The following is a 55035-nucleotide window of genomic DNA, read 5'->3' as shown; positions in this document are numbered from 1 at the left end:
GAGTACGCGCTCTCGGCCGCGGTCCGCGCGTTCGAGGCGGGAGCCGAGGTCGTCGCGCTGTGCGACACCAACGGCGGCATGCTGCCCGACTGGGTCACGGAGATCGTCACCGAGGCCCGCGCGGCCGTCGGGCCCGACGCGATCCTCGGGATGCACGCGCACAACGACTCGGGCTGCGCGGTCGCGAACTCGATCGCGGCGGTCGGCGCGGGCTGCGAGCACGTCCAGGGCACCGTCAACGGCTACGGCGAGCGCACGGGCAACGCGGACCTGCTCGCGGTCGTCGCGAACCTCGAGATCAAGCACGGCCGGACGCTGCTCGCGGCCGACGGCGAGGGCGAGGGCGGCCTGGCCGAGATGACCCGCATCGCGCACGCGATCAGCGAGATCACCAACATCGCCCCGTTCGCCCGGCAGCCGTACGTCGGCGCCAGCGCGTTCGCGCACAAGGGCGGGCTGCACGCGAGCGCGATCAAGGTCGACCCGGACCTCTACCAGCACATCGACCCGCGTCGCGTCGGCAACGACATGCGCATGCTCATCTCGGACATGGCCGGCCGCGCGGCGATCGAGCTCAAGGGCCGTGAGCTCGGCTTCGACCTCACGGGTCAGAGCGAGCTGCTCGCGCGCGTCACCAAGCGCGTCAAGGACGCGGAGGCGCAGGGGTACACGTACGACGCGGCCGACGCGTCGTTCGAGCTCCTGCTCGTCGAGGAGCTCAACGGTGGGCGGCCCGGGTACTTCCGGGTCGAGAGCTGGCGCGCGATCGTCGAGCGCGCCGGCGGTCGCGGGGTGCCGGCGACGGCCGAGGCGACCGTCAAGCTGCACGCCGGCGGGGAGCGCATCGTCTCGACCGGCGAGGGCAACGGCCCGGTCAACGCGCTCGACCACGCGCTCCGGCAGGCGCTCGTGCGGGTCTACCCGGTGCTCGAGTCGTTCGAGCTCATCGACTTCAAGGTCCGCATCCTCGACGCGATGCACGGCACCGACGCGGTCACGCGCGTGCTGATCGAGTCGAGCGACGGCCAGACGTCGTGGAGCACGGTCGGCGTCGGCCCGAACCTGCTCGAGGCGTCGTGGGAGGCGCTCACGGACTCGGCGATCTGGGGCCTCTACCACCACGGCGTCGACCCGAGCTGAGCCGGGGCGCCTCGCCGGACCGGGAGCCTCGGGCCCGACGGGCGCGCGGCGGGGGCTCGGTGGCGAGGGTCCGGGCCCGTGCGGGCGTCGGCACTGCGGCCGACCGCTCGGTCAGCGTAAGGTCAAGGGAGTCTCATCCCTCGTCCGCAGGAGTGCATCGTGCCCGTCGACGTCGCGGCGGTCCCGCCGCACCGGCGCGCGCGCCGCTGGCCCTGGTGGGTCGTCGGCGTGCTGCTCGTGCTCGCCGGTGCCTCCGGTGTCGCCGCCCGGCCGTGGGCGTCGGCGGGGCCGCTGCCCTTCCCGTCGCCGTCGGTGAGCGCGGGCTCGACGACCGCGGCGCCGACGGTGCTGCCGACCGTGCAGGCGCCGCAGTTCGACGCCGCGTCCGCGGCCACGCTGCTGCTCACGCGCGAGGAGCTCGAGGAGGCGCTGCCGGGTGCCGACCCGCTGGCGGCGTGGCCGGTGCTCCCGTGGGCGTGGGGGATCCCCGAGGGGTCGCGCGTCGAGCCGGAGCGCTGCACGGTCGCCCGGACCGTCGTGAGCGCGCCCCCCGTCGTCTACGACGTCCGGGGCTGGGACGGGCCGTCCGTGCGCGTGCGGCAGGAGGTCGTCGTCGTGGCCGACCAGGGCGCCGCGGCGGACGCCTTCCGCACGCTCGTCGCGACCGTCGACTCGTGCCCCGCGTACGCGCAGGTCAACCAGGGCGTCGACGGCGCGTCGTGGACGGGGGAGCCCGCGACCGAGGCGCAGGGCCGGTTCCCGTCGCTCTGGCAGGAGATCGAGCACACCGCCGAGGGCGCGACGGTGCCGGGGTACCGGGGGCACCTGCTCGTCGGCAACGCCGTCGTGACCTGGAACGCCGAGGTGATCGGCGGCGCCGGGCGCGCGGAGGTCGTCGACCTGCTCGGGGAGGGCGCGGCGCTCGAGGGGATCGTGCAGCGGCGTGCGTCGGAGGCGGCAGCCGCGCTGCAGACGCCGGCCGAGGGCGCCATAGGGTGAGGTGGTGAGCGACGAGACGGTCCTGCGAGGCGAGTACAAGGTCCCGGGCGGCAAGCTCGTCGCGGCCGACGTGACGGTGCGGGACGGGGCGCTCGCCGACGTGCGGGTCAGCGGGGACTTCTTCCTCGAGCCCGACGACGCGCTCGACCGGCTCGGCGGCGCGCTGCTCGGCCGGCCCGCGACCGCGTCGGTCGCGGAGCTCGCCGCGGCGATCGACGGTGCGCTCGACCCGGGCGTGACGCTCGTCGGGTTCACCACGGAGTCCGTCGCGATCGCGGTGCGCCGGGCCCTCGGCCACGCCACGAGCTGGCACGACCACACGTTCGAGCTGCTGCGGATGCCCCCGCAGCACCCCGCGCTGCACTGCGCGCTCGACCAGGTCCTCGCCGAGGAGCTCGTCGCGGGCCGGCGCGGGCCCACGCTGCGGTTCTGGGACTGGGTCGAGCCGGCGGTCGTCATCGGCTCGTTCCAGTCGCTGCGCAACGAGGTCGACGCCGAGGCCGCCGAGCGGCACGGGATCACCGTCGTGCGCCGCGTCTCGGGCGGCGGCGCGATGTTCATGGAGGCGGGCAACTGCATCACGTTCTCGCTCGTGGTCCCGGCCTCGCTCGTCGACGGGCTGTCGTACGAGCAGTCGTACGCGTTCCTCGACGACTGGGTGCTCGGTGCGCTCGCCGACGTCGGGGTGCAGGCGTCCTACGCCGGGCTCAACGACATCGCCTCGCCCGCGGGCAAGATCGCCGGTGCCGCGCAGAAGCGCCTCGCGGGCGGCGCGGTGCTCCACCACGTGACGATGGCCTACGACATCGACGCGGACAAGATGCTCGAGGTGCTGCGCATCGGGCGCGAGAAGCTGTCCGACAAGGGCACGACGAGCGCCAACAAGCGCGTGGACCCGGTGCGCTCGCAGACGGGGATGCCGCGCGCGGACGTCATCGCCGCGTTCGAGGCGCACTTCCGGTCGCGGTACCGGACGGTCGACGGCGCGCTCACCGACGCGGAGCTCGAGCGCGCGGCGCACCTCGTCGAGACCCGGTTCGGGACCCCGGAGTGGACCGCGCGCGTGCCGTAACCCCTGGTGAGGAGGCCGGTCCGGGCACCCGACCCCCGGGGCGGGCACGCGCACGGCATCTGCACGCATCTCCCACCCGAGGCGACCCCACCGGCACCCCCGGACTCCCTACGGTGTCGGGGTGAGCCGAGCACGTCGAGCAGCGCCGAAGGGCGCACCCCCCGCCCCTCCTCGCCACGCGGCGTCGCACGGGCCGCGCGTCCCCGTCGCGCGCGTGCTGGGCCTCGGGCTCGTCGCGGTGCTGGCGTTCGGCGGCTCGGCCGCGGGGCTCGCCGCGGTGCGCCTCAACGGCAACGTCGAGCGCGTCGACGACATCTCCCACCTGGTCGCCGCGCCGTCGGCGAGCGCGACCGAGCCGCCCCCGCCGGGCGACTCGTGGGCGGGCCAGCCCGTGCGGTTCGTCGTGCTGGGTTCGGACGACCGCACCGGCGTCAACGCCGACATCGGCGGTGCGGACGAGGGCATGCGCTCGGACACGACCATGATCGTGCAGGTCTCCGCGGACCGGACCCGCGTCGAGGTCGTGTCGATCCCGCGCGACTCCTACGTGCGGATCCCCGCGTGCCACCTCGACCGCGACCCCGAGGGGCCGATGTCCCGCCCGCACAGCGCCAAGTTCAACGCCGCGTTCGCGCTCGGCGCGGACACCGGCGACGTGGGGCTCGCGGCCGCGTGCACGCTGTCGACGATCGCCGAGAACACCGGCCTGTCGATGACGGAGTTCCTGCTGGTCGACTTCGCGGGCTTCCAGGGCATGGTCGACGCGATCGGCGGGGTCCGGGTGTGCGTGCCGCGGGCGATCCGCGACACCGAGGGCAACACCGAGCTTGACCTCGCGGCCGGCTGGCACGACCTCGTGGGCCAGCAGGCGCTCGACTACGTGCGGGCGCGCTACGTCACCGGCTCGGACAACTCCGACACCCAGCGCATCCCGCGCCAGCAGAAGTTCGTCGGCGCGATGAGCCGCAAGATCCTCTCCGCCGAGGTGCTGACGAGCCCGCGCAGCGTCTACGGGTTCCTCGACGCGGCGACCCGGTCGCTGACCGCGTCCGACCAGCTCGGAGCGCCCGACAACCTCGTGGGCCTCGCGCTCTCGCTGCGCGAGCTCCAGCCGTCCGCCGTCACGTTCGCGACGGTCCCGAACGGCACCTCCGGCAAGAACCTGGTCTGGACGCCGGACGCGGACCTCGTCTGGCAGCGGCTCCAGCTGGACCTGCCGCTCGTCGACCCCGCGACCCCGGTGGTCCCGGGCGACGGCGCCGCGGCGGGCACCGGCGAGGAGGCCGACGCCGTGACCGGCACGCCGGACGGCGGGGCCGTCGCCCCGGACGCGGGGGCGGGCGCGCCCGACGACGGGACGAGGCAGACGCCGCCGGACGCCGGCACCGGCGCCGAGCCGCCCGTCCCCGCACCGGAGGTCACCACGCAGTCGGCCGTCGACCCCGACGACCCGATGTGCGGCTGAGGCACGTGCTCCGTGCGTCCGGCCGGGCGCCGGTGCGGCGATCTCCGTGCACCGCTGCGGCCGCGGGAGGCCGCGCCCCTCGCGTTGCCCGCTCGACGAGCCCCGGGTACCGTGGCGCTCCGTCGGGGGGCGGATCATCAGGAGGCCCCATGACGGCGGACGTGCACCTTCCGCACGCGCACCGCTCAGCCCGCCCCGGACGGCCGCGCCGTGTCGCGGCCGGAGCCGGCCGATGAGGGTCCCTCGGGGAGGCGGCGCGACGGAGCGTCTGACCCGGGTCTCGGCCTACGCTCTGTGCGTCGACGCCGGTCGCGTCCTGCTCATGCGGTGGAACGGCGCCGCGGGGTCGGCGTGGACCCTGCCGGGCGGCGGGCTCGTCTTCGGTGAGCCGCCGGACGACGGGGCGCGCCGCGAGGTGCTGCAGGAGACGGGCCTCGTCGTCGAGCTCGGCGACCTGCTCGGCGTGGACTCGCTGCGCACCGGTGCGCAGGTCGCGCCGCCGCGCCCGGCACCGCTCGACCTGCACCTGCTGCGCATCGTGTACTCGGGCCGCGTCGTGGGCGGGCTGCTCCGGCACGAGGTGTCGGGCCCGGTCGACCGTGCGGAGTGGGTCCCGCTCGACGACCTGCCGAGCCTGCGCCGCGTCGAGCTCGTCGACACCGCGCTCGGCTGGGCCAGCCCGGCGCGCGTGGGCTGACCCGGTCGCGCTGGGTGGGGCTCGGCACGGCTCGGGCTGACCCCGCCGCCCGGCACCTGGGCCGGGCCGTTGCGGCGGGCGCCGACCGGCGGCGGGTCAGGACCGGCGGTCGACGACCACGAACGTGATCCCGAGAGTGCCGAGCAGCGCGAACGGCAGCGCCCGGACCACGGTGGCGGCGTCCGCGCCGACCATGACCGCGGCCGACGCGATGCCGCTCGCGAGGATCGCGACATACCCGACAACGGCCAGCGTGCGGGTCAGGACGTGGTCGTCGCGCTCGTCGAGCGCGCCGCCGCCGATCCGCGTCACGGTGCTCGCGGTGCGCCCGCGCCGGACGGTGCGCCACCGCGCGACGCACGCGAGCAGGAGCACCGTGAGCCCGCCCGTGAGTGCGCCGGCGGCGGTGTCGCCCGGTGCGCGGACGGCGAGGACCGCGTAGAGCGCGACGAGGCCGACGGTGCCGGAGAGCAGGCCGAGCAGCCACGCGGTGCGCTGCTGGGCAGGGGTGCGGTCACGCCTCGTCATGGAAGATCTCCTCGATCGTGGTGCGGAAGTAGCGGGCGACGGCGAAGGCGAGCGGCAGCGACGGGTCGTAGCGCCCGGTCTCGAGCGAGTTGACGGTCTGGCGTGACACGTTGAGGGCCTCGGCAAGCGCGGCCTGCGAGAGGCCCGCGTCCTCGCGCAGCCGGCGGATCTCGTTCTTCACGAGGCCACCGGGGCGTCGTGCGGCCGCGCGGGCCGGTCGGCACCGGTGGCCGCCTCGGGCTCCGCGGACGACCGCGGCACGGGCAGCAGCAGGACGCGCAGGTCGACGAGCGTGTGCAGCACCATCGGCACGAGCAGGCTCCCGGTGCTGAGGTAGAGGCCGCCGAGCACGAAGCCCACAGCACCGGTCGCGAGAATCCCGACCGGCCCCTGGTACCAGTGCGCGACCCCGAACAGCACGGCGGCGGCCACGAGCACCGTCGTGCGCTCGGCGCCCGGCGCGAGCAGCGCGATCGCCAGGATCAGCAGCCCGCGGAACGTCACCTCCTCGGTGACGCCGGCGGCGAGCGCGAGCCCGGACCAGCCGCGCCGGCCTCGGGGCGTCCGAGGGAGCATCGGCTCGACCGCGGCGGCTCCGGCGACCGGGGTGCGGTCCGACCGCCGGGCGACGAACCGCACGAGCAGCAGGGAGGCGACGACGGCGAGCGTCACGCCGACGAGGAACCCGGCGAGCGTCGAGCCGCTCAGCGAGCCCCCGTCGGAGCCGGGCAGGCCGTCGAGGTCGGGTGCCGCGAGCCCGAGGTCGGCGAGGCCGACGCCGGGGAGCGCGACGACGAGCAGGACGGCGCCCACGGCGTACGCCCACCCCTGCCGCGACCACCGCCGGTAGAGCCGCACGCGCACGGACTCCTGGGCGGCGGGCGCGGTGTCGCGGGCGAGCTCGGCGAGGAACGCGCGGTGCTCGCGCCGGCCGAGCACGGGCTCGGAGACGACGAGCGCGAGCGCGACGGCGGCGAGGACGGCGACGGTCACGGCGGGGGCGTCGAGCGCCTGCAACGTGTCGAGCGGGGTCACGGGGTGCCTCCGGTGGTCGGCGGGGTGTCAAGCGTGCTTGACTCCGGGTGGTGACAAGGATGCTTGACACCCCGGTGGCTGTCAAGCGACCTTGACACCCGGGTCCGCGGAGGCGGCGGCGGGCGGCTGCGGAGCCCGCGGGTCAGGCAGCGGCGCGCAGCACGAACGCCGCCGCGACGAACCCGAGCAGCAGCGCGACGCCCGCGCACGCCGTCACGAGCCGCCCGCCCCGGTGCGTGCGCCCGGACCGCCGGTGTGCGACGACGGCGAGCGACCCCGCGAGCACGACCCCGGCCGCGGCGACCCACCACGCCCACAGCCCGAGCCCGGGGGCCAGGAGCCGCCCGGCGACGAGCGAGCCCGTCGCGAGGCCCAGCGCGGTCCGCCGCCACGCGAGCGCCGTGCGCTCCGGCTGGAGCCCGGGCGGGGGAGCGGCGCTCATGCCGCGAGCAGACCCACGAGCAGCAGCACGCCGGTCACGAGCAGCCCGAGCCCGAGCGGGCCGGCCAGGACCGGCGACGGCAGCGGGCGGCCCAGCCGGAGCGCCCGCTCGGCGCGCGCCCACCCGACCCACGCCTGCACCGGGGCGAGGATCCCGAGGGCGACGAGCACGAGCGCGGCGGCGGAGCGGGCCCACGGCTCGACCGGCACCGCGAGGGCCTCGAGGGCGACCCCGCTCGCGAGCAGCGCGAGCGACGTGCGGACCCAGGCCAGGAACGTGCGCTCGTTCGCGAGCGAGAAGCGGGCGTCCGGCTCCGACCCCGTCCCGTAGACCCAGCGCGGGAAGCGGGTGCGTGGCTCGGGGTTCATGGTCCACATCTTCACCCGCGCGTCACCCCGCGCGCCGTCCGCGTATCAGCGTCGGTCCGGGATGCTCCTCCCGAGGGACAGGACGCACCGCCTGGCCGGACCGGCGCGCGGTGCGCGGGGGAGCAGATCGAGGGGGAGCCGTGGACGAGCTGGAGCGTGCGCTGCGGCGCATGGAGCTGCTGCACCGGCGCCACCTGGCGACGACCCGCCCGCGCAGCCGCGCGCTGCGGACGGGTCAGAGCGTCCGGCTGCCGAACACCGCGGTGCCGATCCGCACGACGGTCGCGCCCTCGGCGACCGCGAGCTCGAGGTCGCCGCTCATGCCCATCGACAGGCCGGTCGCCCCCGCGGTCCCCGGCACCCCGGAGCCGACGAGGTCGTCCCGGAGCGAGCGCAGCAGCGCGTAGCCGGCCCGGACCACGTCCGGGTCGGTCGAGTTGGCGCCGATCGTCATGAGGCCCCGCAGGCGCAGCGCCGGGAGCGCCGCGACGGCGGTCGCGAGCTCGAACGCCTCCTCGGGGACGGCGCCGCGCTTGGTCGGCTCACCCGAGACGTTGACCTGGACGAGCACGTCGAGCTCGCGGTCGGTCCCGACGCAGCGCTCGGAGAGCCGGCGCGCGAGCTCGAGCGAGTCGACGCTCTCGACGCACGTCGCCCAGCGCAGCGCGTGGTTGACCTTGTTGGACTGCAGCGGGCCGATGAGGTGCAGCTCGGACCCGAGGTCCACGAGCACGGGCGCCTTGGCGACGAGCTCCTGGACGCGGTTCTCGCCGAGCAGCACCGGTTCCCCCGGCCCGCCGGCGCGCACGTCCGCGGAGTCGGCCTCGACCGCCGCGCGCACGAGCTCCGCCGGGACGGTCTTGGTCGCGAGCAGCAGCCGGACCGACCCGGCGTCGCGGCCGGCCGCGCTCTCCGCCTCGCGCAGCCGCGCACGGACCTGACGCAGCCGTGCGGTCACGCCGGCGCGCGCGTCGTCGAGGGTCATGGCAGGACACCCTAGACCGGGGCGCGCGCACGCGGGTCCGGGGTCCGACCGGGGTCTTCCCGGATCCCGGACCGCCCCGCGGTGGGGGACAGTGGGGCCGTGAACACGCTCCTCAACCTGATCTGGCTCGTCTTCGCGGGGCTCTGGCTCGCGCTCGGCTACGTCGCCGCAGGCGTCGTGTGCTGCGTGCTGGTCGTGACGATCCCCTTCGGCATCGCCTCGTTCCGGATCGCGAGCTACGTGCTGTGGCCGTTCGGGCGCACGGTCGTCGACAGGCCCGGCGCGGGCGCGTGGTCGACGATCGGCAACGTCGTGTGGGTGCTCGTCGCGGGCATCTGGCTCGCGATCGGCCACGTCGTGACCGCCGTGCCGCTGTTCGTCTCGATCATCGGGATCCCCATGGGCATCGCGAACCTCAAGCTGATCCCCGTCTCGCTGCTGCCGCTCGGCAAGGAGATCGTCCCGACGTCGCGCCCGTTCGCGGCGCCGGGCCGCTGACCCCGGGGCCGCCGAACCTGAGCGAGGGTGGCCCGCCGCCGCGCTTGCGGCCGGGTCGTCGGTACCGCGTCAGGCGCGCGCGATGTCCGCGACGGTCGCGTCCGTGAGCCGCACGAGGTCCGCGGGCGCGAGCTCGACGTCGAGCCCGCGTCGCCCGCCCGAGACGAGCACGGTGTCGAACAGCCAGACCGTCTCGTCGAGCACGGTCGGGTGCGAGGACTTCTGCCCGAGCGGCGAGATGCCGCCGACGACGTAGCCCGTCGCCCGCTCGGCGGCGGCGCGCTCGGCCATCACGGCCTTCTTGCCGCCCGCGGCGTGCGCGAGCGCCTTGAGGTCGAGCTTGCCGGTCACGGGCACGACCGCGACGGTGAGCACGCCGTCGACGCTGGTCATGAGGGTCTTGAAGACCTGCTCGGGCGGGACGCCGAGCGCCTGCGCCGCCTCGAGCCCGTAGCCGACGTCGCTCGCGGGGTCGTGCTCGTACGGGTGCGCGGTGTGCGCGACGCCGGCCGCGGCGAGCGCGACGAGGGCGGGGGTGCCCGCCGGTGCGGGCTTCTTGGGTGCCACGGCGGAAGCCTAGCCAGCCGGCGCGGGCGTCCCGTGGGCCGCGGGGTCCTGCGACTGGCCGGGGTCCGCCGGTCGACGGCCGCGCACCGCCGGGCGCACCGGGCGCGTCGGCCCCGCGGTCAGACCGCGATGCCGACGAGGAGCCCGACGCCGTACGTGACGGCCATCGCGAGGCCGCCGCCGAGCACGTTGCGGCGCACCGCGGGCCCGGGCGCCGACCCGCCGAGGCGCGCGCTGACGTCACCGGTGAGGGCGAGCGCGACGACGACCGCCGCGAACGTCGCGGGCACGCGCGCGGGGGCCGGGGTGGTCAGGACGACGAGCAGCGGGACGAGCCCGCCGACGACGAAGGAGACGAGCGAGGCGCCCGCGGCGTGCCACGCGCTCGTCAGGTGCGGCACGTCGTCGCCCGCGCGGGACCGCTCCGCGTCGCGCTGGCTGCTCACCGAGACGTACTCGCCCGAGGCCATCGACAGCGCGCCCGCGACGAGCCCCGCGGCGCCGGCGATCGCGATCGCCGGGACCGACGGCGTGGCGGCGGCGACCCCGACGACCATGGCGGCGATCGACACGATGCCGTCGTTGGCGCCCAGGACGCCCGCGCGCAGCCAGTTGAGGCGCGAGGCGAACTCGGTGTCGAAGACGGGCAGCGACGGCAGGACCGTGGGCGACGGGTGCGTGGTCATGACGCCACCGTAGGAGCCTCGCCGCGATCTGTCATCGCAGGTTTGCCTGCCCTGACCTGCGCAGACGCAGGATTGCCTTACCTTGGTCGTCCCTCGCGGCGCCCCCGGTGCCGAGCGCGGTCCGCTGGTGTGCCGGGCGCCGTCAGAGCTCGACCGAGCGGTTCTCGCCGATGTCCGGCTGGCCCCCGGTGACCGCCGCCTTCGCGATCTTGAACACCTTCGCGACGTTCGGGGTGTCGTCGCTCCAGTACTCCGCGGACTCGGGCACGACGTGCAGCAGCGCAACCGTCGGGTCGTCCTTGCCGTCGGGGAACCACGCGGAGATCTGCGGCGACCAGAGCTCGTCGACCTTGGCCCGGTCGTGCACGACCTCCGCGCGCCCGGCGATCGACAGGAAGCCCTTGTCCGACTCGAACGCGGCGTTGACCTGCGGGTGCGTGCGGATGTCGTCGACCTTGCGGCTCGGGTCCTGCGTGAAGAACCACAGCTCGCCGTCGTAGTCGGCGTCCTGCACCGCGAGCGGGCGGCTGTGCAGGTGACCGTCGAGCGTCGTGGTCGTCAGGAGCGCGATCTTCGCGGCCTTCACGATCGCGGCGATGGTCTGCAGGTCGTCGTCGGACGCCTCGTTCGTCGTCGGTGCCGTCATCGTCGCCTCCACGTCGTCGGGTGTGGTCCTCACGCTACGTCGGGCCTGCGTGCCGGGCGCGTCGAGCCCGGCGCCCCGCCGGTCCCGGAACAGCGGCTCCACCGGGCGCGCACGCCGAGCCGTGGCACGCTGTCCCGGTGACCGCGACGCCGACGCCGACGATCGAGGACCAGCGCGCCGTCCTGAGCTGGAAGCTGCCGCCGGTGCTGCTGCTCTGCGTGTCGGCGGTGCTGCTGTTCGGCGTCCAGCACGACCTCGCCGGCTACGCGGCGCTCGCGGCGGCCGTCGCCCTCGCCGCGGTCGTCGACCGCGAGCTCGCGCGGCACCTCGTGCTCGTCGCCGCCGGCCTGACGATCATCAGCCTCGTCCCGCTCGACGCGGACCTGAGCATCGGCCACATGGCGCTCATGGGGTCGGCGCTCGCGCTCGCCGTCGTCGTCCCGTGGGCCGTCTCGCGGTTCGTGTACCGCGAGGACCTCATCCGCTTCCCCGTCCGCACCGGGCGGCCGTGGCCGCTGCCCGCGCGGCTGTACCTGCTGCTCGTCGTGCTGCTCGGGTACCTGATCCTGCCGTTCTACCTGATCCGGACCGGGGTCTACACGAACTGGCCGGACGCCTCGGACCCGACGGTCTTCGTGCGCCTGTTCCTCGGGGTGAACGCGGTCGGCATCTGGGACGAGCTGTTCTTCGTGTGCACGACGTTCACGCTCCTGCGCCGGCACTTCCCCGACTGGCTCGCGAACCTGCTGCAGGCGGTGGTGTTCTCGTCGTTCCTGTGGGAGATCGGCTACCAGTCGTGGGGGCCGCTGCTGACGTACCCGTTCGCGCTGCTGCAGGGGTACACGTTCAAGCTCACGAAGTCGCTGACGTACGTGGTGTCGGTGCACCTGCTGTTCGACCTCGTGCTGTTCCTCGCGCTCGTGCACGCGCACAACCGCGAGTGGCTGCCGGTCTTCGTGTACTGACGCGGGACCCGCACGACGGGCGGCCGCTCAGAGCCGCCCGACCGCCGTGACCGTGAGCACGACCTCCCCGACGGCGTCGCTCGCCGCGAGGTCGACGACCGCGTCGATGCGCCAGTCGTGGTCGCCGGCCGGGTCGTCGAGCACCTGACGCACCTCCCACGTGCCGGCGACCGCGCCCGCGGGCAGCTCGTGGCCCGGGCCGGAGCGGTCGACGACGGTGAACAGCGCCGGCCCGCGCGCCGGGGCGCCCGTGAGGATCTCGTCGTGGTCGTCGTAGTACGGGTCGAGGGCCTGGGCCCACCGGTCCGCGTCCCACGCCGCGCCGTCGCCGTCCTGGTCCCCCAGCGCGGCGAGCGCCCCGTACGCCTCGCGCGCCACGAGCTCGACGCGGCGGAACAGCGCGCCCCGCACGAGCGCCCGGAACGCGCGGGGGTTCGCGGTGACGGGCGGGGGAGCGTCGTCCTCGACCGCGGTGAGCTCGCCGTCGGGCCCCCGCTCGTCGAGCGGGTTGCGCAGCCGCTCCCACTCGTCGAGCAGGCTCGAGTCGGTGCGCCGCACGAGCTCACCGAGCCACTCGACGATCTCGTGGAGCTCTTCGGTACGCGCCTCCTCCGGGACGGTCTGGCGCAGCGCGCGGTAGGCGTCGGCGAGGTAGCGCAGCAGGACGCCCTCGGTGCGGTCGAGGGTGTACGTCGAGACGTACTCGGGGAACGTCATCGCGCGCTCGTGCATCTCGCGGACGACCGACTTGGGCGAGAGCTCGTGGTCGGCGACCCACGGGTTCGTCTGCTTGTACGTGTGGAACGTCGCGGTCAGGATCTCGGCGAGCGGGCGCGGGTAGGTCACGTCCTCGAGCAGCGCCATGCGCTCCTCGTACTCGATCCCGTCGGCCTTCATGGCCGCGACCGCCTCGCCGCGCGCCTTGTTCTCCTGCGCCGCGAGGACCTGGCGCGGGTCGTCGAGCGTGGCCTCGATGACCGAGACGACGTCGTGCGCGTACGCCGGGTCCTCCCGGTCGAGCAGGTCGAGAGCCGCGAACGCGAACGGCGACAGCGGCTGGTTGAGCGCGAAGTTCGCGGGGACGTCGACGGTCAGGCGCACGGTGCGCCGCCGGCCCGCGGGTGCCGCGGGGTCGGGGACGGCGACGCGCTCGACGACGCCCGCGGTGCGCAGCGAGCGGTACACCGAGACCGCCTGGCGCACGTGGCGGCCGCGCGCGCTCTCGGGCTCGTGGTTCTCGGTGAGCAGCCGGGTCATCGCCGCGACGGGGTCGCCCTCGCGCGCGAGGACGTTGAGCACCATCGCGTGGCTCACCGCGAAGCTCGACGTGAGGGGCTCGGGCGGGGCGTCGCGCAGCCGCTCGAACGTCTTGTCCGTCCAGTTCACGGCGCCCTCGGGGGCCTTCTTGCGGACGATCTTCTTGAGCTTCTTCGGGTCGTCGCCCGCGCGCTCGAGCAGCTTGCGGTTCTCGATCACGTGCTCGGGCGCCATCACGATGACCTCGCCGACCGTGTCGTAGCCCGCGCGCCCGGCGCGACCGGCGATCTGGTGGAACTCGCGCGCCGACAGGTGCCGCATGCGGACCCCGTCGTACTTCACGAGCGACGTGAGCACGACCGTGCGGATCGGGACGTTGATGCCGACGCCGAGGGTGTCCGTGCCGCACACGACCTGCAGCAGGCCCTTCTGCGTGAGGCGCTCGACGACCCGGCGGTACTTGGGCAGCATCCCCGCGTGGTGGATCCCGACGCCGTGGCGCAGCAGCCGGGACAGCGTCCGCCCGAAGCCGGGCCCGAACCGGAACGCGCCGAGCTCGTCCGCGATGCGGTCGCGGTGCTCGCGGCTCGCGAGGTTCATCGACAGCAGCGCCTGCGCGCGCTCGACCGCCTCCTTCTGCGTGAAGTGCACGACGTACACCGGCGCCCGGCGCGTGCGCACGAGCTCCTCGAGCAGCTCGTGCAGCGGCTCGACCGCGTACGTGAACGTGAGCGGGACGGGCCGCTCCGCGTCGTCGATCACCGCCACGGGCTCGCCCGTGCGCCGCGTGAGGTCCTCGGCGAAGAACGCGACGTCGCCGAGCGTCGCCGACATCAGCAGGAACTGCGCGCGAGGCAGCTCGAGGAGCGGCACCTGCCACGCCCAGCCGCGCTGCGGGTCGGCGTAGAAGTGGAACTCGTCCATGACGACCTGGCCGGCGTCCGTGTCCGCGCCGTGGCGCAGCGCCTGGTTCGCGAGGATCTCGGCGGTGCAGCAGATGATCGGGGCGTCGGCGTTGACCGCGGAGTCGCCCGTCATCATCCCGACGTTCTCCGACCCGAACGCCTCGACGAGCGCGAAGAACTTCTCGCTCACGAGCGCCTTCAGAGGCGCGGTGTAGAACGTGCGGCGGCCCTGCGCGAGGGCCACGAAGTGCGCGGCGATCGCGACGAGCGACTTACCGGAGCCCGTCGGCGTCGACAGGATCACGTGCGAGCCCGTCACGAGCTCGAGCAGCGCCTCCTGCTGGTGCGGGTAGAGCGCGAGGCCCTGCTCGCTCGCCCAGCCGGTGAACGCCTCGTACAGCGCGTCGGGGTCGTGGGGGTCGGCCGGGACACGCTCGGCGAGGGTCAGCGGGCGGTCGGCGTCGGGCACCGGGCCATCCTCCCAGGCCCGCGCACCTCCGGGGTGCCGCCATGGCCGGTCCCGGGGGCGGCCGGGCGCGGACGGCGCTAGCGTCCCGTCATGGCAACCACCGGTACGAACGAGCAAGCCGAGCAGGCCGAGCGAGCCGAGCACCCCGGACCGTCGGAGCAGGCGACGCCGACGGAGCCGGCGGTGTCCGCGAAGCAGAAGAAGCCGACGGCGTCGACGACGCAGAAGAAGCCGTCGAAGGAGGCCAAGGAGGCGGCGAAGCAGGCCGCGAAGCAGGCCGACAAGCAGCGTCGCGGGCCCAAGATCGACAACGACGTCTACGAGGCCGAGCTGTTCCGGCTGCAGGCCGAGCTCGTCAAGGTCCAGCAGTGGGTCCGCGCGACCGGCGCCCGCGTCGTCGTGGTGTTCGAGGGGCGTGACGCGGCGGGCAAGGGCGGCACGATCAAGCGCATCACGGAGTACCTCAGCCCCCGCATCGTGCGCATCGCGGCGCTGCCCGCCCCGACCGAGCGCGAGCGCGGGCAGTGGTACTACCAGCGCTACATCGCCCAGCTGCCCGCGGCCGGCGAGATCGTGCTGTTCGACCGGTCCTGGTACAACCGCGCCGGCGTCGAGCGCGTCATGGGGTTCTGCACCCCGCAGGAGTACTCGCGCTTCATGCGCCAGACGCCGATCTTCGAGCAGATGCTCGTCGAGGACGGGATCCTGCTGCGCAAGTACTGGTTCTCGGTGTCCGACGAGGAGCAGCTCAAGCGCTTCCGCTCGCGGCTGTCCGACCCGGTGCGCCAGTGGAAGCTGAGCCCGATGGACCTCGAGTCGATCAACCGGTGGGAGGACTACTCGCGCGCCAAGGACGAGATGCTCGTGCACACCGACGTGCCGTCGAGCCCCTGGTACGTCGTGGAGTCGGACATCAAGAAGCACGCGCGGCTCAACATGATGGCGCACCTGCTCTCGACGATCCCGTACGAGGACGTCCCGCACGAGAAGGTCGAGCTCCCCGACCGCCCGAAGGCGTCGAGCGGCTACGAGCGCCCGCCGCGCGAGCTGTCGACGTACGTCCCGGACCACACCGCGACGCTGCTGGGCGACCGGGAGCGCGACTCCTGACCTCCGGGCCGACGCCCGGACCGGGGCCGGTCTCGTGCCGGCCCCGGCCCCGGCGGGGTCAGATCGTCGCGCGCGCCACCTCGTCGTGCGGCTCCGACGTCCACACGCTGTCGGTGACGTCGCGGGGCAGGTCCGGGTTGCCGGTCGTGTTGAACACGGGGTCGACGCCCGCCCGGACCTGACGCTCGAAGTCGCGCAGGGCGCCGAGCGCCCACCGGCCGAGCAGCACGATCGCGACGAGGTTGACGAGCGCCATGAGCCCCATCGCGACGTCGGCGAGGGCCCACACCGCCTCGAGCTCGAGCACCGCGCCGGCCCCGACGACCGCGACGACGACGACGCGGAAGACGGTGAGCGTGGCGCGGTGCGCGCGCAGGTAGCTCATGTTGACCTCGGCGTAGGAGTAGTTGCCGAGCACCGAGGAGAACGCGAACACGAACACGAGCACGGTCATGAGCCACGTCGTGCCGTCGCCCAGCTCGTGCGCGACGGCGGCCTGCGTGAGCGAGGCGCCGTCGGTCGTCGAGCCGGGCGTGTACACCGCGTCGCCCGCGAACAGGATGATGAACGCGGTCGCGGAGCACACGACGATCGTGTCGACGAAGACCCCCAGCGACTGGATGAGCCCCTGCTTGACGGGGTGGCTCGTGGTGGCCGTCGCGGCCGCGTTCGGGGCGCTGCCCATGCCCGCCTCGTTCGAGAACAGCCCACGCTTCGCGCCGTTGAGGAGCGCCGCGGCGAGACCGCCGGTGATCCCCGCGGCGGCCTCCCCGACCCCGAACGCCGCCGTGACGATGTCGGCGAGCACCTCGCCGACCCGACCGACGTTGAGCACGATGATGACGAGGGCGAGCAGAACGTACGCGAGCGCCATCGCCGGGAGCATGACCTCGGCGACCTTCGCGATGCGACGCACGCCGCCGAACACCACCGGGGCGGTCAGCGCCATGAGCCCGAGCGCCGACCACCCGGTGCTGACGCCGTGCCCGCCGCGCAGCACGTCCGCGATCGTGTTCGCCTGGACCATGTTGAACGCGATGCCGAAGGTGCCGATGAGCAGCACCGCGAACACGATGCCGCCCCGCCGTGAGCCGAGCCCCCGTTCGATGTAGAAGGCGGGACCGCCGCGGAAGCTGCCGTCGGGCGAGCCGACCTTGAAGATCTGCGCGAGCGTGGCCTCGACGAGCGCCGTGGCCATCCCGACGAGCGCGACGACCCACATCCAGAAGATCGCACCAGGCCCGCCGAGCGTCAGCGCGATCGCGACGCCCGCGATGTTCCCGGTGCCGACCCGCGACGCGAGCCCGACGCAGAAGGCCTGGAACGACGAGATGCCGCCCGCGGAGCCCTCTCGGGACGACAGGATCTGGCGCAGCATGCGTGGGAACAGCCGCACCTGCACGAACCGGGTCCGGATCCCGAAGTAGACGCCGACACCGAGGAGCACGTAGACGAGCACGTACGTCCACAGGAAGCCCGACACCGGGTCGATCACGTTCTGCTGGATGAAGTCCACGTCGCCCCCCCGCTCACGGATCACGCCATCGTGCTCCCGTCGGACGGGACGCGCGAGGTGCGGGGCCGCCCCGTGCGGCCCCTCAGACGAGCTCCTGCACCAGCGAGCGCTCGTCGCCGCGCCACGTGAGCGTCGCGAGGGCGCCGTTGACGAGCGTCATCTGGGGCGGGACGTGCCCGCAGTCGACGTCGGCGACGACCGGGACGCCGAGGTCCCCGAGCGCGTCCCGGACGGCGTCGTGCTGGCTGAAGCCGGGGGAGTCCGGCGCGTTCGTGCGGCCGACGAGCACCGCCGCCGCGTCGTCGAACCAGCCCGCGAGCCGCAGCCCGTGCAGCCGCCGGGCGGCGCCGAACGCGCTGTCCTCGGACGCCTCGACGTAGACCACGACCCCCTCGGGGGCGTGCTCCCGCACGAATGCCGGCACGTCCCCGTACGGGCTGCCGGCCAGGTGCGTGACGGTCTCGAGGCACCCGCCGACGAGGCGACCGCGCGCGACGACGTCGTCCGCGCCGCCGTCGAGCCGGACCCACGCCGTGGGGGTGTCGAGCGTGTACCGGTCGACCGTCGGGTTCGCTTCGATGTCGTCCCAGCCGCCCCCGACGTGAAGCGCGGACGGGCCCTGGTGCAGCGGGGTCCCCGTCGGCGCCTCCGCGACGTCGAGCCACGACAGCAGCGGTGCCGGCGTCGCGTACGGCACGTCCATGAGGTTGGGGCCGTGCACGGTCGCGACGCCGGTGCGCAGCGTCATCGCGGTGAGCAGCGTCGCGGTGTCGGAGAAGCCCACGAACCACGTCGGCCGCGCGGCGGCGATCGCGTCCCAGTCGAGCAGCCGCACGAGGTCGATCGCGAGCACGCCGCCCCACGGCGGGACGACGGCACGCACCGCCGGGTCGACGAGCATCGTGGTCAGCTCGGCCGCACGCTGCGCCGCGGGGGCGCTCACGGGACCCGAGCCGTCGAGGCACTCGCCGAGGACGACCTCGTAGCCGCGGGACTCCAGGGTCGCGACGGCGTGGTCGAGCCGCGCGCGGTGCCGGGGCGCGACACCGGCGGACGGCGCGGTGACGGCGATGCGGTCGCCGGGGACCAGCGGGTCGGGGTACCGGGGCGTCATGCGGGGATTCTCGCAGGCGGGCCGACCGACCGGGCAGGCCGGGCGGACCGGACTCGACCCCGCTCGAACGCGGCGGTCAGGCCGGCTCGGCCGGCGGCTGCGCGAGGTCATGTCCCGAGGCGCCAGAACGCGGCGCGAGGTGGGGCGGCGACGTATTTGAACACGTGACCAACAATGCCGCCACCCGAGCCGCAGGTGACGCTCGAAAGAATTCCTTCCCGGTCGCGCGAGCGTCGCGGCCCGAGCGCCGCACTCGCCTGCGGCGTGCGTCGGGCGACCGGTCCGGAGAATGCTCGAGGCCCGGTGCGGCCCGCTCCTGCGGGCTGCACCGGGCCTCGACGCTCGGCGTGCGTGCTGCTCAGATGCGCACGCGGCGCGGGTTGCTCACGCTCGTGAAGCTGATCTCGTCGCGCTCGTCCGCGGCGCTCGTCATCTCGTCCGTGCTCGTCATCTCCATGGCCCCTCCCATGTCGGCGGTCGGTGTGCCAGAAGTATTACCCGGAAATCGCCGCGGCGGCCTCCGTCGTGATGAACGTCACGTAAAATGTCCGTTTCCGGATTCGCGGGGGAACGCGTCGCGGAAATCGCGCCGTCATCCGGCGAGGGGCTCGCGCACCGGCAGCAGCCCGGCGGCCACATCGACCAGGCGGGCCCGCAGGACCGCCGCACGCTCGGCGAACCCGCGCTGCCGCGCGACGTACTCGGCCTTGCCCTCGGGGGTCTCGATCGCGACGGCTCGCTCACCGAGGGACGTCACGTCGTACGGCGAGGCCTGCATGTCGAGGGTGCGGATGTCCCGCGCGAGCGCGAAGCAGTCGAGCAGCAGCGCGCCCGGCACCGCGGGGCCGAGCTTCGACGCCCACTTGAACAGGTCCATGTTCGCGTGCAGGCACCCCGGCTGCTCGCGCGCGACCTGGGTCTCGCGGGTCAGCGGCGCCCGGTTGCGTGGGACGGCGTCGGGCGTGAAGAACCGGAACGCGTCGAAGTGGGTGCACTGCAGCGGCAGCTGCTCGACGACCGCGTCCGTGCCCTCCCGCCCGAGGCGCAGGGGGAGCGTGTGCCGGCGACGCTCGTCGTCCTGGCGGTAGACCATCGCCCACTCGTGGAGCCCGAGGCAGCCGGTGTGCGCGGGCCGGGCCGCGGTCTGCGCGAGCAGCGTGTGCACGAACGCGACCGTGTCGCCGCGCTCGGCGAGGAACGCCCCGGTGTCGAGCTCGACGACCCCGTCGTCCCCCGTGCGGTACCAACGCCACACCGCGTGCTCCGCGGGCCCGTCGGGCGTGGGGGCGAGCCCGGTGCCGGCCCCCGGGTGCCACCGGCGCAGCAGCGAAGGCTTCGTGTTGTAGTAGTCGTAGAGGAAGTCGTCGATCGCGTGGCGCGACCCCGCCGCCCGGCGCGCCCGGTGCGCCTGCGTCAGCGCGTCGGCCCGCGCGGCGTGATCACGCGCGACGCCGGCCCACTCCTCGGCGGGCAGCACGCGGCGCTCGGCGGTCGGTTCCACCCGTCCAGGGTAGGTCGCCCGGGCCGCCGCCCCCGCCCGCCCGGGACCCGGAGGCGTGCGCGTCCCGCCGCGGGTCCGGGACGGAGGATGCTGGCCGCATGCTGCTGACCCTCGCCCTCGTCCTCGCTGCGCTCGCCGCCGCGTTCCACGTCGTGATCTTCGTGCTCGAGTCCGTCCGCTTCGAGCGCCCCGAGGTCCACGCCCGCTTCCGCACCCGCACCGAGGACGTCGCCGCCGTGCGCCCGTGGGCGTACAACCAGGGCTTCTACAACCTGTTCCTCGCGGTCGGCGCGGTCGTCGGGATCGCGCTCGCAGCGTCCGGCCGGCGCGACGTGGGTGCCGCGCTGGTGCTCCTCGCGTGCGGATCGATGGCGGCGGCGGCGCTGGTCCTCGTGCTCACGGACCGCCGGATGGCGCGCGCCGCGCTCACGCAGGGCCTGGTCCCGGCGCTCGCGGTCGTCCTCACGGTCGCGGCACTCGTCTGACCTGCCCTTCCGCGGACGGGCGCCCGGCGGAGATACTGACCGGGTGACGCACCCCGGCGTGGCCCCCCGTCCCCTCCGAGCGTCGTGCGACGCACGCCCCGCATGAGCGACCCCGCGGGCCCGACGCTGCGCGACCGGCTGCGCCGCACCCCGGCGTTCGGCGCCGACCTGCCGACCTTCGAGCCCGACGACGCCCCCGACGCCCCGCACGCGCTCTTCGAGGAGTGGGTCCTCGGCGCGATCGACGCGGGGGCGCCGGCGCCGCAGGCCATGACGGTCTCGACGCGCGGCGCGGACGGCTCGGTCTCGGCCCGCGTCGTGGTGCTCAAGGACGTCACGGCCGAGGGCTGGCACTTCGCGACCGACGCCCGCAGCCGCAAGGTCCAGGACCTCACCGCGGACGCCGCGGTCGCCGCGACCTTCTACTGGCCCACGCTCGCGCGCCAGGTCCGGCTCACCGGCCGGGCGCACCCGGCGGGGGCGGAGGCGTCGGCCGCGGACTTCCGGGAGCGTTCCCCGGCGTCCCGCGGCGCGGCGCTCGCGACCCGGCCGGGCGAGCCGCTCGGCTCCCACGCCGAGCTCGTGGCGGCGATCGACGAGGCGACGGCGCGCGCGGACGCGGACCGGGCGCTCGTGCTGCCCGAGTGGCAGCTCTGGGTCGTGGTGCCCGACGAGATCGAGTTCTGGCAGGGGAGCCCCGAGCGCGCGCACGTGCGCGCCGTGTACCGGAAGGAGTCGACGGGATGGACCCGGACGAGGTTGTGGCCCTGACACCCGCGGAGCAGTCGGACGTGGTGGGGCGGGGCGTGGTCGCGGACGTCGAGCGGCTGCGCGGCGTGCTCGAGGACGTGCTGGTGCGGCTGACCGACGCCGACGTCGCGGCGCCGTCGCGCCTGCCGGGGTGGACGCGCGGCCACGTGCTCGCGCACCTCGCCGGGGTCGGTTCCAGCGCCGCGCGCCAGCTCGAGCACGCCCGCGCCCGCCGGCTCGTCGACTTCTACGACGGCGGTCGCCCGGGGCGCGACGCCGCCATCGAGGCCGGTGCCGGCGCGCCGGCGGAGGTGCACGCGCGCGACGCGCTCGCGGCGGCGCTGCGCGTCGAGTCGGCGCTCGCGGCCCTCGGGCCCGAGGACTGGGACGCCCCGACGCGCTACCGCGACCAGCCCGCGACCGCCGTCGCGCACGCGTGGTGGCGCGAGCTCGGGATCCACCTCGTCGACCTCGACCTGGGCGTCGGGCAGGACGTGTGGTCGCCCGCGCTGCTCGACCACCTGGTCGAGTTCCTCGCGCCGCGCGTGCCCGCCGGCGTGCTCGTCGCGCTCGTCCCCGGCGGCGGAGCGTCGCGGTGGGAGCTCGGCGACGGCGGGCTCGTGCGCGTGCACGCCGAGCGCGCCGAGGACCTCGTCGCGTGGCTCGCGGGGCGTGAGCCGTCCGGGCCCGTCACTGCCGAGCGCGACGGCGAGCCGGTCAGCCTCCCGGAGCTCGGCCCCTGGCCGTGACCGGCGTCGCCGGGGTCCCCGACGTCACAGCGTCGCCGGGAGCCTCCGGGCCGAGCGTCGAGGTCGAGCCCGGCGGGAGCCCCCCGGCGCCCGTCGTCCCGCGGCCGTCGACCGACGGCGTGCGCCCGGGCCCGTCGGCGCCGAGGTCGCTCGCCCGCGTCGAGACCGCGTGCAGCAGGCGCTCGAAGGGCCCGCGCCCGAGCGTCGCGCGCCACACGGTGCACGCGACGACGGTCACGACGAGGAACGCCAGCCACACGCGATCCGTCGGCTCCCACACGACGTCGTCCCCGAGCGCCGCGATCGCGGCGACGTGCACGGTGTACGCCGTGAGCGCGAGCGCACCCGTCGCGCCCAGGGGGCTCGTGAGGCGCGGCCAGCGGTCGGCGACGACGAGGCACAGCGCGAGCACGGCGAGCGCCACGCCCGTGTTGGCGACGACCTCGAGCGTCGTGCCCGCGTGGGGCTCGGTCGTCAGGTAGCGACCGGGGCCGACCTCGGGGCGCGCACCGGGCACGAGGCGCATGAGCACCGCCGACGCCAGGTGGGCCAGGACCGCGACACCCGTGCCGCCGAGCAGCAGGGCGCGCCGGACGTGCGCCGCGGTGAGGTCGAGCCGGCCGACCGCGAGCCCCGCGAGCACGTACGCCGTCCAGATGCCCGCGGGGTAGTAGTGACCGACGACGAGGTCCGTCAGCGCGGTCGCCTTCTCGTGCTCGACGAGCCAGTCGCCGACGCGGAACGTGACCGGGGGGCCGACGACGGCGACGACGGCGGCCGCGGCGAGCAGCGCGCGCGCCGACCAGCCGAGGAAGCCGATCGCGACCGCGAAGTACACGCCGTACGCGGGCAGGATCACCGCGACGGGGGTCCCGAGCGCGACGAGCACGACCCCGAGCGCGACGAGCAGCACCCCGCGCACCAGGACCCGGAGCCGGGCCTGGGCGCGCCGCACGCCGTCGACGGGCCGCGAGCCGCCGGACAGCAGCGCGACGGAGATCCCGGCGAGGACCACGAACGCCGCCGCCGAGCGCCCGTCGGCGACCTGCACCGCGCCGCGCGGCCACGGGTCGCCCGCGGCACCGGGGGCGAGGTGCGCGGTGAACATGCCGAGCACCGCGAGCCCCCGTGCGACATCGACGCCCACGATCCGCTGCATCGGGTCACGGTACCGCCGGCGCCTGTGCGGGTCCTGGGCGGAGGCCGGTCCATGGCCAGGCCGCCCGGTCTCAGCACGCGGACTTTCGCGTTCCGGTGCTTGAAACGAGCCCCGGGTGCGCGTCTACAGTGCGGGGTGAGCATCGAGTCGCCCCAGGACGTCTACACGCACGGGCACCACGAGAGCGTGCTGCGCTCGCACCGCTGGCGCACCGCCGAGAACTCCGCCGCCTACCTCCTGCCGTCGCTCCAGCCGGGGCAGCGGCTGCTCGACGTCGGCTGCGGCCCCGGGACCATCACGATCGACCTCGCGTCGCGCGTGAGCCCCGGCGACGTCGTCGGCATCGACCGCTCGGCCAAGGTCGTCGAGGTGGCGCGCGAGGCGGCGACCGAGGCCGACGCGGCGAACGTGGCGTTCGAGGTCGGCGACGTGTACGCGCTGCCCTACCCGGACGCGAGCTTCGACGTCGTGCACGCCCACCAGGTGCTCCAGCACCTCGTCGACCCCGTCGCGGCGCTGCGCGAGATCCGGCGCGTCACCCGCCCGGGCGGCATCGTCGCGGTCCGCGACGCCGACTACGCCGCGATGACCTGGTACCCGCCGTCGGCCGGGCTCGACGAGTGGCTCACGCTCTACCACGAGGTCACGCAGGCGAACCACGCGGAGGCCGACGCGGGCCGCCGCCTGCTGAGCTGGGTGCGTCAGGCCGGGTTCGACCCCGCGGGCATCGCGCCCTCGGCGGGGGTGTGGTGCTACGCGACGCCCGAGGACCGCACGTGGTGGTCGAGCCTGTGGGCGGACCGCGCGGTCGCGTCGAACTTCGCGGCGCAGGCGATCGCGCACGGGCTCGCGGACGAGGTCGCGCTCGAGCACCTGTCGGACGCGTGGCGCGAGTGGGGGACCGCCGAGGACGGCTGGTTCTCGATCGTGCACGGCGAGGTGCTCGCGCGCGCCTGACGTGCGGCGGGACGTGCGGCGCCCGGCTCCCGGACCGCCGCGCCGGGCGTCCCGCGACACGGCTCGGCGTGCGTCGCCCGACTAGGGTGGGCGCGTGCGCATCGCGAGATTCACGACCGGCGACGACCCCCGCTACGCCCTCGTCGAGGGGGACCCGGGATCGGAGCAGCTCGTCGTCCTGACGGGTGACCCGATCTACACGCCGGTCCAGCCGACCGGCGAGCAGGTCCCGCTCGACGACGACCGCGTGCGCCTGCTCGCGCCGGTGATCCCGCGCTCCAAGATCATCGGCGTCGGCCGAAACTACGCCGCGCACGCCGCCGAGATGGGCAACGACCTGCCCGTCGCGCCGCTGCTGTTCCTCAAGCCCAACACCTCGGTGATCGGGCCCGACGACCCGATCGTCCTGCCCCCGTGGACCGAGCACGTCGACCACGAGGCCGAGCTCGCGGTCGTCATCGGCAAGGTCACCAAGGACGTGGCCCCCGAGCACGCGCTCGGCCAGGTCTTCGGCTTCACCGTCGCCAACGACGTGACCGCCCGGGACATCCAGCGCACCGACGACCAGTGGGCCCGCGCCAAGGGCTTCGACACGTCGTGCCCCATCGGCCCGTGGGTCGTGCCCGGGCTCGACGTCGACGACCTGGCGGTCCGCGCGCGCGTCAACGGCGAGGTCCGCCAGGACGGGCGCACGTCGCAGCTCATCTTCGACGTCGCGTACCTGATCTCGTACATCTCCGAGGTCTTCACGCTGCTGCCCGGCGACGTGATCCTCACGGGGACGCCGGCCGGCGTGGGCCCGATCGTGGACCGCGACATCGTCGAGTGCGAGATCGAGGACATCGGCACGCTGCGCAACCCGGTCCTGCGCCGCAGCTGACAGCCCGGCGGCGGGCCGAGGTGGGCGGAGCCTCGCCAGTACGCTGGAGCCCGTGACCTCCACCGCTCCTGAGACCTCCACCGGCGTGCCCACCGGTTCCGCCGTCCGCGTGCGCTTCTGCCCCTCGCCGACCGGGACGCCGCACGTCGGGCTCATCCGGACCGCGCTGTTCAACTGGGCCTACGCGCGCCACGTCGGCGGCACGTTCGTGTTCCGGATCGAGGACACCGACGCCGCGCGCGACTCGGAGGAGAGCTACCAGCAGCTGCTCGACGCGCTGCGCTGGCTCGGGCTCGACTGGGACGAGGGCGTCGAGGTCGGCGGCCCGCACGAGCCCTACCGGCAGTCCCAGCGCATGGACCTGTACCGCGACGTCGCGCGCCGGCTCCTCGAGGGCGGGTTCGCCTACGAGTCGTTCTCGACGCCCGACGAGATCGAGGCGCGCCACCGCGCTGCGGGACGTGACCCGAAGCTCGGCTACGACGGGTTCGACCGCGACCTGACCGACGAGCAGGTGGCCGCCTTCCGTGCCGAGGGCCGCGAGCCCGTGCTGCGCCTGCGCATGCCCGACGACGACGTCACGTTCACCGACCTCGTGCGCGGCGACGTGACGTTCCCCGCCGGCTCGGTGCCGGACTACGTGATCGTGCGCGCGAACGGCCAGCCGCTGTACACGCTCGTCAACCCGGTCGACGACGCGCTCATGGGGATCACGCACGTGCTGCGCGGCGAGGACCTGCTCTCCTCGACCCCGCGCCAGGTCGCGCTGTACCGCGCGCTGCCGCAGATCGGCGTCGGCTCGGTCGTGCCCGTCTTCGGGCACCTGCCCTACGTCATGGGGGAGGGCAACAAGAAGCTCTCGAAGCGCGACCCCGAGTCGAACCTGTTCCTGCACCGGGACCGCGGGTTCACGCCCGAGGGCCTGCTCAACTACCTGGCGCTGCTCGGCTGGTCGATCGGGCCGGACCGCGACATCTTCACGACCCAGGAGCTCGTCGCGTCGTTCGACGTCGCGGACGTGAACCCGAACCCTGCGCGCTTCGACGTGAAGAAGGCCGAGGCGATCAACTCGGCGCACGTGCGGATGCTCGACCCCGAGGACTTCCGGGACCGGCTCGTGCCGTACCTGCACCGCGCGGGGATCGTGCCCACCGACTCCTACGCCGACCTCGAGCCCCGCCACCGCGCGCTGCTCGACGCCGGCGCGCCGCTCGTCCAGGAGCGCATGACGCTGCTCGGCGAGGCCGTCGGGATGCTCGGCTTCCTGTTCGTGGCCGACGACGCGCTCGTGGTCGAGGACGACGCCCGCGCGGCGCTGCGGGACGAGGCCGCGTCGGTGCTCGACGCCGCGACGGCCGCGCTCGAGCCGATCCCGGCCGACGCGTTCACGACCGCCGCGACGCAGGAGGCGCTGCAGGTCGCGCTCGTCGACGGGCTCGGCATCAAGCCGCGCTTCGCGTACACGCCGCTGCGCACCGCGCTCTCGGGCCGGCGCGTCTCGCCGCCGCTGTTCGAATCGATGGAGATCCTCGGCAAGGACTCGACGCTCGCGCGGATCGCGACGCTGCGCGCGTCGCTGTGACGGTCGAGGGGACGGCGGCGCTCGACGGGGTGCTGCACGTCGACGGCGTGCTGTTCGACATCGACGACACGCTGGTCGACACGCGCGCGGCGTTCGGGGCGGCGATGCGGGTCGTCGCCGACCGGTACCTGCCGCACCTCGACGCGGAACAGCGCGCGGGGCTCGTGGCCTTCTGGCGGGCCGACGAGCACGACCGGTACGCGCAGTTCACGCGCGGCGAGGTCAGCCACCGGACCCAGCGCATGGGGCGCGCGAACGACCTGCACCGCGCGTTCGGCGGCGTCGAGCTCGACGACGAGGCGTACGAGGCGTGGGACGAGCTCTTCGACGCCGCGTTCGCCGCCGCCTGGGCGGCGCACCCGGAGGCCTCGGACGTCGTGGACGGGCTCGTGGCGGCCGGCCTCGCGGTGGGTGCGCTGAGCAACGCCGACGTGGTCTACCAGACCCGCAAGCTCGAGGCCGCGGGGTTCGGGGAGCGCGTGCCGATGCTCGTCGGGACCGACACGCTCGGCTTCGGCAAGCCCGACCCGCGCGTCTTCGTCGAGGCCTGCCGCCGGCTCGGGACGGACCCGGCGCGCACGGCGTACGTCGGCGACGAGCTCGACGTGGACGCGCACGCCGCCGTGAGCGCCGGGCTCGTCGGCGTGTGGGTCGACCGCCCGGGCGGTCGTCGGCGCACCGTCCCGGAGGCCGACATCGCCGCGGCGCGCGCGGCGGGCGTGCACGTCGTGACGTCCCTCGCGGAGCTGCCCGCGGTCCTCGGCCGCTGACCGCGGGCCCCGCGTGGGCGGCCCTGCCGGGCCCGCGTCGCCTCGTCGGTCAGCCGCGCACCCGCGCGCGCCAGCACACCGTCCGGTAGGGCAGGTCGACCTCGTCGCGGCCCCGCAGGTCCGCGTGCGTGCGGCCGAGCTCGTCGACCTCGTCGAGCAGCTCCTCGCGCCGCTCGGCCGGCAGCGTCAGCAGGTGGCTGCGCGACGCGGCGAGCATCCGCAACGTCCGCACCGCGATGCGGTCCGTCCACGGGAACGTCGCGTGCTCGGGCTCGTCAAAAAGGTCCCCGAGGCGCGGCGCGACGGGCTCCCGCTCCTGCGCGTCGCCGCGGTGGATGATCTCGCCGAACCGCGCGACCCAGTCGACGGACGGGTCCCGCACGTTCCACAGCAGCGCGAGCGTGCCGCCCGGCCGCAGGACGCGGGCGATCTCGGCGCTCGCCGCGGCCTCGTCGAACCAGTGCCACGCCTGGGCGACGGTCACGGCGTCGACCGAGGCCGTCGGCAGCCCGGTGTCCTCGGCCGTGCCGGGCCGGGGGGTCACGTCCGGCAGCAGCGACGTGAGCTGCTCGCGCATCGCCCGCGACGGCTCGACGGCGGTCACGTCGAACCCGTGCGCGACGAGGACCGCGGTGAGCTTGCCGGTGCCGGCGGCCAGGTCGAGGACGCGGTGCGCACCCTCGGGCACGCACCAGCGCACCGCGTCGTCGGGGTAGGAGGGGCGCGCGCGCCCGTACGCCTGAGCCCCCCGGTCGAACGAGCGGGCCCTGTCCTGGCGGGCGGGGTCGTCAGCCATGGGACGAGCATCCCACGCACGCGCGGGGGCGGCTGGCCGGGGCGTCGGTCGGCGGGGCGGGCGGGCACCGGCGTCGCACGAGCTGCCGCCGGCTCGGCGTCCGCGGAGGCCCCGGCGGGGATCGGGTTTGGACGGGCCTCCGGCGTCGGGTAATGTTCACCAGCGGTACGACGTCCGCGTGTGCCGCGTGACGGGCCTCGGTCCGGAACGCAACAGCGCGGAGGAGGTACCCCCATGGGGTATGGTGTAATTGGCAGCACGACTGATTCTGGTTCAGTTAGTCTAGGTTCGAGTCCTGGTACCCCAGCGCGAGCACCGCTGCGGCGGTTCTGAGATCCTCAGAGCTTCCGGTAGAGTGTTCACCCGTAGCACGCGAGCTCGCTCGCAGGCTGCATAGGCCCCCGTTGTGTAGCGGCCTAGCACGCCGCCCTCTCACGGCGGTAGCGCCGGTTCGAATCCGGTCGGGGGTACAGAGGCAAGAGCCCTGGTCAGCGAGATGCTGACCGGGGCTCTTCCGTTTGTCCGGGTGACGCGCCAGGGTGGAGGGCGCGCGGTACCGGTGCCGGTGCCGGTGCGGGCAGTGGCGCCCGCCCAGGTCGTGTGACGTCTCTCACGGCGCGGGCTCGACAGCCCGTCAGGGTGCACGGCGAGCGAGCGGCGAGGAGGTCGGCCATGACGCGTCGGGTGCTCGTCGTCGGCAGCGGGGTCGCCGGGCTCGCGACGGCACGCGCTCTGCGCTCCGCCGGGATGCACGACGTCACGGTCGTCGAGCGCCGGAGCGGCGCACCCGAGCCCGGCCTGGGGCTGAACCTCCCGGGCAACGCCGTGCGCGCGCTGGCCGCTCTGGGCGTCGCGGAGGAGGTGCTCGCGGCCGGGGTGCCCGTCCGGCGGCGCGAGTACCGCACCGACCGCGGCCGGCTGCTGTTCGCGGTGGACGAGGCGGCGTTCTGGTCGGGCGTCGCGCCGTCGGTGTGCGTGCGGCCCGGGCGGCTGCTGGACGCGCTGGGCGCCGGCCAACCCGTGCGCCGCGGGGTCGGCGTCGTGCGCGTCGTCGGGGACGCGTCCGGCGCCGAGGCGGAGCTCGAGGACGGCACGCGGGAGCCGGCCGACCTCGTCGTGGGCGCCGACGGCGTGCGGTCCGTCGTCCGCGACGCGGTCGCCCCGACCGCGGGCCGGGCGTCGGTCATGACCGCGACGAGCTGGCGCTTCGTCGTCCCGGACCCCGGGGTGGCGTGCTGGACGGCGTGGACCGGCGGCGGCCTGGCGCTCCTGCTCGTCCCCGTGGGGCCGGGTGAGGTCTACGGCTACGCGTCGAGCAGCCGCGGCGGCGGCACGGGGAGCGGGCTCGACTGGCTGGCCGCCGCGTTCGCGCGGTTCCCGGAGCCCGCGCGGCTCGCCGTCGAGGCCGCGTGCGCGCCGGGGGCGACGAGGTACCACTCGGCCGTCACCGAGGTGCGGGCGGCCACGTGGCACCGGGACCGCGTCCTGGTGCTGGGCGACGCCGCGCACGCGACGGGCCCCGTCTGGGCCCAGGGGGCGGCCGGTGCGCTCGAGGACGCCCTCGTGCTGGCAGAAGCGCTGGCCGCCGAGGACGACTGGGTGCGGGCGTGCGCGGCCTGGGAGCGGCGTCGGCGTCCGCGCGTCGCGCACGTGCAGGCGACGACCGATCGGATGTCGCGGCTCGCGGCGCTGCCGGACGCGCTCGCACGGCCGCTGGCGCCGCTCGCCGGGCCGCGGGCGTTCCGGGCGGCGTACGGGCCGCTGCGCGCGGAGCCGTGAGCCGGCAGGCGCAGCCGGGCGACGGGCGCACCGGACCGGACGTCGTGGTCGGCAGCGACGGACCGCGTGCCGGGCGACGGCGCGCGGGCAGGGGAGCCGGGGTCGGCCGCAGCCGGGCCCGCGGCTCATTCACCCGTGCGGCGCAGCACCTCCGTCAGCCGGTTGGCGGCCGAGACGACCGCGGCGGCGTGCAGGCGGCCCGGCTGGCGCGAGAGGCGCTCGAGGGGTCCGGAGATCGAGACGGCTGCGACGATGCGCCCCGACGGTCCGCGCACGGGCGCGGAGACCGACGCGACGCCGACCTCGCGCTCGGACACCGACTGGGCCCACCCGCGGCGCCGGACGCCCGAGAGGATCGTCGCCGTGAACTTGGCACCCTGGAGGCCGCGGTGCAGGCGGTCGGGCTCCTCCCAGGCGAGCAGGATCTGCGCGGCGGAGCCGGCCTGCATCGTGAGCGTCGCGCCGACGGGGATCGAGTCCCGCAGGCCGATGGGCCGCTCGGCGGCGGCGACGCAGATGCGCTGGTCACCCTGCCGGCGGTAGAGCTGGGCGCTCTCGCCGGTGTGGTCGCGCAGCGCCGTCAGGACGGGACCCGCGGCCGCGAGCAGGCGGTCCTCGCCGGCGGCCGTGGAGAGCTCCGAGAGGCGGGGTCCGAGCACGAACCGGCCCTGCATGTCGCGGGCGACGAGGCGGTGGTGCTCGAGCGCGACGGCGAGCCGGTGCGCTGTCGGGCGCGCGAGGTGGGTGGCGGTCACGAGCTGCGCGAGCGTCGCCGGACCGGCGTCGAGTGCACTGAGAACGGACGCGGCCTTGTCCAGCACGCCGACTCCGCTAGAGTTGTCCATAGGTCGATATTGGCGTCTCGTAACCTGAGACGCAAGCCGCTCGGCCTACTTACTGCCCCGCAACCATTCTCCGGCGGGGGATCACGAGAGGACCACGGACATGGCCGGCACGCTGGCAGAGAAGGTTTGGGACGCGCACATCGTGCGCCGCGGCACCGACGGCGCACCGGACCTGCTCTACATCGACCTCCACCTGGTGCACGAGGTGACCAGCCCGCAGGCGTTCGAGGGGCTCCGCCTCGCGGGCCGGACGGTGCGCCGCACCGACCTCACGCTGGCCACCGAGGACCACAACACCCCGACGCTCGACATCGACCGGCCCATCGCCGACGTGACGAGCCGCACCCAGATCCAGACGCTGCGCAACAACGCGCAGGAGTTCGGCGTGCGCATCCACTCGCTCGGCGACGCCGACCAGGGGATCGTCCACCAGGTCGGCCCGCAGCTCGGCCTCACGATGCCGGGCCTCACGGTCGTCTGCGGCGACTCGCACACCTCGACGCACGGCGCGTTCGGCGCGCTCGCGTTCGGCATCGGGACGAGCGAGGTCGAGCACGTCCTCGCGACCCAGACCCTGCCGCTCGTGCCGTTCAAGACGATGGCCATCACCGTCAACGGCACGCTGCCCTCGGGTGCCACGTCGAAGGACATCATCCTCGCGATCATCGCCAAGATCGGCACCGGCGGCGGCCAGGGCTACGTGCTCGAGTACCGCGGCGAGGCCATCAAGGCGCTGTCGATGGAAGCCCGCATGACGATCTGCAACATGTCGATCGAGGCGGGCGCCCGCGCCGGGATGATCGCGCCCGACGAGACCACGTTCGAGTACCTGAAGGGCCGCCCGCACGCGCCCGAGGGCGCCGACTGGGACGCCGCGGTCGAGTACTGGAGGACGCTGCGCACCGACGACGACGCGACGTTCGACGCCGAGGTCGTGCTCGAGGCGGCCGACCTCGAGCCGTTCGTCACGTGGGGCACCAACCCCGGCCAGGGCCTGCCGCTCTCGGGCAACGTGCCCGTCCCCGAGCAGATCGCCGACGAGAACGAGCGCCAGGCCGCCGAGCGCGCGATCGAGTACATGGGCCTGACGCCCGGCCAGCCGCTGCGCGAGATCCCGGTCGACACGGTCTTCATCGGCTCGTGCACCAACGGCCGCATCGAGGACCTGCGCTCGGTCGCCAAGCTCGTCCACGGCCGCAAGAAGGCCGACTCGGTGCGGGTGCTCGTCGTGCCCGCGTCGGCGCGCGTGCGCCTGCAGGCCGAGGCCGAGGGGCTCGACAAGATCTTCCTCGACTTCGGGGCCGAGTGGCGCAACGCCGGCTGCTCGATGTGCCTCGGCATGAACCCCGACCAGCTCGCGCCGGGGGAGCGCTCGGCGTCGACGTCGAACCGCAACTTCGAGGGCCGCCAGGGCAAGGGCGGGCGCACGCACCTCGTCTCGCCGCTCGTCGCCGGCGCGACCGCGATCCGCGGCACGCTCTCGTCGGTGGCGGACCTGGGCGCGGACGTCGTCGCCCCCGACGGCTCGCCGCTGACCGACCTGCAGCACGCCTGACCCCCGCACGCACCGGAAGCGAGAAGCACCATGGAGAAGTTCAGCCAGCACACCGGCGTCGGGGTCCCGCTGCGTCGCAGCAACGTCGACACCGACCAGATCATCCCCGCCGTCTACCTCAAGCGCGTGACGCGGACCGGCTTCGAGGACGCGCTGTTCGCGGCGTGGCGCGGGGACCCGTCCTTCGTGCTCAACCAGCCGGCGTACTCGTCGGGCTCGGTGCTCGTCGCGGGTCCCGACTTCGGCACCGGCTCGTCGCGCGAGCACGCGGTGTGGGCGCTCAAGGACTACGGCTTCAAGGTCGTCATCTCGAACCGGTTCGCCGACATCTTCCGCGGCAACTCGGGCAAGCAGGGGCTGCTCGCGGCCCAGGCGGCGCAGGAGGACATCGAGCTGATCTGGAAGGTGCTCGAGACGCGGCCGGGGACCGAGGTCACGGTCGACCTCGTCGCCCGGACGATCACGGCCGACGACGTCGTCGTCCCGTTCCACGTCGACGACTACACGCGCTGGCGCCTGCTCGAGGGGCTCGACGACATCGGCCTCACGCTCCAGCACGAGGCCGAGATCACCGCGTTCGAGGCGACGCGCGAGCCGTGGCGCCCGCGCACGCTGCCCGCCAAGCACCTGCCGCCCGTCGAGATCGAGGCCGCGCGCCCCGTCGGCGTCCCGGTCGAGCTCGGCGCGACGCGCACCGTCTGACCCGTCCGGGAACGTCCCGGTACGTCCCGCGTGTCGCCCGTCCGTGCAGGTTCTGCGCGGACGGGCGACGCGCCAGGCCCGCGGTTAGGAACCACGCGGTTCCGTGAGCGACGATGGGGACCATGACCGATCTGCTGTACGTCAACGGTGGGACCCCGCTCTCGGGGGAGATCACCGTCCGTGGCGCCAAGAACTTCGTCTCGAAGGCCATGGTCGCCGCGCTCCTCGGTGAAGGACCGAGCGTCCTGCGGAACGTCCCGCAGATCCGCGACGTGGCCGTCGTGACGGGCCTGCTCGAGCTGCACGGCGTGACCGTGACGGCCGACGACGGCACGCTGCACCTCGACCCGTCCAACGTCGAGTCCGCGCACGTCGCCGACATCGACGCCCACGCCCGCTCGAGCCGCATCCCGATCCTGTTCTGCGGCCCGCTGCTGCACCGGCTCGGCGAGGCGTTCATCCCCGATCTCGGCGGCTGCCGGATCGGTGACCGCCCGATCAACTACCACCTCGACATCCTGCGCCAGTTCGGCGCCGTCGTGGACAAGCGCGAGGGCGGCATCCACATCCGCGCGCCGCGCCGCCTCCAGGGCACCAAGATCGCGCTGCCGTACCCGAGCGTCGGGGCGACCGAGCAGCTCCTGCTCACGGCCGTGCGCGCCGAGGGGCTCACCGAGCTCTCGAACGCGGCGATCGAGCCCGAGATCATGGACCTGATCAACGTCCTGCAGAAGATGGGCGCGATCATCTCGGTCGACACCGACCGGGTCATCCGCATCGAGGGCGTCGACCGCCTCAACGGCTTCCAGCACACCGCGCTCTCGGACCGCATCGAGGCCGCGTCGTGGGCCTCCGCGGCGCTCGCGACGGGCGGCGACATCTACGTGCGCGGGGCGACCCAGCCGGAGATGACGGCGTTCCTCAACACGTTCCGCAAGGTCGGCGGCGAGTTCACCGTGGACGACGACGGGATCCGGTTCTTCCACCCCGGCGGCGACCTGCGCTCGATCGTGCTCGAGACGGACGTGCACCCCGGCTTCATGACGGACTGGCAGCAGCCGCTCGTCGTCGCGCTCACGCAGGCCAAGGGCCTGTCGATCGTCCACGAGACGGTCTACGAGAACCGCTTCGGCTTCACCGACGCGCTGCGCGGCATGGGCGCGACGATCCAGGTCTACAAGGAGTGCCTCGGCGGCTGGCCCTGCCGGTTCGGGCAGCGCAACTTCTACCACTCCGCGGTCATCTCGGGCCCGACGCCGCTCGCGGCCGCCGACATCGAGGTCCCGGACCTGCGCGGCGGGTTCAGCCACCTCATCGCGGCGCTCGCCGCGAAGGGCACGTCGTCCGTGCGGGGGATCAGCCTGATCGACCGCGGCTACGAGCACTTCATGGACAAGCTCGGTGCGCTCGGGGCGGACTTCAGCCGGGACTGACGTCGCCCGACCCCAGCCCGACCCGCGAGCCCGCACCCGTCCGGTGCGGGCTCGCGGCGCGTCCCGGGACACACCTGCTGCGAGCGGGACGGGTAGCATCCGTCAGCGTGCCAGCACCGAAGCGGTCCAACCGCGCCTACCGCAACGTCGCCCGCATCGTGCGGCCGCTGATGTTCTCGATGACCCGGGCCGACTGGCACGGGACCGAGCACCTGCCGACGTCGGGCGGGTTCATCGCAGCGGCGAACCACATGACCGAGATCGACCCGCTCACGTTCGCGCACTACCTGTGGGACGCCGGCTTCGCGCCGCGCATCCTCGCGAAGGACCCGCTGTTCCGGGTCCCGGTGCTCGGCAAGGTCCTGCACGCGACGGGCCAGATCCCCGTCTACCGGGGCAGCAGCGACGCCGGGCGCTCGCTCGAGGCCGGGGTCCAGGCGCTGCGCGACGGCGAGTGCGTCGCGGTGTTCCCCGAGGGGACGCTGACCCGCGAGCCCGCGCTGTGGCCCATGAACGGCAAGACCGGCGTCGCGCGGCTCGCGCTCACCACGCAGGTGCCGGTGATCCCCGTCGCGCAGTGGGGCCCGCAGGACGTCCTCGGGCGGTACTCCAAGGTGCTCAAGCCGTTCCCGCGCAAGAAGGTCACGATCGTCGCCGGCCCGCCCGTGGTGCTCGACGACCTCTACGGCCGGCCGCAGGACACCGCGACGCTGCGCGAGGCGACCGAGCGGATCATGGCCGCCATCACGGTCCTGCTCGAGGGGATCCGCGGCGAGAAGGCCCCGGAGACGCGCTACGACATGCGCCGGGCGAAGCAGGGCGGCGACGGCTCGGCGAAGCCGGGGACCCCGTGACGGAGCAGGCGACCGGGGAGCACGCCGTGCGCGCCACGGTGCTGGGCTCGGGCGCGTGGGGGACGACCTTCGCGGCGGTCCTCGCGGACGCCGGCTGCGACGTCACCGTCTGGGGGCGCAGCGCCGCGACGTGCGAGCAGATCGCGCGCGAGCACCGCAACGAGGCCTACCTGCCGGGGATCCGGCTGCCCGACGCCGTGACCGCGACGACCGACGCACGGGCGGCGCTCGCGGGCGCCGAACTCGTGGCCATCGCGATCCCGTCGCAGAGCGCGCGCGCGACGCTCGAGCCGCTGCGGGACGCGTTCCCGGCCGGCGCCGTGGCCGTCTCGCTCATGAAGGGCGTCGAACTCGCGACCGACCGGCGCATGAGCCAGGTCGTCGCCGAGGCGCTCGGGCTGCCCGACGAGCGCGTCGCCGTCGTCTCCGGCCCCAACCTCGCGCGCGAGATCGCCCAGCGCCAGCCCACCGCGACCGTCGTGGCGTCGTCGAGCGACGCGACCGCACGGCTCGTGGCGCAGGCGTGCGCGTCGTCGTACTTCCGGCCCTACACGAACGACGACGTCGTCGGGGTCGAGCTCTGCGGGGCGGTCAAGAACGTCATCGCGCTCGCGGTCGGGATCTCGCAGGGGCGCGGCCTCGGCTTCAACACCATGGCCACCGTCATCACGCGCGGCCTCGTCGAGATCACCCGCCTGGGCCTCGCGCTCGGGGCCGACGCCGACACGTTCCCCGGGCTCGCGGGCATGGGCGACCTCATGGCCACGTGCGCGTCGCCGGACTCCCGCAACCACACGCTCGGCGTGCACCTGGGGCAGGGCATGACGCTCGCCGAGGCCATCGAGGCGACGGGCGGGACCGCCGAGGGCGTCAAGAGCTCACGCTCGGTGCTCGAGCTCGCGACGAGCGTGGGCGTCGAGATGCCGATCACGTCCGCCGTCGTGCAGGTCGTGCACGAGGGGCTGCCCGTCGACCGGCTCGCGAGCCTCCTGCTGGCCCGGCCGCACAAGGCCGAGGGCGTCTGACCGCTCCGGCCGACGCCGGCGCGGTGTCGGCCCCGGGGCACCCGGGTCCGGCGCCGCGCCGCACCCACTCCGGCGAGGCAGGTCGGCCTGGCCGGTCCCGGAGGGCCCGCCCGGTCAGCCCTCCGCGCGCTGCGCCGCGGTGAGCGCCTGGTCGAGGTCGGCCCACAGGTCCTCGACGTCCTCGATGCCGACCGAGAGCCGCAACAGGTCCTCGGGCACGGTCGGCGACTCGGTCGCGAACCGGCGCCGGCGCTCGAGCATCGAGTCGACGCCGCCGAGGCTCGTCGCGGGGACCCACAGGCGGACCGCGTCCACGACCGCGTCGGCCGCGGCGACTCCGCCGCGCGGGACGACGCCGAGGATCGCGCCGTACCCGTTCATCTGCGCCGTCGCGCGCGCGTGGCCGGGGTCGTCCGGCAGGCTCGGGTGGCGCACGAGCGCGACGCCGGGATGGTCCGCGAGCCGGCGGGCGAGCTCCGCGGCGTTGGCCTGCGCGCGCTCGACGCGCAGGGCGAGCGTCCGGACCCCGCGGAGCGCGAGCCACACCTCGAACGGGCCGGCGATGCCGCCGTGCATCGTGCGGTAGGCGTGCAGCCGGGCGTGGAGGTCGTCGTCGTCCGCGAGGGCCGCGCCGAGCACGACGTCGCTGTGCCCTGCGAGGTACTTGGTCACCGAGTGCACGACGACGTCGGCGCCGTGCTCGAACGGCCGCTGGACGAGCGGGGTCGCGAACGTGTTGTCGACCGCGACGAGCGCGCCCGCGTCGTGCGCGCCCGCGACCAGCGCGGGCAGGTCGGCGACCTCGAGCATCGGGTTCGTCGGGGACTCGACCCACAGCAGGTCGGCCGCCCGCCCGCCGGCGTCGCCGCGCACCGCAGCGAGGACCTCCTCCGTCCGGTCGATGTCGACGAGCTGCACCTCGACGCCCGAGCGCTCGGCGAGGTCGCGCGCGTAGCCGAGGGACACCTGGTACGCGTGGCGCGGCATCACGAGGCGCCCGCCGGGCGGCACGAGCGAGAGCGCGGCGGCGATCGCGGCCATCCCGGAGGCGAAGACGAGCGCGGGGTGCGTCGACCCCTCGAGCCGGCCGAGGGTCTCCTCGAACGGGTGCCACGCCTCGGTGTCGATGCGCCCGTACAGCGGGTCGCCCGGTCCCGGGACCCCGGCCGAGACGAACGTGGACGTCAGCACGACGGGCGGGTTGAGCGGTGCCCCGGGCGTGCGGGGCGGGCGCCCGGCCGTCACGGCGAGGGTCGCCGGGGCGACGGAGGGGTGGGCTGCGGTGTGGTCGTCGAGCACGGACCCAGGGTAGTCGGGGCACGGCGGCCGGCGTCCCGCCGCTCGCTCGGCGACCGCTCGACGACCGCTCGGTGGCCGGTCGCCGGACCGCGTCCGGGGGCCGGTCGGGGCCGGTAGGGTCGGGCGCGATGGAGACGACCCCGCCCCCGCTCGACGTCCCTGCGACCGGACCGCGCCCGCGCGTGCTGCTGCTGTTCGGCGGCCGCTCCGGGGAGCACGCGATCAGCTGCGCGACCGCCGGCGGCGTGCTCCGCGCGATCGACCGCAGCAGCTACGACGTCCTCCCGGTCGGCATCACGCCCGGGGGGCGCTGGGTCCTCGTCGAGGACGACCCGGACCTCTGGTCGATCGTCGACGGGCGGCTCCCCGAGGTCGTCGACGGTCCCCGGCGGGTGCTGCTGCCGCAGGCCGCCGACGAGGACGCGGTCCGGGTGCTCGAGGCCGGGCTGCTGCCGCGGGACATCGGGCAGGTCGACGTCGTCTTCCCCCTGCTGCACGGCCCGTTCGGTGAGGACGGCACGCTGCAGGGCATGCTCGAGCTCGCGGACGTGCGCTACGTCGGCGCGGGCGTGCTCGCGTCCGCCGTCGGCATGGACAAGCACGTGATGAAGCTCGTGCTCGCGGGCCAGGGGCTGCCCGTCGCACCGTTCGTGGTGCTCCGGCCCGGTGACTTCGGGCGCGACCCCGAGGGCTGGACGCAGCAGGTGCGGGGCCTCGGGCTGCCGGTCTACGTCAAGCCCGCGCGGGCCGGGTCGAGCCTCGGGATCTCCCGGGTCGACGACCTCGCGGACCTGCCCGCCGCCGTCGCGGAGGCCGAGCGCCACGACCCCAAGGTGCTCGTCGAGACCGGCATCTCCGGGCGCGAGATCGAGTGCGCGGTGCTCGGCGGGCGCCACGGCGCGCGTGCCCGGGCGTCGCTGCCGGGCGAGATCGTCGTGAGCGACGCCAAGAACGGGTTCTACGACTTCGAGGCCAAGTACCTCGACGAGAGCGCGGTCGAGCTCACGTGCCCCGCCGACCTGCCGGGCGACCTCGTCGCGCAGGTGCAGGACGTCGCGGTCCGCACGTTCGAGGCCGTGAGCTGCGAGGGTCTCGCGCGCGTCGACGTCTTCGTCACCCCGGACGGCGAGGTCGTCGTCAACGAGATCAACACGATGCCGGGCTTCACGCCGTTCTCGATGTACCCGCGCATGTGGGAGGCGACGGGGCTCACGTACCCCGACCTCATCGACGAGCTGCTGCGCCTCGCGCTCGAGCGGCCGACCGGGCTGCGCTGAGGGCGGTCAGGCGCGCTCGGCGACCGGTGCCGGCGGAGTCGGGACGAGGTCCTCGGCCGGTGCGAGCCGAGGGTCGACGACGCGCGTCATGAAGGTGCTGTGCGGGCTCGGCAGGTAGGCGGCGAACGGCCCGCACTCCGCGAAGCCGGCGCGCGCGTACAGCGCCCGGGCCGGGGCGAAGCCGGGCTGCGACCCCGTCTCGAGGCTCACCCGCTCGAGCCCCCGCTCGCGCGCGAGGCCGAGCAGGTGGTCGAGCAGCGCACGCCCGACGCCGCGACCGCGCGCCTCCTCGGCTGTGTGCATCGACTTGACCTCGGCGTGCGTCGCGTCGAGCTGCTTGAGCGCCGCGACGCCGAGCAGGACACCCTCCGAGCGCAGGCTCACGAACGTGACGGACGGGTCGACGAGCCCGTCGACGTCGAGCGCGTGCACGTCCTCGGGCGGGCTCTGCGCGTTCATGAGCGCGAGGTGCCGCTCGAGCAGCTGGCGCACGTCGGGGGCGCGGGGGTCGTCCGGGGCGATGACGCTCGTCTGCACGGCGCACACCGTACCCGGCGGCCGCCTCCCGTCCCGGTGGCGGTCCGCCGCCGCCTCGGTCGACGCACGCGTCGGTCCGCCCGAGGTCAGCTCGTGAGCCCCAGGCAGGTGCGCTCGGGCGCGAGCAGGTCGACGGCCGGGCCGAGCTGGTCGAGGAACGACGTCGAGCGCTCCGAGACGACCTCCGCGGGCACGACGACCTCGATCGCCGGCTCGCGCCCGTACGTCGTGAAGGTCCAGTCCGTCGCGCCGACCGTGCCGCCGCCGGTCACGCCGTCGGACGGTGCGTCCGGCGCCTCCGCACCCTCGGGGGCGTCCGTGGCCGCGCCCGGGTCCACCTCGTCGTCGGCCGGCACCGCGAGCCAGTCGACGCTCGGGCCGCCCGGCGTCTCGACCGTCACGCACCGGTCGGTCGTCGGCCCGGGGGGCTCGACACCGCAGCGCAGCACGATCGGCGACGTCGCGGTGCCCCACGCGGTGCTGGCCTGGCTCGACGTCGCGAGCTGCGGGAGCCCACCGAGCTCGGGCGGCAGCGCGAGCACGACGCGCGCGCACTCCGGGACGTGGCCGTAGGGGGCCTCGGCGACCGAGACCGTGGGCGCACAGCCGGCGACCGCCACGAGCACCGCGACGCCCCCGATCCCGGACGCACGCCGCGCGCACCGGTGACGGGGAGCGCGAGGGGTGGGAGGCGGGGGTCTGCGGTGCACGCCCTCACGCTAACCCGCCGACCCAGGGCCGCCGACCGGGCGCCGACCTGCCGCCGACCGGCCTGCGTCCCCGCCGCGGACCCCCGTCGCGCACACCCCGCACCGCGTCGACCGGGATAGCGTGGCCCGTCGTGAGCGCCCCCGACGAGCCGACCGTGGCCGACCTGTCCGAGGACGAGCTGCTCGCCCGGATCTTCCCGCACCTGCCGCGCGGCTCACGGACGCTCGTGCCGCCGGGCGACGACGCCGCGGTCGTGCGGGCGCCGGACGGCCGGGTCGTCGTCTCGACCGACGTGCTCGTCGAAGGTCGGCACTTCCGCCGGGACTGGTCCGGCGGTGAGGACGTCGGGCGCCGGGCGGCCGCGCAGAACCTCGCGGACGTCGCCGCGATGGGTGCCGTGCCGACCGCGCTCGTCGTCGCGCTCGTCGCGCCCGGGGACCTCGCGGCGTCGTGGGTGTCCGGGCTCGCGCGCGGGCTGGGGGCGGCCTGCGCGCCGCTCGACGTGGGCGTCGTCGGGGGAGACCTCTCGGGCGGTCCCGCGGTCGTGGTCGCGGTGACGGTGCACGGCGACCTGGGTGGACGCGCGCCGGTCCTGCGCTCGGGCGCGCGCCCCGGGGACGTCGTCGCGCACGCGGGGGTGCAGGGGCGCTCGGCCGCCGGGCTGGCCCTCCTGCTCGCGGGCCGCGGCGACGCCGACCCGGGGCTCGTCGAGGCCTACCTGCGACCCGACCCGCCGCTCCTCGCGGGCCCGGTCGCGGCGGACGCCGGCGCGACCGCGATGCTCGACGTGTCCGACGGTCTGCTGCGCGACGCCGGCCGGATCGCCCGGGCGAGCGGCGTCGTGCTGGACCTCGACGAGCCGAGCTCCGCGTTCGCGGGTGACCTGGAGCGCCTGGCGGACGCCGCCGGACTGCTCGGCGCCGACCCGCGCGAGTGGGTGCTCACAGGCGGCGAGGACCACGGGCTGCTCGCGACGTTCCCGCCGGGAACGGTGCTGCCGGCGCCGTTCCGTGCGGTCGGCCGCGTGCTCCCGGTCGGGTCGGGGGCTGCCGGCGTGCTCGTCGAGGGGCGGGAGCCGGACGCGCGGACGACCGGGTGGGACCACTTCGCGACGTGAGCCGCGGGTGCGACTGCGTCGCGCGGTGAGCCCAGGTGGGACCACGCCGCGCGGTGCGGCCGGGTGCGACCGCCTCGCGCGATGAGCCCGGTGTCCCGCGCCGGAGGCCTCAGTGCGCGCCGGGGCGGCGGTAGCGCACCTGGAGGAGCTCGATGCCGCCGACCGTCTCGTAGCGCTCCGTGCCGTCGGCCTGGAAGCCGTTGCGGCGGTAGAAGTGCCGGGCGCGCTCGTTCGCGGCTGCGACCCACAGCGAGATCGCGGCGCGCCGGTCGACCTCGCCGACGACCGTGCGCATGAGGTCGCGTGCGACGCCCTGGCCCCAGCGCTGCGGGTCGAGGTAGACGGCATAGATCTCGAGGTCGAGGCGCCCGGCGTCCTCGTCGCGGCTCGGGCCCAGCGTCAGGAAGCCCACGACCTCGGAGCCGGCCTGCGCGAGCCACGTGCGCACGTGCTGCTGCGGGCCCTCGCGCAGGTCCTGCTCCCAGCGGCGGGCCCGCGCCTCGAGGTCGAGCGACTCGAGGTAGTCCGCCGGCAGGATCCCGACGTACGCCTCCTGCCAGGACCGCACGTGCACGCGCGCGATGGCCTGGGCGTCCGACGCGTCGGCGACCCGGACGGTGACTTCCTCGATCTGCTGCACCATGGGCTCACGATGCCACACCGTGCGGGCAGCACGAAGGCCCACGAGATGACGACCTCGTGGGCCTTCGGTGACGGCCGAGCGGCCGTCAGGCATCCGGGGAGCTGCGGTCAGACCGCGCGCTGCACCTTGCCGGCCTTGAGGCACGACGTGCAGACGTTGAGGCGCTTGGGGGCACCCGCCACGACGGCGCGGACACGCTGGATGTTCGGGTTCCAACGGCGCTTGGTGCGCACGTGGGAGTGCGAGACGCTGTGCCCGAAGCTCGGGCGCTTGGCGCAGACGTCGCAGGTGGCAGCCACGGTCTTCTCCTGGTTCGGTCGAGCACGCCGCTCTCGCGGCGAAGTCTGGGTCGGATGGTGCGCTCCGCACCGTCCGTGAGGACGACGTGGGACCGTGCGGGACGGACCTGCACCACCTGCGCCCGGCGGCGGACCTGCCGGGCAACCTGGAAAGACTAGCCCATGCCCGAGCCACGACCCAAATGTCGGCGGGATGGGGCATCGTGTGGGCACGCGTCGCGCGGCGACGGCCGGTGGCCCGCGCGCGACGTCGGAGCGGGACGCGCGGAGACGAGCAGGACACGCACGCGAGCGGGTGCGCGGGGGCAGGTCGAGGAGAACGGGGCACGGGCGGTTGGAGCGGCTCGACGGGACGGCGCTGCGCGCGTGGGCGGCCGCCGCGACCACGGCGCTCGCCGCCGCGCGCGCACGGGTCGACGCGGTCAACGTGTTCCCCGTCGCGGACTCCGACACCGGGACCAACGTGTACCTCACGGTCGCGGGGGGCACCGAGGCGCTCACGCGGGAGGAGCCGGGGTCCGCGGGTCCGGGCGCTCCGCCACGCGGGGGCGAGGGCGCCGCGTCCGGGGACGACGGGGCTGCGCCCTCGGGTGACGTGCCGGACGGCGAGGCCCCCGGTGGGCCGGACCGGACGGGTGCGGGCGTCGAGCCCGGTGCCGACGTGGTCGCGCGGCGCTTCGCCCACGGGGCGCTGCTGGCGGCGCGCGGCAACTCGGGCGTCATCGTGAGCCAGTACCTCGCAGGCCTCGCGCGCACCCTGCCGGCGACGGCCGGGCCGGTCGACCTGGCGCGGGCGCTGACCTCGGCGGCGCACGCGGCACGGTCGGCGGTCGCCGAGCCGCAGGAGGGCACGGTCCTGACGCTCGCGGAGGTCGTCGCCCGGTCGGCGACGTCGGCCGCGGACCGGGGGATGGGCCTGGGCGACGTCCTGGCGGCCGCGCTCGCAGACGGGCACGAGGCGCTCGGCCGGATCAGCGCCGAGCACCCCGTCCTGCGGGCCGCGCACGTGGTCGACGCGGGGGCGTGCGCGCTGCTCGTGCTGCTCGACGCGCTCGGCCGGGTCGTCGCGGGCGAGGGCGACGGGATCGCCGACCTCGACTGGCTGCCGGCGGCGGGTGCCCACCCGCACGGGCGCGACGCCACCGCCGGCCCGGACGGCGAGGCGGCCACGCACGGCCCGGGCGAGGGTGGCGGGGCGTACGAGGTCATGCTGCTGGTGCGCTCGTCGGCCCCGGCGGACGGCCCCGCTCCGGCGCCCGACCTCGCCCCCGAGCTGAGCGCGCGGATGCAGGCGCTCGGCGACTCGGTCGCGGTCGTCGGCGGGGACGGCCTGTGGCACGTCCACGTGCACACCGACGACCCGGGGCGCGCCGTCGTCGAGGCCGCGCTGGGTGCGCGCGACCAGGTCGTCGTGCGCCTGCTCGTGGACCGGGCCGCGACCGGGCTGCCCACGGGGCTGGGCGTCGTCGCGTGCACGGGCTCGGTCGACCTCGCCGGTCCGCTCGCGTCGCTCGGCGCCGTGACGCTCGTGCGCTGCGACGGCGCGGGAGTGACCGAGCGCCACCTCGTGCGGGCGGTCACCGACACCGGGACCTCGCACGTCGTCGTCCTCCCGGGCGACGAGGCGACGGCGGGGCTCGCGCGCCGGTGCGCCGAGGCGCTCGCGCCGGCTGGCCTCACCGTGGACGTGCTGCCCGCGCTCGACGAGCTGCGCGTCACGGTCGGCGCCATCGCGCTCGCGGGCTCCGACCCGGACGCCGGTGCCGCCGCGCGCGTGGAGTCGTGCCTGCGGAGCCTGCGCGGGCTGCGGACCGCCGAGGTGACGGACCCGGCGCCGGCGTCGGCGCTCGAGGCGGTCGACGCGCTGCTCGCAGGCCACACCGGGCCGTCGGGCGCCGAGACGCTCACGCTGCTGACCGGCTGCGACGTGACGGCCGCGGCGCGCGCCGAGCTCGAGGAGCACGTCGCCGAGCGGCACCCGCAGCTCACGGTGCTCGGGGCCGGACCTGCGGACGGGGTGCCGTCGTACTGGATGGGGGTCGAGTGAGCGTGCGGGCACGGGCGGGGGTCGGCGCGGCGGCCGAGGTGCGCTCGGGGCTGCCGGTGCCGGACGCGACGGCGGCGACGCGCGGAGGGGGTCGGCGATGAGCGTGCCGGACGACGCCGTCGTGCGTCCCGTGCCCCGGCTCGACGAGCCGCTGGCCCGCGTGCTGGGCGAGCGCAGCGCCGCGCCCCTCGCGAAGCTCGGACTGCGCACGAGCGGGGACCTGCTGCGGCACTACCCGCGCCGGTACTCCGAGCCGGGGGCGTTCACCGACCTCGCGCACCTCGTCGTGGGCGAGCACGTGACCGTCATGGCGGAGGTGCGGCAGGCGACGATCCGTGAGATGCGCTCGCGCGGCGGGGCGATGCTGCAGGCGGTCGTGACCGACGGCAGCCACCAGCTCCACCTCACGTTCTTCGCGAAACGGCGCGGCGCGCTGCGGCTGCACGAGACGCGCCTCGTCGCCGGCCGCACCGGGCTGTTCACCGGCGTCGTCTCGGACTACCGCGGGCAGCGCCAGCTCACGCACCCCGACTACCAGCTCATCGGCGTCGACGCGGACGACGAGGCGAGCGCGTTCCTCGAGGCGTCGCGCCCGATCCCCATCTACCCGGCGTCGGCCGCCGCACCCACGTGGCGGATCCAGCGCTGCGTGCGGACGGTCCTCGACCCGCTGACCGAGGACGACCTGCCCGACCCCCTGCCCGACGACGTGCGGGCCCGGCACGGGCTCGTCGGCCTGCGGCAGGCGCTCCTCGACGTGCACGAGCCCTACGCCGACGAGCACTGGAAGCGCGGGCGCGACCGGCTCCGGTACGAGGAGGCATTCGTGCTGCAGGCCGAGCTCGCGCGGCGCCGGTCCCGCGCGGTCGGCGCGGTCGCGACGGCACGGCCGCGGGTCGACGGCGGCCTGCTCGACCTGTTCGACGCGCAGCTGCCGTTCACGCTGACCGCGGGTCAGCGCGCGGTCGGGGAGGAGCTCGAGCGCGAGCTCGCCGCCGCGCACCCGATGCAGCGGCTCCTACAGGGCGAGGTCGGCTCGGGCAAGACCGTCGTCGCGCTGCGGGCGATGCTCCAGGTCGTCGACGCGGGAGGGCAGGCGGCGCTGCTGGCCCCGACCGAGGTGCTCGCCGCGCAGCACGCGCGGACGCTGCGGGCGCTGCTGGGCCCGCTCGGGGAGGGCGGGTTCCTCGGCGGCGCGGAGCAGAGCACCCGCGTCGCGCTGCTCACGGGGTCGCAGGGCGCGACGGCGCGGCGCGAGAACCTGCTCGACGCCGCGAGCGGCCGGGCCGGCATCGTCGTCGGCACGCACGCGCTGCTCTCGGAGACCGTGCAGTTCGCGGACCTCGGGCTCGTCGTGGTCGACGAGCAGCACCGCTTCGGCGTCGAGCAGCGCGACACGCTCCGGGCCAAGGCCGCGCAGACCCCGCACCTGCTCGTGATGACCGCGACGCCGATCCCGCGCACGGTCGCGATGACGGTCTTCGGCGACCTCGAGACGTCCGTGCTGACCGAGGTCCCCGCCGGGCGCAGCGGGATCACGACGCACGTCGTCCCCGCGGAGAACCTCGCGTGGGTCGAGCGGACGTGGCGCCGCGTGCGCGAGGAGGTCGAGCGCGGGGGCCGGGCGTACGTCGTGTGCCCGCGCATCGACCCCGACGAGGGCAAGGGCGCGCGGCGCGACGAGGGCGACGGCGCCGACCTGCTCGCCGCGGACGAGCTCGACCTCGACGGGCCCGCGGAGGCCCCCGCCCGACGGCCGCTGCAGGCGGTGCTCCAGGTCGCCGAGGAGCTGCGCGCGCTCCCGGCGCTCGCGGGCGTCGGCGTCGCCGAGCTGCACGGGCGCATGCCGCCCGACGACAAGGAGCGGGCGCTCGCGGACTTCGCGTCCGGACGCGTGCCGGTGCTCGTCTCGACGACGGTGATCGAGGTCGGGGTCGACGTGCCCGAGGCGACCGTGATGGTCGTGCTCGACGCCGACCGGTTCGGCCTGTCCCAGCTGCACCAGCTGCGCGGGCGCGTCGGCCGCGGGAGCGCCCCCGGGCTGTGCCTGCTCGTCGCCGACGCGCCCGAGGGCACCCCGGCGGCGACCCGGCTCGCGACGCTCGCGTCGACCGGCGACGGCTTCGCGCTCGCCGCGGTCGACCTCGAGCTGCGGCGCGAGGGCGACGTGCTCGGCGCGGCGCAGTCCGGTGCGGCGAGCTCGCTGCGGCTGCTGCGGGTCGCGCGGGACGGCGAGGTCATCGAGCTGGCGCGGACCGACGCGCGCGAGGTCGTCGAGGCCGACCCCGAGCTCGAGAGCCACCCGGCGCTGCGGGCCGCGATCGACCGGCAGCTCGCGGGCGAGCGCGAGGAGTTCCTCGACCGGGCGTGAGCCGTCGGGCGCGCGACGAGCTCGAGCGTGCCCCGGGATCGCCGGCCGCGTGGTCCCGGGCGGTCGGGGTCCACCGGGACGCACTGCGTAGTCTGTCGCCGTGTCGACCCCGCCCGTGATCCGTGCCCAGGACCTGCTCGTCGGCTACGGCGGCGAGCCGGTGTGCGCGCCCGTGACGTTCACGCTCGAGCCGGGCTCGGTGCTCGGGCTCGTCGGCCCCAACGGCTCGGGCAAGTCGACGATCCTGCGCGCCGTCCTCGGGCTGCTCGACCCCGCGGGCGGCACGCTCGAGGTCTTCGGCGCGGAGGTCGACGAGCGCCAGGTCGCGTACCGCACCCGGGTGTCGAGCGTGCTGGACGACGACGCGTACTTCCCTGCGCTGACCGTCGCGGAGCACCTCTACCTCACGGCGCGCGGCCACGGCGTGCGGGGCGCGCAGGAGGTCGTCGACGGGATCCTCGAGGAGTTCGGGCTCGCGGCGCACGCCGCGTCGCTGCCCGCGGCTCTCTCGTCCGGCCAGCGCCGGCGCCTCCTGCTCGCCGCAGGCTTCGTCCGCCCGCGCACCCTGCTCGTGCTCGACGAGCCGGAGCAGCGCCTCGACCGCCGCATGCAGGACGCGCTCGCGCAGCGCCTGCGCGACGAGCGTGCCGCCGGCGGCGCGGTGCTGCTCGCGACGCACGACCCCGGTCTGCTGCGTGCCGTGGCGGACGCCGCGGTGCTCGTGGGCGACGACGAGTCGCCGCTGCTGAGCGCCGACGAGGCCGCGGACGTCATCGCGCAGGCACCCCGGTGAGCGGCGCGACCGACGTCGGCCGGTTCGAGGTCGGCGAGCTGCCCCGGGGTCGCTCGATCCGCCGGTTCACGTCCGCGACCACGAACCAGCGCGCGGGCGCCGGGATCGGGGAGCTGCTCGGCGACGTCTACTACGCGGCGATCATGGCCGCGATCGGCATCGGGATCGCCCTGGGCGTCACGGGGACGCTGCGCGAGGCCCTGCCCGACGCGGACGCGGGCGCGGGCGCCCCGACGGTCTGGTCGCTGCCGGGGCTGAGCCTGTCCGCGCTCGTCGTCGCGGTCGTCGTCGGTCTGGCCGGCGTCGTGCTGTCGCTCGCCGGGCGGCTCGGGCCGGTGAGCGCGGGCGGTCCCGAGGCGACGTGGTGGCTGCCGCTCCCGGTCGAGCGGCGCGGGCTGCTGCGGCCCGCCGTGGCGCGCGTGCCCGCCGGCGCCGCGCTCGTGAGCGGCGTCGTGGTGGGCGTGCTCGACGCGGGCGTGCTCGCGGCGCCGGGCGGACGGGTCCTGTCGACCGTGCTCGCCGCGGCGCTCGGAGCGGCCGTCCTGGTGCTCGGTGCCTCGCTCGGGCAGACCCTCGACGTCTCGCGCCGCGCCACCTCGGTCGCCGGCGACCTCGTGCTCGCCGGGGCGGTGGTCCTCGCGGTGGCGAGCGGCGTCGCCGGGTGGCGTCCCGACGGGCTGCCCGCGGTCTCGCCCCTCGGGCTCGTCGGGCTCGTCGTCGTGGCGGGCGCGCTCGTCGTCGCGGTCGACCGCGGGCTCGAGCGGATCCCGTCGCGCTCGCTGCGCGCGGGCGGCGCGGTCGCGAGCCAGGCTGTCGGCGCGGTCGTCTCGCTCGACACGCGCGAGCTCGGCCGGGTGCTCACCGACGCGTCGCTGCCCCGGCGCCGGCGCGCGTCCCGCCTCCGGCTCGTGCGCGGACCGTCCTCGGCGCTCGTCGTCGCGGACGCGCTCGTCGTGCTCCGCTCGCCGCGCCGGCTCGTCCTGCTGCTCGCGACCGCGCTGGTCCCGGCGCTCGTCGGCACGGCCCCCGAGCTCGCCGGTCCCGTCGGCTTCGCGATCGCGCTCGTCGTCGGCGGCTTCGTCGCGACCACCACGGCGGCGGAGGGCGCCCGTCGCGCCGAGATGGCTCCCGTGCTCGACCGGCTGCTGCCGCTCGGGGCCCGCGACGTGCGGCTGCTGCGCATGGTCGTGCCCGCGGGCGCGATGGCCGCGTGGTCGCTCGTCGCGTTCGGCGTCGTCGGGCTGTGGCACCAGGACGTGCCCGGCTGGCTCGCGCTCGGCGTCGCCGCGGTGCCCGTGTGGGCGGGTGCAGCGGTCCGCGCGGCGTACCGGCCCGCGCCCGACTGGTCGGCCCCGCTCATCGCGACCCCGATGGGCGCGATCCCGACGGGCGTCACCTCGGTGCTCGCGCGCGGGCCCGACGTCCTCGTGCTGGGCCTCGTCCCGGTGCTGGTCAGCGTCTTCCTCGGGCGCGTGCACCCGGAGGTGGTCGTGGTCCAGACGGTCCTGAGCCTCGTCGTCGTGGCCGTCGCCACGACCACCACGACGCTCGCCGAGCGCCTGGGCCTGTCGGGCGAGAGCCCGGCGGCGGCCCCCGGGGGTGCCCGGTGACGCGCGTCGTGGCGGGGACGGTCGGCGGCCGCACCCTCGACGTGCCGCCCAAGGGCACGCGCCCGACGAGCGAGCGCGTGCGTGAGGCGCTCTTCTCCCGGCTCGGGCACCTGGGCGTGCTCGACGGCGCGCGCGTGCTCGACCTCTACGCGGGATCGGGTGCGCTGGGCATCGAAGCCGTCAGCCGGGGAGCCGCGCACGCGACGCTCGTCGAGCACGCGCGCGTCGCGGCGGACGTCTGCCGGCGCAACGTCCGGGCGCTCGGGCTCACCGACCGCGTCGCGGTCGTCGCCGAGCGGGCCGAGCGCTTCGTCGGGCGCCCCGCCGTCGCGCCGTGGGACCTCGTGCTCGTCGACCCGCCCTACGAGGTGTCGGACGACGACCTCGCGGAGGTCCTCCTCGGCGTGGCGGGCGCGCTCGACCCGGACGCGGTGCTCGTCGTCGAGCGCGCCGCCCGCAGCACCGAGCCGACCTGGCCGCCGGGCGTCGAGCGGTTCGACGTCCGCGCGTACGGCGACACGCGCGTGTGGTTCGCGGAGCCGGCGCACGCCGGCTCGGACAGCGGCGCGGACCGCGGGCCCGAGGGTGACCACGACGGCGACGCCGACGGGGAGGACGCGGCGGCCCACCGAGCGTGACCGGGAGCGCGCCGGGCTGCGCCGGGCTGCGCGAGGTGAGAGCCACGCCCCGGCTCACCCGGGTGAGCAGCGGTTCCGCGCGTCCGGGAGGGCCCTCGCGTAGGTTGGCCGCGTGACCACAGCCGTCTGTCCCGGGTCGTTCGACCCGATCACCCTGGGCCACCTCGACGTCGTCCGCCGTGCGCGCTCGATGTTCGACGAGGTCGTCGTGGGCGTCGCGAGCAACTCCTCGAAGTCGGCGCTCCTGGGCGTCGAGGACCGCGTGCGGCTCGCCCGCGCGGCGGTCGCGGACCTGCCGGGCGTGCGCGTCGAGCCGGTCGTCGGCCTGCTCGCCGACTTCGTGCGTGCGCAGGGCGCGGTCGCGGTGGTCAAGGGGCTGCGCGGCGGGGCGGACTTCGACGCCGAGCTGCCGATGGCGCTGATGAACCGGCACCTGTCCGGGGTCGAGACCGTGTTCGTCGTCGGCGACCCGGCGCTCGCGCACATCGCGTCGTCGCTCGTGAAGGACGTCGCCCGGTTCGGTGGTGCGGTCGAGGACCTCGTGCCCCCGGCCGTGGCGCACGCGGTACGGGAGGCGCTGGGCGTGCGCCCGGCGCCGGGAGGGAGCACCGGATGAGCATGTACGACAACCCCGACGCGCACGAGCAGGACCGGACGCAGCCCGAGGGGCTCACGGGCATCCTCGACGCGCTCGCGTCGGCGGTCTCGAGTGCGCGCGCGATGCCGATGTCGTCGTCGGTCCTCGTCAACCGGGCGGAGCTGCTCGACCTCGTCGAGCAGGCGCGCGACGTGCTGCCCTCGCAGCTCACGCGCGCCGACGAGGTGCTCGCCGACGCGGACCAGGCGCGGGTCGAGGCCCAGGCGGACGCCGACGCGCTGCTGGCCCGGGCTCGGGAGCGTGCCGCGCAGCTCGTCGACGCCGAGGAGGTCGTCGCGCAGGCACGCCAGCGGGCCGCCGAGATCGTGCGCGAGGCCGAGCAGACCGCCGAGATGCTCAGCCGCGACGCGGACGACTACTGCGACCGTCGCCTCGCCGACTTCGAGATCGACCTCGGGCGGGTGCTGAGCCAGGTCCAGGCGGGCCGGGCGAAGCTCGCGGGGCGGCTCTCGGGCACCGAGGACGACTGAGCCGGCTGACGCGCCGACGGTTTGGGCGAGCGCCGCCCGTACCGTACTGTTGTCCGTTGGTCCTGCCGGTCAGGCGTGACCGAGACACCTCATGACGGGAACCTGGACCGTGCAGCGCGCGACACACCTCGATCCCCGCTCGCCGTTCGTGCTCGACACACACGAGCTCGGCCGACGTCCGGGATCGATGCGGACCGTGCAGCGGACCGTCCCGGCACCCGAGGACCTCGGTACCGACGTGATCGGCATCCCCGCCGGGAGCGACCTCGAGCTGGATCTTCGGCTCGAGGCGGTCATGGAGGGGGTCCTGGTCTCCGGATCCGTCCGTGGCCAGGCGGTCGGGGAGTGCGTGCGCTGCCTGGAGGAGGTCGTCGAGGACGTCGACGTCACCCTGCAGGAGCTGTACGTCTACCCGGACCGCGCCGCCGTCGCGCTCGAGGACGGCGACGACGACGAGGACGTGCGTGAGCTCGAGGGCGACCTGGTCGACCTCGAGCCCGCGCTGCGCGACACGGTGGTCCCTGTGCTGCCGTTCCAACCGCTGTGCGGGCCCGACTGCCCAGGACTGTGCTCCGAGTGCGGAGCGCGCCTGGCGGACGACCCGGACCACACGCATGAGATCCTTGACCCTCGGTGGGCCGCGCTCGGTGGCCTGACGAGCACGCAAGACGACACGAAAGAGAGCTAGCCGTGGCTGTTCCGAAGCGCAAGATGTCGCGCAGCAACACCCGTGCGCGTCGGTCGCAGTGGAAGACCACTGCCACCGCGCTCGCCACCTGCCCGCAGTGCAAGGCGCAGACGCGCCCGCACACGGCGTGCCCCTCGTGCGGCACGTACAACAACCGCCGCTACGTCGAGGCGATCCGTAGCGAGCACGAGGTCGGCTGACGCCGACGTCGCCGGCCGTGATCCGCGTGCACACGTCACTGACGCCCGCATGAGCCTCGCAGCCGCCCAGCTCGTCGAGAAGCTCGGGGTCCTCCTGGACCCCGAGCTTCTCGTGCTGTCCCTGACGCACCGGTCGTTCGCGCACGAGGCCGGCGGGATCCCGACGAACGAGCGCCTCGAGTTCCTCGGCGACACCGTGCTCGGGCTCGTCGTGACCGAGGAGCTCTACCGCGGGCACCCGTCGCAGTCCGAGGGCGAGCTCGCCAAGATGCGCGCCGCGACCGTCTCGCAGCGGGCGCTCGCGTCGGTCGCGCGCGAGCTCGACCTGGGCGCGTACGTGCTGCTCGGCAAGGGCGAGCTCGCGACCGGGGGCCACGACAAGGACTCGATCCTCTCCGACACGCTCGAGGCGCTGTTCGGTGCGGTCTACCTGGCGCACGGGCTCGAGACCGCACGCGGTGTCGTGCTCCGGCTCGTCGGCCCCACGCTCGAGGCGGCCGCCGACCTGGGCGCGGGGCTCGACTGGAAGACCAGCCTGCAGGAGCTCTCGGCCGCGCTCGGCCTGGGTGCGCCCTCGTACGACGTGCAGGGCGACGGCCCCGACCACGCGCGCACGTTCACCGCGCACGCGGTCGTCGGCGGAGAGGTCCGCGGCAGCGGCACCGGGCCGGCGAAGAAGCTCGCCGAGCAGCACGCCGCGGCCGCCGCGTACCGGGCGCTCGAGGAGCTGTCGCAGGCCGCAGCGCCGACACCGGCCGAGGCGGACCTCGACGACGTGGCTCTGGCCGGCGGCGCGGTGCGCGGCGCGGACGGGGACGACGGGTCGGTCGAGGGCCTGACCGGCGGGGTCGACACCCCCGTCGCGGCGCCCGCACCCGCTCCCTGAGCCGTGCCCGAGCTGCCCGAGGTCGAGACCGTCCGTGACGGCCTGGCCCGTCACGTGCTCGGCCGCACGGTCGCGACGGTCGAGGTGCACCGCGACTACAGCGTCCGCCGCCACGTCGGCGGGCCGCTCGACCTCGCGGGCCGCCTCGCCGGGCGCCGGTTCGAGGCGGCGGTCCGGCGCGGCAAGTTCCTCTGGGTCGTGCTCGACGCACCCGGCGCCGAGGAGCCCGACGCGGCGCTGCTCGCGCACCTCGGCATGAGCGGGCAGCTGCTCGTGCGCTCGGCGGCGGAGCTCGAGCAGGGTGCCGCCCACCCGCACCTGCGCGTTCGCGTGCACCTGTCCGACGGCGGCGCGGTCGACTTCGTCGACCAGCGGACGTTCGGGCACCTGTCGGTCACCGACCTCGTACCGACCCCCGACGGGGCCCCGGGCGGCCTGGGGTCCGACCTGCCGCTGCTCCCCGAGCCCGCGGTGCACATCGCGCGCGACCTCCTCGACCCCGCGCTCGACCGGGACGACCTCGTGCGCCGGCTCCGGGCCAGGCGTACCGGGCTCAAGCGCGCGCTGCTCGACCAGACGCTGGTGTCCGGGATCGGGAACATCTACGCCGACGAGGGCCTGTGGCGCGCACGCCTGCACTACGCCCGCCCGACCGAGACGCTCCGGCGACCGGAGGTCGAGCGTGCGCTCGACGGCGCCGCGGAGGTCATGCGCGCCGCGCTCGCGCAGGGCGGCACGAGCTTCGACGCGCTCTACGTCAACGTCAACGGGCAGTCCGGGTACTTCGACCGGTCCCTCGCGGTGTACGGGCAGGTCGGCAAGCCGTGCCCGCGGTGCGGGACGCTCGTGCGGCGCGACGAGTTCATGAACCGCTCGTCGTTCACCTGCCCGGTCTGCCAGCCGCGGCCCCGCAACGCGCGGTTCTGAGCGGTCCCGGCGGCTGCCGCCGGCCCGGCCGACCGCGGTGCGTCGTCCCGTGGCCCGGCCGACCGCGGTGCGTCGTCCCGCGGTCCGTCCGTCCGCGGTGCGTCGCCCCTCGGCCAGGCCCGGGTCCCTCCGGCTCAGCGCGTCACGGTGTTGCGCAGCGAACGCCCGGCGACGAACAGCGCGAGGTTCTCCGACAGCAGCCCGCCCGGGTCGACGGGCCGGCCGCCCGCGGCGTGCGGGCTGACGATCACGCGGCGGTCGGCCCACAGCGGCGAGTCGGCGGGCAGCGGCTCGGTCTCGAACACGTCGAGCGCCGCACCGCCGAGCCGGTCGCCGCGCAGCGCGTCGAGCAGCGCCGCCTCGTCGAGCGTCGAGCCGCGACCGACGTTGACGACCCACGCGTGCCGGGGGAGCCGGGCGAGCACGTCCGCGTCGATCGCGTGCCGGGTCGCCTCGGTCGCCGGGAGGATCGCGACCAGCACGTCGGTGGTCGGGAGCGCCCGGCCCACCTCGGACGCCGCGAGCACGGGGTAGCCGGCCCGCTCGCCGGCTGTCGTCGCGACGCCGGTCACGTGCGCGCCGAGCGCGGTCAGGAGCGGGGCGAGCCGCGTCGCGATGGACCCGAAGCCCCACACGAGCACGTGCGCGCCCGAGAGCGTGCGCAGCGCGTCTGCGGGACGCCCGGGATGGTTGCCGGACAGCTCGCGCGCCCAGCGGTGCTCGTCCTGCGCGCGCACGAGGTCGGGCACCGCGCGGATCCCCGCGAGGAGCAGCGCCAGCGTGTGCTCCGCGACCGGGTCGTCGTGCAGCCCGCGACCCGAGGTGACCACGACGTCGTCCGCGAAGCCCGCGCCCAGCACGGCGTCGGGACCGGCGGCGAACGTCTGGACCCAGCGCAACCGGTGCAGGCGGCGCGCGGCGTCCTCGAGCACGCGGGCGGGGCTCGCCCAGACGACGAGCACCTCGGCGTCCACGTGCTCCTCCGGGACCGGCTCGCGCGGGTCGTACCAGGCGGCCTCGACGCCGTCGGGGAGGGTCGGGGCCAGGTCGAGCCCGGTCGGGATCAGCGCCTTCGTCATGGGGTCCTTCGGTGTGCGTCGAGGGTCGTGGGCCGCCCGGCGGCTCCTGCTCGGTACGATGCCACGGTGCCCCCCATGACACCGCCCGCCGCGAACGACCGCCCGATCAGCGTCATGATCGTCGACGACCACGAGGTGGTGCGGCGCGGCATCGCGGAGGTCGTCGAACGGGCCGAGGGCATGACCGTGATCGCCGAGGCGGGCTCCGTCGCCGACGGCGTGCGGCGCGCCGGGCTCGTGCGCCCGCAGATCCTGCTCGTCGACCTCCAGCTGCCCGACGGCACCGGGATCGACCTCATGACGCAGGTCCGCGCGACGCAGCCCGACGTCAAGGCGGTCGTCCTGACGTCGTTCGACGACGACGACGCGCTCGCCGCCGCGCTCGAGGCCGGGGCGTCCGCGTACCTGCTCAAGAGCGTGCGCGGCGCCGAGATCACCGAGGTCATCAAGGCCGTCGCGTCGGGCCGCACGCTGCTCGACGAGCGCACCGTGACGCGCC

57 protein-coding genes and 2 tRNA genes (2 of these 59 only partly in view) are annotated in these 55035 nt (G+C 75.3%); 37 read left to right on the top strand and 22 right to left on the bottom strand.

The window, feature by feature from the left end:
• The 5 genes from cimA to CCE01nite_RS16790 form a co-directional block, all read left to right on the top strand.
• On the top strand, nt 1–1140 hold the 3' portion of the coding sequence (gene cimA / locus CCE01nite_RS16810; protein WP_034627092.1) for a citramalate synthase. It extends 492 nt beyond the left edge of the window; only the last 1140 of its 1632 coding nucleotides appear in the window; its start codon lies beyond the left edge, outside the window; the stop codon is at nt 1138–1140.
• Between the two features lie 159 nt (nt 1141–1299).
• Complete coding sequence (locus tag CCE01nite_RS16805) at nt 1300–2139, top strand: sensor domain-containing protein (protein ID WP_034627088.1); 840 nt, start codon at nt 1300–1302, stop codon at nt 2137–2139.
• Nucleotides 2140–2161: 22 nt separating this feature from the next.
• On the top strand, nt 2162–3211 hold the full coding sequence (gene lplAB / locus CCE01nite_RS16800; protein ID WP_034627123.1) for a lipoate-protein ligase LplAB: 1050 nt from the start codon (nt 2162–2164) through the stop codon (nt 3209–3211).
• Nucleotides 3212–3332: 121 nt separating this feature from the next.
• Entirely contained in the window at nt 3333–4676 is a 1344-nt protein-coding gene (locus CCE01nite_RS16795; RefSeq protein WP_141372715.1) for an LCP family protein, read from the top strand.
• 232 nt (nt 4677–4908) lie between these two features.
• Nucleotides 4909–5373: an NUDIX domain-containing protein gene (locus CCE01nite_RS16790; protein ID WP_052103776.1), complete on the top strand. Its 465-nt coding sequence runs from the start codon at nt 4909–4911 to the stop codon at nt 5371–5373.
• 96 nt (nt 5374–5469) lie between these two features.
• On the opposite strand, the gene CCE01nite_RS16785 is transcribed toward CCE01nite_RS16790, so the two are convergent.
• The 6 genes from CCE01nite_RS16785 to CCE01nite_RS16760 all read right to left on the bottom strand — a co-directional run bounded on the left by CCE01nite_RS16785 (nt 5470) and on the right by CCE01nite_RS16760 (nt 8731).
• On the bottom strand, nt 5470–5901 hold the full coding sequence (locus CCE01nite_RS16785) for a hypothetical protein (RefSeq protein ID WP_034627083.1): 432 nt from the start codon (nt 5899–5901) through the stop codon (nt 5470–5472).
• A complete protein-coding gene (locus tag CCE01nite_RS16780) occupies nt 5888–6082 on the bottom strand; it encodes a helix-turn-helix transcriptional regulator (protein WP_034627080.1) in 195 nt (64 codons plus the stop codon). Before CCE01nite_RS16780 ends, CCE01nite_RS16785 begins: the two co-directional genes overlap by 14 nt.
• Entirely contained in the window at nt 6079–6936 is an 858-nt protein-coding gene (locus CCE01nite_RS16775) for a CPBP family intramembrane glutamic endopeptidase (RefSeq protein ID WP_052103773.1), read from the bottom strand. The genes CCE01nite_RS16780 and CCE01nite_RS16775 overlap by 4 nt, the downstream gene beginning before the upstream one ends.
• A 142-nt stretch (nt 6937–7078) precedes the next feature.
• Complete coding sequence (locus tag CCE01nite_RS16770; RefSeq protein ID WP_141372714.1) at nt 7079–7378, bottom strand: DUF202 domain-containing protein; 300 nt, start codon at nt 7376–7378, stop codon at nt 7079–7081.
• The gene (locus CCE01nite_RS16765) at nt 7375–7746 is read right to left on the bottom strand and encodes a YidH family protein (protein WP_141372713.1); all 372 of its coding nucleotides are present in this window, start codon (nt 7744–7746) and stop codon (nt 7375–7377) included. The genes CCE01nite_RS16770 and CCE01nite_RS16765 overlap by 4 nt, the downstream gene beginning before the upstream one ends.
• A gap of 235 nt (nt 7747–7981) precedes the next feature.
• Complete coding sequence (locus tag CCE01nite_RS16760) at nt 7982–8731, bottom strand: YggS family pyridoxal phosphate-dependent enzyme (protein WP_141372712.1); 750 nt, start codon at nt 8729–8731, stop codon at nt 7982–7984.
• A 99-nt stretch (nt 8732–8830) separates the two neighbouring features.
• Between CCE01nite_RS16760 and CCE01nite_RS16755 the strand changes: the two genes are divergently transcribed.
• Nucleotides 8831–9229, top strand: a complete 399-nt coding sequence (locus CCE01nite_RS16755; protein ID WP_141372711.1) for a YccF domain-containing protein — start codon at nt 8831–8833, stop codon at nt 9227–9229.
• A gap of 69 nt (nt 9230–9298) precedes the next feature.
• Here the strand turns inward: CCE01nite_RS16755 and ybaK are convergent, their stop codons facing one another.
• From ybaK to CCE01nite_RS16740, 3 genes are all read right to left on the bottom strand, one after another.
• A complete protein-coding gene (gene ybaK / locus CCE01nite_RS16750) occupies nt 9299–9796 on the bottom strand; it encodes a Cys-tRNA(Pro) deacylase (protein WP_141372710.1) in 498 nt (165 codons plus the stop codon).
• A gap of 119 nt (nt 9797–9915) precedes the next feature.
• Complete coding sequence (locus CCE01nite_RS16745) at nt 9916–10482, bottom strand: VIT1/CCC1 transporter family protein (protein WP_034631283.1); 567 nt, start codon at nt 10480–10482, stop codon at nt 9916–9918.
• Nucleotides 10483–10624: 142 nt separating this feature from the next.
• On the bottom strand, nt 10625–11128 hold the full coding sequence (locus tag CCE01nite_RS16740) for a pyridoxamine 5'-phosphate oxidase family protein (RefSeq protein ID WP_052104216.1): 504 nt from the start codon (nt 11126–11128) through the stop codon (nt 10625–10627).
• Between the two features lie 137 nt (nt 11129–11265).
• On the opposite strand from CCE01nite_RS16740, the gene CCE01nite_RS16735 reads away from it, so the two are divergent.
• Nucleotides 11266–12093 carry a CPBP family intramembrane glutamic endopeptidase gene (locus CCE01nite_RS16735; protein WP_034631279.1) on the top strand — a complete coding sequence of 276 codons (828 nt, stop codon included), beginning with the start codon at nt 11266–11268 and terminating at the stop codon, nt 12091–12093.
• A gap of 27 nt (nt 12094–12120) precedes the next feature.
• On the opposite strand, the gene CCE01nite_RS16730 is transcribed toward CCE01nite_RS16735, so the two are convergent.
• Nucleotides 12121–14724, bottom strand: a complete 2604-nt coding sequence (locus tag CCE01nite_RS16730; protein WP_246056632.1) for a DEAD/DEAH box helicase — start codon at nt 14722–14724, stop codon at nt 12121–12123.
• Nucleotides 14725–14814: 90 nt separating this feature from the next.
• Here CCE01nite_RS16730 and ppk2 point away from each other — a divergent pair, with 90 nt between their 5' ends.
• Entirely contained in the window at nt 14815–15834 is a 1020-nt protein-coding gene (gene ppk2, locus CCE01nite_RS16725; protein ID WP_084142761.1) for a polyphosphate kinase 2, read from the top strand.
• Between the two features lie 58 nt (nt 15835–15892).
• Here ppk2 and CCE01nite_RS16720 read toward each other — a convergent pair whose 3' ends face one another.
• The 3 genes from CCE01nite_RS16720 to CCE01nite_RS16710 all read right to left on the bottom strand — a co-directional run bounded on the left by CCE01nite_RS16720 (nt 15893) and on the right by CCE01nite_RS16710 (nt 19965).
• Nucleotides 15893–17374 carry an alanine/glycine:cation symporter family protein gene (locus tag CCE01nite_RS16720; protein ID WP_246056630.1) on the bottom strand — a complete coding sequence of 494 codons (1482 nt, stop codon included), beginning with the start codon at nt 17372–17374 and terminating at the stop codon, nt 15893–15895.
• A gap of 58 nt (nt 17375–17432) precedes the next feature.
• Nucleotides 17433–18464: a S66 family peptidase gene (locus CCE01nite_RS16715; RefSeq protein ID WP_034631274.1), complete on the bottom strand. Its 1032-nt coding sequence runs from the start codon at nt 18462–18464 to the stop codon at nt 17433–17435.
• Between the two features lie 592 nt (nt 18465–19056).
• Nucleotides 19057–19965 (bottom strand): hypothetical protein, encoded by a 909-nt coding sequence (locus CCE01nite_RS16710; protein WP_052104214.1) that lies wholly within the window; start codon nt 19963–19965, stop codon nt 19057–19059.
• A 98-nt stretch (nt 19966–20063) separates the two neighbouring features.
• Here CCE01nite_RS16710 and CCE01nite_RS16705 point away from each other — a divergent pair, with 98 nt between their 5' ends.
• The 3 genes from CCE01nite_RS16705 (at nt 20064) to CCE01nite_RS21855 (ending at nt 21949) form a co-directional block, all read left to right on the top strand.
• The gene (locus CCE01nite_RS16705; RefSeq protein WP_307722748.1) at nt 20064–20450 is read left to right on the top strand and encodes a DUF1304 domain-containing protein; all 387 of its coding nucleotides are present in this window, start codon (nt 20064–20066) and stop codon (nt 20448–20450) included.
• A gap of 102 nt (nt 20451–20552) precedes the next feature.
• A complete protein-coding gene (locus CCE01nite_RS16700) occupies nt 20553–21221 on the top strand; it encodes a pyridoxine/pyridoxamine 5'-phosphate oxidase (protein WP_034631271.1) in 669 nt (222 codons plus the stop codon).
• Entirely contained in the window at nt 21194–21949 is a 756-nt protein-coding gene (locus CCE01nite_RS21855) for a maleylpyruvate isomerase family mycothiol-dependent enzyme (protein WP_084142760.1), read from the top strand. The genes CCE01nite_RS16700 and CCE01nite_RS21855 overlap by 28 nt, the downstream gene beginning before the upstream one ends.
• Here CCE01nite_RS21855 and CCE01nite_RS16690 read toward each other — a convergent pair.
• Nucleotides 21918–23108 (bottom strand): heparan-alpha-glucosaminide N-acetyltransferase domain-containing protein, encoded by a 1191-nt coding sequence (locus tag CCE01nite_RS16690; protein ID WP_084142759.1) that lies wholly within the window; start codon nt 23106–23108, stop codon nt 21918–21920. The two genes, CCE01nite_RS21855 and CCE01nite_RS16690, sit on opposite strands and share 32 nt — an antisense overlap.
• A gap of 135 nt (nt 23109–23243) precedes the next feature.
• Here CCE01nite_RS16690 and CCE01nite_RS16685 point away from each other — a divergent pair, with 135 nt between their 5' ends.
• The 4 genes from CCE01nite_RS16685 to CCE01nite_RS16670 all read left to right on the top strand — a co-directional run bounded on the left by CCE01nite_RS16685 (nt 23244) and on the right by CCE01nite_RS16670 (nt 27297).
• Nucleotides 23244–24065, top strand: a complete 822-nt coding sequence (locus CCE01nite_RS16685) for a methyltransferase domain-containing protein (RefSeq protein ID WP_246056629.1) — start codon at nt 23244–23246, stop codon at nt 24063–24065.
• Nucleotides 24066–24159: 94 nt separating this feature from the next.
• Nucleotides 24160–24945, top strand: a complete 786-nt coding sequence (locus CCE01nite_RS16680) for a fumarylacetoacetate hydrolase family protein (RefSeq protein ID WP_034631268.1) — start codon at nt 24160–24162, stop codon at nt 24943–24945.
• A 52-nt stretch (nt 24946–24997) separates the two neighbouring features.
• A complete protein-coding gene (gene gltX, locus CCE01nite_RS16675) occupies nt 24998–26527 on the top strand; it encodes a glutamate--tRNA ligase (protein WP_246056627.1) in 1530 nt (509 codons plus the stop codon).
• Nucleotides 26524–27297: an HAD family hydrolase gene (locus tag CCE01nite_RS16670; protein WP_052104212.1), complete on the top strand. Its 774-nt coding sequence runs from the start codon at nt 26524–26526 to the stop codon at nt 27295–27297. Before gltX ends, CCE01nite_RS16670 begins: the two co-directional genes overlap by 4 nt.
• Nucleotides 27298–27346: 49 nt before the next feature.
• On the opposite strand, the gene CCE01nite_RS16665 is transcribed toward CCE01nite_RS16670, so the two are convergent.
• Complete coding sequence (locus CCE01nite_RS16665; RefSeq protein ID WP_034631262.1) at nt 27347–28093, bottom strand: class I SAM-dependent methyltransferase; 747 nt, start codon at nt 28091–28093, stop codon at nt 27347–27349.
• Between the two features lie 235 nt (nt 28094–28328).
• Between CCE01nite_RS16665 and CCE01nite_RS16660 the strand changes: the two genes are divergently transcribed.
• The 3 genes from CCE01nite_RS16660 (at nt 28329) to CCE01nite_RS16650 (ending at nt 29872) form a co-directional block, all read left to right on the top strand.
• A tRNA-Gln gene (locus CCE01nite_RS16660) sits at nt 28329–28400 on the top strand.
• 90 nt (nt 28401–28490) lie between these two features.
• A tRNA-Glu gene (locus tag CCE01nite_RS16655) sits at nt 28491–28563 on the top strand.
• A 202-nt stretch (nt 28564–28765) separates the two neighbouring features.
• Nucleotides 28766–29872: an FAD-dependent oxidoreductase gene (locus CCE01nite_RS16650; protein ID WP_141372709.1), complete on the top strand. Its 1107-nt coding sequence runs from the start codon at nt 28766–28768 to the stop codon at nt 29870–29872.
• A 125-nt stretch (nt 29873–29997) separates the two neighbouring features.
• Here CCE01nite_RS16650 and CCE01nite_RS16645 read toward each other — a convergent pair whose 3' ends face one another.
• Nucleotides 29998–30717, bottom strand: a complete 720-nt coding sequence (locus CCE01nite_RS16645) for an IclR family transcriptional regulator (protein ID WP_034632128.1) — start codon at nt 30715–30717, stop codon at nt 29998–30000.
• A 100-nt stretch (nt 30718–30817) separates the two neighbouring features.
• Between CCE01nite_RS16645 and leuC the strand changes: the two genes are divergently transcribed.
• From leuC to CCE01nite_RS16620, 5 genes are all read left to right on the top strand, one after another.
• The gene (gene leuC, locus CCE01nite_RS16640; RefSeq protein WP_034632129.1) at nt 30818–32272 is read left to right on the top strand and encodes a 3-isopropylmalate dehydratase large subunit; all 1455 of its coding nucleotides are present in this window, start codon (nt 30818–30820) and stop codon (nt 32270–32272) included.
• 30 nt (nt 32273–32302) lie between these two features.
• The gene (gene leuD / locus CCE01nite_RS16635) at nt 32303–32974 is read left to right on the top strand and encodes a 3-isopropylmalate dehydratase small subunit (protein WP_034632131.1); all 672 of its coding nucleotides are present in this window, start codon (nt 32303–32305) and stop codon (nt 32972–32974) included.
• Nucleotides 32975–33096: 122 nt separating this feature from the next.
• Nucleotides 33097–34407 (top strand): UDP-N-acetylglucosamine 1-carboxyvinyltransferase, encoded by a 1311-nt coding sequence (gene murA, locus CCE01nite_RS16630; protein ID WP_034632135.1) that lies wholly within the window; start codon nt 33097–33099, stop codon nt 34405–34407.
• Between the two features lie 107 nt (nt 34408–34514).
• A complete protein-coding gene (locus tag CCE01nite_RS16625) occupies nt 34515–35261 on the top strand; it encodes a lysophospholipid acyltransferase family protein (RefSeq protein WP_034632139.1) in 747 nt (248 codons plus the stop codon).
• On the top strand, nt 35258–36286 hold the full coding sequence (locus CCE01nite_RS16620) for an NAD(P)H-dependent glycerol-3-phosphate dehydrogenase (RefSeq protein WP_246056625.1): 1029 nt from the start codon (nt 35258–35260) through the stop codon (nt 36284–36286). Before CCE01nite_RS16625 ends, CCE01nite_RS16620 begins: the two co-directional genes overlap by 4 nt.
• Before the next feature lie 114 nt (nt 36287–36400).
• On the opposite strand, the gene CCE01nite_RS16615 is transcribed toward CCE01nite_RS16620, so the two are convergent.
• On the bottom strand, nt 36401–37585 hold the full coding sequence (locus CCE01nite_RS16615) for a trans-sulfuration enzyme family protein (protein ID WP_034632144.1): 1185 nt from the start codon (nt 37583–37585) through the stop codon (nt 36401–36403).
• 128 nt (nt 37586–37713) lie between these two features.
• On the opposite strand from CCE01nite_RS16615, the gene CCE01nite_RS16610 reads away from it, so the two are divergent.
• Complete coding sequence (locus tag CCE01nite_RS16610; protein ID WP_034632149.1) at nt 37714–38862, top strand: D-alanine--D-alanine ligase family protein; 1149 nt, start codon at nt 37714–37716, stop codon at nt 38860–38862.
• 6 nt (nt 38863–38868) lie between these two features.
• On the opposite strand, the gene CCE01nite_RS16605 is transcribed toward CCE01nite_RS16610, so the two are convergent.
• The gene (locus tag CCE01nite_RS16605; RefSeq protein WP_246056623.1) at nt 38869–39399 is read right to left on the bottom strand and encodes a GNAT family N-acetyltransferase; all 531 of its coding nucleotides are present in this window, start codon (nt 39397–39399) and stop codon (nt 38869–38871) included.
• Between the two features lie 86 nt (nt 39400–39485).
• Entirely contained in the window at nt 39486–40109 is a 624-nt protein-coding gene (locus CCE01nite_RS16600) for a DUF3515 family protein (RefSeq protein WP_246056621.1), read from the bottom strand.
• A gap of 131 nt (nt 40110–40240) precedes the next feature.
• On the opposite strand from CCE01nite_RS16600, the gene CCE01nite_RS16595 reads away from it, so the two are divergent.
• Nucleotides 40241–41227, top strand: coding sequence for a thiamine-phosphate kinase (locus tag CCE01nite_RS16595; protein WP_034632154.1), 987 nt, complete (start codon nt 40241–40243; stop codon nt 41225–41227).
• Nucleotides 41228–41336: 109 nt separating this feature from the next.
• On the opposite strand, the gene CCE01nite_RS16590 is transcribed toward CCE01nite_RS16595, so the two are convergent.
• A complete protein-coding gene (locus tag CCE01nite_RS16590; RefSeq protein WP_034632159.1) occupies nt 41337–41870 on the bottom strand; it encodes a GNAT family N-acetyltransferase in 534 nt (177 codons plus the stop codon).
• A 107-nt stretch (nt 41871–41977) separates the two neighbouring features.
• Nucleotides 41978–42169 (bottom strand): 50S ribosomal protein L28, encoded by a 192-nt coding sequence (gene rpmB / locus CCE01nite_RS16585; protein WP_034632165.1) that lies wholly within the window; start codon nt 42167–42169, stop codon nt 41978–41980.
• A 334-nt stretch (nt 42170–42503) separates the two neighbouring features.
• Here rpmB and CCE01nite_RS16580 point away from each other — a divergent pair, with 334 nt between their 5' ends.
• The 11 genes from CCE01nite_RS16580 (at nt 42504) to mutM (ending at nt 53457) form a co-directional block, all read left to right on the top strand.
• Entirely contained in the window at nt 42504–44216 is a 1713-nt protein-coding gene (locus CCE01nite_RS16580; RefSeq protein WP_034632169.1) for a DAK2 domain-containing protein, read from the top strand.
• Between the two features lie 97 nt (nt 44217–44313).
• On the top strand, nt 44314–46587 hold the full coding sequence (locus CCE01nite_RS16575; protein ID WP_034632172.1) for an ATP-dependent DNA helicase RecG: 2274 nt from the start codon (nt 44314–44316) through the stop codon (nt 46585–46587).
• Nucleotides 46588–46687: 100 nt separating this feature from the next.
• Nucleotides 46688–47380: an ABC transporter ATP-binding protein gene (locus tag CCE01nite_RS16570; RefSeq protein WP_034632175.1), complete on the top strand. Its 693-nt coding sequence runs from the start codon at nt 46688–46690 to the stop codon at nt 47378–47380.
• Nucleotides 47377–48990 (top strand): DUF6297 family protein, encoded by a 1614-nt coding sequence (locus tag CCE01nite_RS16565; protein ID WP_141372708.1) that lies wholly within the window; start codon nt 47377–47379, stop codon nt 48988–48990. The genes CCE01nite_RS16570 and CCE01nite_RS16565 overlap by 4 nt, the downstream gene beginning before the upstream one ends.
• Nucleotides 48987–49628 carry a 16S rRNA (guanine(966)-N(2))-methyltransferase RsmD gene (gene rsmD, locus CCE01nite_RS16560; RefSeq protein ID WP_052104498.1) on the top strand — a complete coding sequence of 214 codons (642 nt, stop codon included), beginning with the start codon at nt 48987–48989 and terminating at the stop codon, nt 49626–49628. Before CCE01nite_RS16565 ends, rsmD begins: the two co-directional genes overlap by 4 nt.
• 112 nt (nt 49629–49740) lie before the next feature.
• Nucleotides 49741–50244, top strand: a complete 504-nt coding sequence (gene coaD, locus CCE01nite_RS16555) for a pantetheine-phosphate adenylyltransferase (protein WP_034635179.1) — start codon at nt 49741–49743, stop codon at nt 50242–50244.
• Between the two features lie 2 nt (nt 50245–50246).
• The gene (locus tag CCE01nite_RS21445; protein WP_034635177.1) at nt 50247–50756 is read left to right on the top strand and encodes a hypothetical protein; all 510 of its coding nucleotides are present in this window, start codon (nt 50247–50249) and stop codon (nt 50754–50756) included.
• Nucleotides 50757–50847: 91 nt separating this feature from the next.
• A complete protein-coding gene (locus CCE01nite_RS16545) occupies nt 50848–51444 on the top strand; it encodes a YceD family protein (RefSeq protein WP_174774707.1) in 597 nt (198 codons plus the stop codon).
• A gap of 2 nt (nt 51445–51446) precedes the next feature.
• Nucleotides 51447–51644, top strand: a complete 198-nt coding sequence (gene rpmF, locus CCE01nite_RS16540) for a 50S ribosomal protein L32 (RefSeq protein ID WP_034635175.1) — start codon at nt 51447–51449, stop codon at nt 51642–51644.
• A 49-nt stretch (nt 51645–51693) separates the two neighbouring features.
• The gene (rnc, locus tag CCE01nite_RS16535) at nt 51694–52530 is read left to right on the top strand and encodes a ribonuclease III (RefSeq protein WP_084142989.1); all 837 of its coding nucleotides are present in this window, start codon (nt 51694–51696) and stop codon (nt 52528–52530) included.
• Between the two features lie 3 nt (nt 52531–52533).
• Complete coding sequence (gene mutM / locus CCE01nite_RS16530; protein WP_034635170.1) at nt 52534–53457, top strand: bifunctional DNA-formamidopyrimidine glycosylase/DNA-(apurinic or apyrimidinic site) lyase; 924 nt, start codon at nt 52534–52536, stop codon at nt 53455–53457.
• Between the two features lie 134 nt (nt 53458–53591).
• Here mutM and CCE01nite_RS16525 read toward each other — a convergent pair whose 3' ends face one another.
• Nucleotides 53592–54536, bottom strand: coding sequence for an NAD(P)-dependent oxidoreductase (locus CCE01nite_RS16525; protein ID WP_034635167.1), 945 nt, complete (start codon nt 54534–54536; stop codon nt 53592–53594).
• A gap of 75 nt (nt 54537–54611) precedes the next feature.
• Here CCE01nite_RS16525 and CCE01nite_RS16520 point away from each other — a divergent pair, with 75 nt between their 5' ends.
• A protein-coding gene (locus CCE01nite_RS16520; RefSeq protein ID WP_425322231.1) for a response regulator crosses the window boundary here: on the top strand, nt 54612–55035 show its 5' portion. 242 nt of this gene lie beyond the right edge of the window; the window shows 424 of its 666 coding nt (coding positions 1–424); it begins with the start codon at nt 54612–54614; its stop codon lies beyond the right edge, outside the window.

Origin of the sequence: Cellulomonas cellasea (assembly GCF_006538745.1) — a bacterium.
GTDB classification, from domain to species: Bacteria; Actinomycetota; Actinomycetes; order Actinomycetales; family Cellulomonadaceae; genus Cellulomonas_A; species Cellulomonas_A cellasea.
This window is presented reverse-complemented; position numbering and strand designations above follow the sequence as displayed.

What these genes read in the sequence shown, in the direction of transcription:
- CCE01nite_RS16790 (WP_052103776.1), top strand. Translation starts at nt 4,909, where the DNA reads ATGAGGGTCCCTCGGGGAGGCGGCGCGACGGAGCGTCTGACCCGGGTC.
- CCE01nite_RS16785 (WP_034627083.1), bottom strand. Translation starts at nt 5,901, where the DNA reads ATGACGAGGCGTGACCGCACCCCTGCCCAGCAGCGCACCGCGTGGCTG.
- CCE01nite_RS16770 (WP_141372714.1), bottom strand. Translation starts at nt 7,378, where the DNA reads ATGAGCGCCGCTCCCCCGCCCGGGCTCCAGCCGGAGCGCACGGCGCTC.
- CCE01nite_RS16765 (WP_141372713.1), bottom strand. Translation starts at nt 7,746, where the DNA reads ATGAACCCCGAGCCACGCACCCGCTTCCCGCGCTGGGTCTACGGGACG.
- CCE01nite_RS16760 (WP_141372712.1), bottom strand. Translation starts at nt 8,731, where the DNA reads ATGACCCTCGACGACGCGCGCGCCGGCGTGACCGCACGGCTGCGTCAG.
- CCE01nite_RS16745 (WP_034631283.1), bottom strand. Translation starts at nt 10,482, where the DNA reads ATGACCACGCACCCGTCGCCCACGGTCCTGCCGTCGCTGCCCGTCTTC.
- CCE01nite_RS16740 (WP_052104216.1), bottom strand. Translation starts at nt 11,128, where the DNA reads ATGACGGCACCGACGACGAACGAGGCGTCCGACGACGACCTGCAGACC.
- ppk2 (WP_084142761.1), top strand. Translation starts at nt 14,815, where the DNA reads ATGGCAACCACCGGTACGAACGAGCAAGCCGAGCAGGCCGAGCGAGCC.
- CCE01nite_RS16715 (WP_034631274.1), bottom strand. Translation starts at nt 18,464, where the DNA reads ATGACGCCCCGGTACCCCGACCCGCTGGTCCCCGGCGACCGCATCGCC.
- CCE01nite_RS16705 (WP_307722748.1), top strand. Translation starts at nt 20,064, where the DNA reads ATGCTGCTGACCCTCGCCCTCGTCCTCGCTGCGCTCGCCGCCGCGTTC.
- CCE01nite_RS16700 (WP_034631271.1), top strand. Translation starts at nt 20,553, where the DNA reads ATGAGCGACCCCGCGGGCCCGACGCTGCGCGACCGGCTGCGCCGCACC.
- CCE01nite_RS21855 (WP_084142760.1), top strand. Translation starts at nt 21,194, where the DNA reads ATGGACCCGGACGAGGTTGTGGCCCTGACACCCGCGGAGCAGTCGGAC.
- CCE01nite_RS16690 (WP_084142759.1), bottom strand. Translation starts at nt 23,108, where the DNA reads ATGCAGCGGATCGTGGGCGTCGATGTCGCACGGGGGCTCGCGGTGCTC.
- CCE01nite_RS16665 (WP_034631262.1), bottom strand. Translation starts at nt 28,093, where the DNA reads ATGGCTGACGACCCCGCCCGCCAGGACAGGGCCCGCTCGTTCGACCGG.
- CCE01nite_RS16650 (WP_141372709.1), top strand. Translation starts at nt 28,766, where the DNA reads ATGACGCGTCGGGTGCTCGTCGTCGGCAGCGGGGTCGCCGGGCTCGCG.
- CCE01nite_RS16645 (WP_034632128.1), bottom strand. Translation starts at nt 30,717, where the DNA reads ATGGACAACTCTAGCGGAGTCGGCGTGCTGGACAAGGCCGCGTCCGTT.
- leuC (WP_034632129.1), top strand. Translation starts at nt 30,818, where the DNA reads ATGGCCGGCACGCTGGCAGAGAAGGTTTGGGACGCGCACATCGTGCGC.
- leuD (WP_034632131.1), top strand. Translation starts at nt 32,303, where the DNA reads ATGGAGAAGTTCAGCCAGCACACCGGCGTCGGGGTCCCGCTGCGTCGC.
- murA (WP_034632135.1), top strand. Translation starts at nt 33,097, where the DNA reads ATGACCGATCTGCTGTACGTCAACGGTGGGACCCCGCTCTCGGGGGAG.
- CCE01nite_RS16610 (WP_034632149.1), top strand. Translation starts at nt 37,714, where the DNA reads ATGGAGACGACCCCGCCCCCGCTCGACGTCCCTGCGACCGGACCGCGC.
- CCE01nite_RS16590 (WP_034632159.1), bottom strand. Translation starts at nt 41,870, where the DNA reads ATGGTGCAGCAGATCGAGGAAGTCACCGTCCGGGTCGCCGACGCGTCG.
- CCE01nite_RS16575 (WP_034632172.1), top strand. Translation starts at nt 44,314, where the DNA reads ATGAGCGTGCCGGACGACGCCGTCGTGCGTCCCGTGCCCCGGCTCGAC.
- CCE01nite_RS21445 (WP_034635177.1), top strand. Translation starts at nt 50,247, where the DNA reads ATGTACGACAACCCCGACGCGCACGAGCAGGACCGGACGCAGCCCGAG.
- CCE01nite_RS16545 (WP_174774707.1), top strand. Translation starts at nt 50,848, where the DNA reads ATGACGGGAACCTGGACCGTGCAGCGCGCGACACACCTCGATCCCCGC.
- rnc (WP_084142989.1), top strand. Translation starts at nt 51,694, where the DNA reads ATGAGCCTCGCAGCCGCCCAGCTCGTCGAGAAGCTCGGGGTCCTCCTG.
- CCE01nite_RS16525 (WP_034635167.1), bottom strand. Translation starts at nt 54,536, where the DNA reads ATGACGAAGGCGCTGATCCCGACCGGGCTCGACCTGGCCCCGACCCTC.